This is a genomic window from Pseudomonas sp. LAMO17WK12:I10, from assembly GCF_900215185.1.
GTDB classification, from domain to species: Bacteria; Pseudomonadota; Gammaproteobacteria; order Pseudomonadales; family Pseudomonadaceae; genus Aquipseudomonas; species Aquipseudomonas chlororaphis.
Genome location: NZ_OBDX01000008.1, coordinates 169,363 through 212,804, shown reverse-complemented (window position 1 = coordinate 212,804; position 43,442 = coordinate 169,363). Strand labels below are relative to the sequence as shown.

Below are 43,442 nucleotides of genomic sequence, written 5' to 3'. Positions count from 1 at the left end.
TGCGAGTTTGTTTGCGCTTGCCGGCGTACTCGGCGTCGGCAAAGGTCATCTGCTTCATCGGAAAACTCGGTGACGGGTGTCCGTGGATTTTGCCAAATCAGGAAGTCTTTTTCAGGACGTCCCTTGTATACGTGTACCGCCTTCAGAAGATTCTCGCATCAACACAGAAATAACTACTCCCGTTCATTTTTTTTCGATGTAAGAATCGTCGCATATGTTTCTGTTGGTCATGCCTGCAGCAAGTGGGTCAACTCATAATGAAATATGGCTCCTTACATTTTGCAAAACACTGACCTTTCGCAACTCACGACAATAAAGGTAATACATAATGAAGTTAAGCGTCAGGAAAAGGCTTGTTTTGGCAACGGGCATCCTTGCCACTAGCGTCGTAGCCCCCTTAGTTCAAGCCGCCACTAATATTGTTTTCAGAGGGGAACTCGTTGCTGCAAGTTGTATTGTGTCTGGCAATGGATCCCCGGGGGACATCGAGGTAAACATGGGCAGCGTTTCTATCGCTGATTTGGGTACCGGTGCTCCCGGTGATTATGGTGCACAAACTTCTATCGAGCTGGATATCAACTGCGCATCCGGAATGGCGGGGCTTCGCACGGTAAAGATGAATTTTGCGCCACGCTCCGGCTCCGGCTTGAACCCTGATGACAATCGCCTGTTGGCCCTGACTCCCGGTGGTGCTTCAGGTGTTGGCATCGCCTTGATCGACGAAAGCAATGCCATTGTGAACCTGGGGGCCGGTGAAACTATCAATGCCGCGTTACAAGTCAATGGTGACACCGCGAGCGCCACACTAAACATGCGTGCCGCTTACATAAGCGCAGGGGCGCCTGCACAAGTGGGAATTGCCAACGCGACCATGCCGTTTACGTTAACTTACGAGTAAGTCGCAACACGAGGTGAGAAATAATTCTCACCTCTAATTCTTAATGGATTATTTTGTATGTTGCTACGATCTCTATATGCAGTGACTGCTTTGGTTGTGTTTAGTGTTACTAGCGCTAATGCCGGCATATCACTGAGTAGTACACGAGTTATATTTGAGGCCAACGACAAAGAAGCAAGTGTTTCTGTACGCAACCAAGGCGCTCAGGAGATACTGCTGCAGTCTTGGCTGGAAGTTGAGGAAGGTTCTGAGCAGATTGTCCCGTTTGCAGTTACTCCACCGCTTGCGCGGATGGATGGCAACGGTCGGCAACTATTGCGCATCCTGTTTCAGGGCAAGGGAGTTCCTTCTGACAGGGAGTCGGTATTCTGGCTCAACGTACAAGAAATTCCCAAGACTTCCGCCAATGCCAACACCCTGCAACTAGCTGTACGCCAACGTATAAAACTTTTTTATCGGCCGGCACAACTAGTAGGTGAAGCCGCCGATGCCAGCAGCAAACTGAAGTGGCAAATGCTCGCTGAAGGAAAGAACAGTGTGCTGCAGGTGGAAAACCCTAGCCCGTATCACGTATCTATTGCGGAGTTAGATGTCGTTGGATCCAACTATGCCAGCAACGCTTCCAGTAGCCGGATGATCGCCCCAGGTGAAATGGCTCGAATCGAGATGAATCCTGTTACTGACAGCAGCCCACTGACGTTGAGTTTCAGATCAATCAATGATTTTGGCGGGCTGGATCACTATCGCGTGGTGTTGGACGCTTTGCAACCGGTGCAGGCCATACGCGCCGAACACTAGAACAAAAAACTTCTTTTACCCATTTTGACGTGGTGAGGCTCAAGTGCTTTGCCGGGTCGCTGCGTGGTCGATGAATTGTTCATTGCTTGCGTCAGCCTGTGAGTTTCCCTATGACCCAGTCCAAACTCTCTTTCAAGTTAATTCCATGTGCTACTGGTGGTCATGGCCTGAGACAGCTGTGTCTGGGCACTATCTTGGCATTGCCCGCGCTGGTGTGCGCACAACAAAGTGATGGTGGTCCACAGGCCGCAGCGCCGAAGTTCAATACGCGGTTTTTGCAGAATGGTGGTGTTGATGTAGACCTGAATGACTTTCTGCAAGGCAGCCTCGTCGCCTCAGGTGTCTATCGTGTAGACCTTTTGGTCAACCGTAATTTGAGTGGGCGCAGGGAGGTGTCCTTTCGAAAAAACGCAGTGAATGGCAAGGTTGAGGCTTGCTTGACTCTCGAAATACTCGAGTCTATCGGGGTGGATCTCAAAGCTCTGCGCCAGGCCGGAAGGATTGGCGATACAACTCCAGACACTTGCTACAAGTTACCGGGCCTGATCGAACAGAGCAGCGTCGAGTATGACCCAAGTCGCATGCAGCTCATTATCAGCGTGCCTCAGGCCTCAATGTCACGCAGTGCTCGGGGTTATGTCGATCCGCAATTGTGGGATAAAGGCGTCACCGCAGGGTTTGTGGATTACAACTTCACAGGACGTAGCAATCATCAACAGGATGACAACTCCGAGAGTTACTATTTGGGTGTGCGCAATGGGATCAACCTTGGAGCGTGGCGTCTGCGCAATGAGTCGGCGTTCACCACTGGAACCAATAACAGTGGTCAGTGGAAAAGTGATCGAACCTTTGCAGAGCGCGATATCACCTCGCTAAAGAGTCAACTTGCACTGGGTACCACCTACAGCAGCTCTCAGACCTTTGACAGTGTACGGCTCAAGGGGGGTACATTGGCCTCCGATGACTCAATGTTGCCAGATAGCCAGCGCGGTTATGCCCCGACTATTCGGGGTGATGCTGAAACCAACGCCACGGTGGAAGTAAGACAGAACGGCTACCTGCTCTCGTCCACCAACGTGGCACCAGGACCGTTCTTTATCGACGATGTTTATCCCAATGGTTCCAACGGCGACTTGCATGTCACGGTGATCGAATCCGATGGACGCCGTAGAGAGTTCACCCAGACCTTCGCCTCACTTCCACAAATGGTTCGCCGGGGGAAGGTTCGCTATAACGTGGCTGCGGGCCAGTACGACAGCAACTATGAACATGACGTATCACCTTTTGTTGCTGTCGGAGGTCTGGCCTACGGCTTGACGGATGATACGACGCTGTTGAGCGGACTGCAGTGGGCACCGCAGTTCCATGCAGTCAATCTGGGGGTGAGTCAAAACACCTTTCTAGGCGCGCTGTCCGCCGATGTCACGCAATCAAGCAGCGAGACGCATGGTAAAACCAGTACCGGCAGGGATCCCAAAACCCTCAATACCGGTCAGAGCTTGCGCCTTCTGTACGCCAAAACCCTGAGTGCAACGGATACCACCTTCAGCCTGGCGAGCTATCGCTATTCCACCGATGGTTATCGCACCCTCAACGATCATGTGGCCGATAACCGTGACAGCTGGAAAAGTATATCGCGGGGGCAGACCCGATCGCGTTTTGACCTGACCCTCAGTCAAAGTTTAGGCAATAGAAAAAATGGCTCGCTGTATCTCAATACCAGTGAAATGCGTTACTGGAACATGTCGGGAAGGTCGCAGCAATACCAGATTGGCTATGACAACAGCTGGCGTTCCGTCAGCTACAACATAGGGGCCACCCATGTCAGCAACCCCAAAAAGATGGACAGTGAGGATCAAAGCCGTGTGATCCTGAGTTTGAGCTTTCCACTTGGCTCTGGTTCGCGTTCGCCTCGCAGTATTTCCAGCTTCAGCTCCACTGACGGCAACCAAAGCCTGCAAAGCGGGATTAATGGCAATCTGGTGGGGCGCGATGATACTTATTACTCGGTACAGGCGGGTCACGACGACATCACCGGTTCCACCGGCTCAGCCACTCTCAGCGGGGTCACACCAGTGGCTCGAGTGAATGTCGGTTACACCCAAGGCAACAGCTTCAAGGCAGCGAATGTTGGTGCTGCAGGTTCAATCGTGGCCCATGCTGGCGGGATTAACCTGGGTCAAACATTGGGTGAGAGCTTTAGCCTCGTTGATGTGCCAGATTCGCCTGGCACCCGCGTCACCAATTACACCGGCATAACAACGGGCGCCAATGGCTACGCAGTGCTACCAGCGGTCCAGCCCTATCGCGCCAATTGGATCACGCTCGACACGCGAAGCCTGAGTTCGAATACTGAAATTGACAACCCCACACAGAAAGTCATTCCGCGGCGTGGTTCGATTACTGTCGCACGATTTGCTGTCAAAAATGGTCGCCGCGTGCAAGTTGAACTGGTTCGAGCCGATGGCAGCAAGATGCCATTTGGTGCCAAAGTGGACACAGCGCAAGGCGAGCATCTGGCTATCACCGATCCAACCGGACGAGCCTTGATCCTGGTTGAAGAGGCACAGGGTACTTTGACAGTAAAGTCGGGAAGGTCGATATGCCATGCATCTTATTCCTTGCCGGAAACAGAGTACTCAGCAGGTTATGAAACCATCAAATTAGTATGTCGATAGTCGGGCACAGAATCAGTGCTGTCCGTGAAAAATTATCACAGCATTTTTTGCTGATGCGTGTTGCATAAACTCTCTGATGAACACAGGTTTATATCTAATATGACTAGTTCAATAAAGCTCATAAGTCGGGCGCTTGACCCGCGCAATAAAACGATCAGAAAGGCCGCGAACAATGAACAACCCGATTTTGAAGTTCGGCTACTCCAAAAGCGCTGGAAGACCTTTGGGTTCATCGTGGTTAGTATGTTGTTCTCTGGATTGGCACAGGCAAGTAATATTTGTGGAAACTCACCTTCCGGCATTCAGGGCACCCACACGGCGCCTATTACTGTGGGCTCTCTGAGACCTTACTATGATGTGCCGGTAGGTGGCATTCTTGGAACCGGGAGAATCGATTCAAGTGTGACCTGCAATACTGACTCCTCATTTTCGTTCGTCATTCAAATGGTTCCAAATAGCCAAGCGGAGCTCGGAAATGACGTATGTCAGACACCACTGGATGGCGTGGGAATTCGTTTCAGAGACATTGGTGGTGAAGCGATTGAATGTTCGTTCTGGGGAGATGTCTTATACATTTCGAATCCTCGGGCAGGTGTTAACTATAATTTCTCGGTAAGCCCTGCCGTGGAATTCGTAAGGACTAAAGACATCACAACGTTATCGCCTGGCTTGCATAATTTACGCATGCCTTCAGCGACGGTTGTTAACTCTTATCTGCCGGCTTCAACTAATGGACAGAGTTGGGGGAATTACACATTCAATCCCAGTGACAGGTTGTTGGTATCCCGTTGTATGTTTGCGGAAGCTTCCAGGACAGTTGATTTTCAAGTGGTTTCGGTGGGTGACTTAGGCAGCAATGAGAAATTATTTAATATTGGGCTTAGAGATTGTGGTGATCAGATGGCTGCCGAGCTTTTCAATAATCTGGTGAAAATGAAATTCAGCTCCGCGATGATCTTACCGGATGGCACGCTCGGTAATTCAGCCTGTGGGACTTGTGCGGAGGGCGTGGCCATTGAGGTCAGCGATGGAAATGGAAACTTGGTCCCACTCAATAGAGATTACCAAATGAGAACCGGGGCTTTTACAATCAGCGGCGATACCATCGATCACAGATTCAAGGCAAGACTGAAGGCCACAGGTGGGACGATAAAAACCGGAAGGATAGACAGTCTGCTGACGGTCATATTGAGTTCGATCTAGTGCGTTGCTGCGCTACTAGGGTGGTGCCGATCTACCGTCGATGGGGTCGCACCTGGAACCGAGCTCGCCGAAGCAATCGCGTATCAACTTCTTCGACTGTTCGCTTTCATTGGCCAGTTTGTGATTCCGCCGATTTTCTTGATCGGCGGCATTTTGGGCTGGACTCAGCGAAAGATCCGGGCGCGTAAATTCAGGAGCATTTCCAACTCCGACCAACCGGGTTTTGCCATCCGCAACCTGAACTGGGACCAGTTCGAACAAATGGTCGGCGAGGCCTTCCGCAAGCAGGGTTATGCGGTGGCGGAAACGGTAAAAGGACCGGACGGCGGCATTGACCTGGAGCTGCGCCGGGGAGGTGAGTTGTTCCTGGTCCAATGTAAACAATGGAAAGCAGAAAAGGTGAGTGTGCAGGTCGTGCGTGAGCTTTACGGCGTCATGTCCGCGCGGGGTGCTGCCGGCGGATTCGTGGTGACCTCCGGGGTCTTCACCAAAGATGCTTGGAAATTTGCCATGGGTACCAGCGTGCACCTGGTGGACGGGAGCCGCCTCGTTGAGTGGTTCAAGGCTCCAAACACGAAGATCCAGTACCCGTCTGTGACCAGCTCGGTACCGACCGATGATTCAGTCAGGGGCGTTGAAGCACCCGCGGGGAACCACGAGCTCAACGGGAACGCGCTGTCACCAATCGATACGCATGGGCAGGAATGCCCGCGGTGTGGGGGTGCAATGACCGCACGGTATGCTCGGGCCATAAATCAGGGAATCGCCCAGAGTGTTTTCCTGGGCTGTCTCAACTTCCCGGCGTGTCGCGGTACCCGCCCACTGGAGGGGTGAGCCTGGGCGGGGCGATCGCTCTACGAGCGCCAGCCGGCCACCGATATCGACTACGGCAGCCGCCTGGCCGAGGAGCCGGCCTTCGAACGCTGGGTGGCGCACAACGTGCAGCCGCACAAGGTGCCGGGCTACGCCAGCGTGGTGCTGTCGACCAAGCCCGGCAGCGCCTCACCGCCCGGAGACGTGACGGCGGCGCAGATGGAGGCGGTGGCCGACTGGTCCGAGGCCTTCGGTTTCGGTGAAATCCGCATCGCCCACGAACAGAACATTGTCCTGCCGGACGTGCCCAAGGCCGCGCTGCATGAACTGTGGCGGCTGGCCGGCGAACAGGGCCTGGGCTGCGCCAACGTCGGCCTGCTGACCGACATCATCGCCTGTCCCGGCGGCGACTTCTGCGCCCTGGCCAACGCCAAGTCGATCCCCATCGCCCAGGCGATCCAGGCGCGTTTCGACAATCTCGATTACCTGCATGACCTGGGCGACATCAGCCTGAACATCTCCGGCTGCATGAACGCCTGCGGCCATCACCACATCGGCAATATCGGCATCCTCGGCGTCGATAAGAACGGCAGCGAGTGGTACCAGATCACCCTCGGCGGCGCCCAGGGCAAGCACAGCGCGCTGGGCAAGGTCATCGGCCCGTCGTTCAGCGCCGAGCAGGTGCCGGGGGTGATCGAACGCATCGTCGCCACCTTCGTGCGTTACCGGGAGAGCGAAGAACTGTTCGTCGATACCGTGCAGCGCATCGGCCTGGAGCCGTTCAAGGAGCGGGTCTACCCGAAAGTGCTGGAGGCGCAGCCATGAGCCCGCAGCGCGACCGTGCAACGGAAAGCACAGCCATGAGCGAGAGACTAAAACCATGAACAATCTGTTGCGCTTGCAAGATGGCCAGGCCGGGCGGGTCGAGGACGATCCCTGGAACCTGGTGCGCGAGGTGGACGGCCCGCTGCCCCAGGGTCCGTTGATTCTGCCGCTGGCCCGCTGGCTGATCCGCCGTATCGAGCATGTGCCGGCGCGGGACGGGGTCTGGCTCGGCCCGGACGACGAGGTGGAGAGCCTGCGGCCCTGGCTCAAGCTGATCCCGCTGATCGCCCTGGACTTCCCCAGCTTCCGTGACGGCCGGGCCTACAGTCAGGCCTACCTGCTGCGCACCCGGCTGGGCTGGATGGGCGAATTGCGGGCGGTGGGCGATGTGCTGCGCGACCAGCTCAGCCATATGCGCCAATGCGGTTTTGACAGCTTTGCCATCCGCGAAGACAAATGCGCCGACGACGCCCTCAAGGGGCTGGCGGGCATGAGCGTGCTCTACGGGCGCTCGGCGATCGAGCCGCGGCCGCTGTTTCGGCGCCGCTGAGATCCGCCGCCGCTGAAGAGCAGCGCCTGCCCGGGCCGGCGCTTCGATCGATGCTCAGTCGCCCGGGAACAGGGCAGGCAACGGCCATTGTCTGGCCGCCAGGGGCATTTGTCCTTGGGTCGATGATGGCGCTTTGGTAGAGTCGCACCTCTTATGAAGGAGCCAGGGATCGGCGTCCGGCGATCAGTCGCCGGCGTGCCTGGCATGGGCCATCCATGGAAGAGAGTCGCGGCTGTGAGCGTTGCTAAAAAGATACTCGGGTTGTTTTCGTTGTTGCTGCTCCTGACCCTGTGGGTCGGCTATTTCTATGTGTACCAGGATGCCCGCAGCGGGCGCCTCGGCGACACCCTCGACAGTTACGGCTGGTGCGGCCCCGCCGCGGATTCGCCGCACTCCTTCAAGCGCGACTACCTGCTGCTCAGGGTCACCAACAGCACCCAGGGTGAGTTCAAGGTCTCGGGGGAGGTCAATGTTTCCGAGCGCACCTACAACCGCTACGAGCTGGGCCGCTACCCGCTGAAACTGCGCCTGGAACCCTTGCAGTCCACCTACAGCATGCCGCCGTTGTTCTTCGAAGAGGTCAAGGTCAAGCCCTTGAACCGCAACTTCAGTTCGCCGCACAAGAATGCCTACGCCGACCTGGAAAACCGCTCGATCCGGGTCAACGGCGAGTCCAGCCGGTTTCCCTTCGAGGTCTACCGTTACGGCTACAAGCCGGTGCTGTACATCCTCAAGGGCAACGAGCAGGTCGACCTGCCGTTCAAGCGCATCACCACGCAGTTGAACCTGTCCAATACCTTTACCCCGACCCGCCTGTACAACCCGGCGGACTACATCGCCGAGCAGAACAGCCTGGTCCAGCCCGGCGACTATCCCGCCTACGGCGCCAGCGAGTGCGCCTTCAGCATCGAGCGCAAAGGCTCGTTCAAGATCATCGTGCTGCTGTTGTTGCTGGTGCTGTGCCTGCCGCTGTTGATGGTGCTGTATCGCGACGAGCCGACCATCGACTTTCTTGCCACCTTGCTGGGCGTGGCGGCGGTGCGGGTGTTCCTGGTCGGGCCGTTGCAGGACTACCAGTTGTACGGCATCGACTTCGTATTTGGCGCCGTGATCATCCTGGCCGGGACCTTTTCCCTGCTCAAGGCCATGCGCATCAACGCCTTGCGCGAGGCGGCGGCAAGGCGCGGAACCACCTGGTAATGGGGAGAGGTGCAGCGTTGACGCTGCACCTGTATCTTTCCGATCTGCTAAGAATTCTCTGGCCTGCTTTGGCGATTAATCCGCTTTTGCTGTGCTGATATGCCCGCTATTGGCTATACCTACACTTCCTCAAACCAGTGGCGTTTCCGGATTTCTGACAGGAGTTACCCCATGAAGCTCGCATCAATGATGAGCACGCTGTGCTTGGCCTCCCTAGGGTTGGTGGGCTGTTCCAGCAACGTCACCCAACCCGACGAGTACTCCGGTTTTCTCGGCGACTACAGCCAGCTCAAGGAAGCCAAGTCGCCGTCTGGCGTCGAGGTGATGCGCTGGATCGATCCCAAGCTGGACCTGAAGCAGTACCGCAGCGTCTATATCGAGCCCACCCAGTTCTACCCCAAGCCGCAGCCGACGGTGAAGATCCCGCAGAACACCTTGTACGGTATCAACCGCTATTACGATGAGGCGCTCAAACGCGAGATCGGCCAGGACTTGCCCCTGGCCACCGCGCCGGGGCCGGGAGTGATTGTGGTGCGCGCGGCGATCACGGCCGTGAGCAGCAAGACCGAAGGCCTGAAACCCTACGAAATTATTCCCATTGCCCTGGTGGCGGCGGCGGTGAGCACGGCCAGCGGCATCCGGGACCAGGAGACCACCCTGGGTACCGAGGCGCAGTTCATCGACGGCGGCAACAACAAGGTGATCGCCCAGGTGGTACGCAAGGGCAGCGGCAAGCCGCTGCAGAACGACACCCAGGTCATGCAGCCTGCGGACGTGAAAAACGTCATCGACGGCTGGGCCGCCGACCTGCATCAGTCCTTCCAGAAACTGAAAAAACAGTAGGGCCGGGGGTTCTCCCCAAGCTTTTTGCCCACTGCGTCGGGGTCAGGGCGAATACCTGACCCCCCTTCACCGAGCAGTTCCGGCAGTCAATCAAGAACACAGGTTTCTCTGGCGAGGCGAGGGCGCAAGGCCTGCTGTCCGTGACAGGTTTTCACGTCCGCGGCAGGGCGGCCTGCTCCAGGATCGAGTGGCGGCGAAGCTTCAGGCAGTGCCTTCTTATTCACGTGGATTGTGATTATTTCCATGCTTTTGTAGTGGTTAAGTTAATGTGAACTATTAAATAAAATAAATTCAATAAAAACATATATATACATAATATTTATGATGTATTGGGTGAGGTTTTGTTGAGGCTTTCATGAGGTTTTTCCAGCATTCCTATGCTCGAACGCACGACTTTCATTGCCGGCCGCAGCCCGGCCCAGGTGCTGGATTTCTGTCTTGAAGGCGCCAACTTCCCGAAGATCTTTCCCGAACGCATCACCCCCTTTGCGGGGCATGGATATCAATGACCTGCGGATCAGCGCCGGGCGCGAGTTCAGCTTTCGCCACTGGCTGTGGGGTGTCATACCGGCGACATGGACGGTGGTTATACGTAAATACCGACCGGGTGACCTATCGGGCGCTGGGCGGCGCACCTGTGGAATGGTTGCTGGTCAATGCCTGCATGGCGCGCATTTTCGGGTTCCGGCATCGCACTCTGTTGCGCTTGCCAGGTTGAAGCAGGCCTCTGTAGCCGCTGCCGCAGGCTGCGATCGACCGCAACGCGGGCGCGGGATATCGATATCGCCGAAGGCCTGCGGCCTTATCGCAGCCTGCGGCAGCGGCTACAGTGTTTTCGCGTTCCGCCGGTATTTCGATGGCCTCCAGCGTTGCGCTCCGCTCTCGGGGCTTGTTCTACAATTTGTATCCCGGGCATAGGTGGCCGGGCCATTTCATGTTTAACTTCCGGCCTCTCGATTTTCTTTACAGCTGTTCAATGACCATCGTTTAAAAGGACTCCGTTCATGGCTCAAGTCACCCTTAAAGGCAACCCGGTTCAAGTCAACGGCCAACTGCCACAAACCGGCGCCAAGGCGCCCGCGTTCTCCCTGGTGGGCGCCGGTCTGGCCGACATCACCCTGAGCAGCTTTGCCGGCAAGCGCAAAGTGCTGAACATCTTCCCGAGCGTCGACACCCCGACCTGCGCCACCTCCGTGCGCAAGTTCAACGCCCAGGCCAGCGGCCTGAACAACACCGTGGTGCTGTGCATCTCGGCTGACCTGCCGTTCGCCCAGGCCCGTTTCTGCGGCGCCGAAGGCCTGGACAACGTGCAGAACCTGTCGACCCTGCGTGGCCGCGAGTTCATCGAGAACTACGGCGTGGCCATTGCCGACGGCCCACTGGCTGGCCTGACCGCCCGTGCGGTGGTGGTGCTGGACGAGAATGACACCGTGCTGCACAGCGAGCTGGTCAAGGAAATCGCTGAAGAACCGAACTACGACGCGGCCTTGGCCGTTCTGAAGTAACAGGTTTTACAATTATTCACGGCCTGGCCCTGTCCAGGCCGTTTTTATTTGTGCTTCAGTGGCTTAGCAGACACTTGCAAACGTAAGCCCAAGGTAAATTGCCGGTAAAGGCGCTTTGCTAAACACCGGCCAGTGCTTATCTTTCAGCCTTCTGAAAAAGATCCCCTCGCGCCCAATGGTTGATCACTCCATGCAATCCTCCGTTTCCCGCAACTCCCGTCGCTGGCTGCTCGGCCTGCTTGTCCTGTTGGCCATCGTCGGCCTGTGCTGGAAGTTCTGGCCGGCCTCGACCGCCCCAAAGGATGCCGCCGGGCAAAAGGCCGCGGCCGGACACACCGGTCGCAGCGGGTCTATGCGGCCGGGGTTTGGCGGCGCGAGCGGGCCGATCCCGGTGCGGGTGGCGCCGGCCACGCGCGGGGACTTCGCGCTGTATTACAAGGCGCTGGGCACCGTCACCGCGCTGAACACCATCAATGTGCGCAGCCGGGTGGCCGGTGAGCTGGTCAAGGTGGCCTTCGAGGAAGGGCAGATGGTCAAGGCCGGCGACCTGCTGGCGGAAATCGACCCGCGGCCTTACCAGAACGCCTTGCTCCAGGCCGAAGGCACGCTGTTGCAGAACCAGGCGCAACTGAAGAACGCCCAGGTCGACTACGAGCGTTATCGCGGCCTGTATGCCCAGGACAGTATCGCCAAGCAGACCCTGGACACCGCCGCGGCGCTGGTCGGCCAGTACCAGGGCACGGTCAAGACCAACCAGGCGGCGGTCAACGACGCCAAGCTCAACCTCGAATTCACCAAGATCCGCGCGCCGATCACCGGCCGCGTCGGCCTGCGCCAGCTGGACGTCGGCAACCTGGTGGCGGCCAACGACACCACCGCGCTGGCGATCATCACCCAGACCCAGCCGATCAGCGTGGCCTTCACCCTGCCGGAGAACAACCTGAGCAGGGTGCTGGAGCGTTATCGCAGCGGCGCCAGGCTGCCGGTGGAAGCCTGGGACCGCGGCGACCAGACGCTGCAGGCCAGCGGCGTGCTGCAAAGCCTCGACAACCAGATCGACACCACCACCGGCACCCTGAAGTTCAAGGCGCGCTACGAGAACCGCGACCAGGTGCTGTTCCCCAACCAGTTCGTCAACGTGCGCGTGCTTGCCGACACCCTGAAAAACGTGGTGCTGGCGCCGTCGGCGGCGATCCAGTTCGGCACCAACGGCACCTTCGTCTATGCCCTGGATGGCGCCAACAAGGTCAAGATCCGCCAGTTGCAGGTCGGCGACAGCAACGGTGATTCCACCGTGATCAAGGCCGGCCTGGAAGCCGGCGACCGCGTGGTGCTGGAAGGCACCGACCGCCTCAAGGACGGCAGCGAAGTGGAAGTGGTCAACACCCCCGAAGAAGTGCCGGCCACCCCGACCCAGCACCTGCAGGGCCAGCCGGCCAGTTCGGCGACCACGCCGGCCACCGAGGCGCCGGCGGGCAAGGTCGGCGCATGAATATCTCGCGGCTGTTCATCCTCCGCCCGGTAGCCACCACCCTGAGCATGCTGGCCATTGTCCTGGCCGGCCTGATCGCCTATCGCCTGTTGCCGGTCTCGGCGTTGCCCCAGGTCGATTACCCGACCATCCGGGTGATGACCCTGTACCCCGGCGCCAGCCCCGACGTGATGACCAGCGCGGTCACCGCGCCCCTGGAGCGCCAGTTCGGACAGATGCCCGGCCTGACCCAGATGGCCTCCACCAGCTCCGGCGGCGCCTCGGTGCTGACCCTGCGCTTCAACCTCGACATCAATATGGATGTCGCCGAGCAGCAGGTGCAGGCGGCGATCAATGCCGCGACCAACCTGCTGCCCAGCGATCTGCCGGCGCCGCCGGTGTACAACAAGGTCAACCCGGCGGACACCCCGGTGCTGACCCTGGCCATCACCTCCAAGACCATGCTGCTGCCCAAGCTCAACGACCTGGTCGACACCCGCATGGCGCAGAAGATCGCGCAGATCAGCGGTGTCGGCATGGTCAGCATCGCCGGCGGCCAGCGCCAGGCGGTGCGGATCAAGGTCAACCCCGAGGCCCTGGCGGCCAACGGCCTCAACCTGTCGGACGTGCGCACCCTGATCGGCGCTTCCAACGTCAACCAGCCCAAGGGCAACTTCGACGGCCCGACCCGGGTGTCGATGCTCGACGCCAACGACCAGCTGACCTCGCCCAAGGACTACGCCGAGCTGATCCTGGCCTATAAGAATGGCGCGCCGCTGCGTCTGAAAGACGTCGCGCAGATCGTCGGCGGCGCCGAGAACGAACGCCTGGCGGCCTGGGCCAATGAGAACCAGGCGGTGCTGCTGAATATCCAGCGCCAGCCCGGGGCCAACGTGATCGAGGTGGTGGACCGGATCAAGGCGCTGCTGCCGAGCATCACCGACAACCTGCCGGCCGGCCTTGACGTCACCGTGCTCACCGACCGCACCCAGACCATTCGCGCCTCGGTCACCGACGTGCAGCACGAATTGCTGATCGCCATCGCCCTGGTGGTGATGGTGACCTTTCTGTTCCTGCGCCGGGCCAGCGCCACGGTGATCCCGTCGATCGCCGTGCCGCTGTCGCTGATCGGCACCTTCGGCGTGATGTACCTGGCGGGCTTCTCGGTCAACAACCTGACCCTGATGGCCCTGACCATTGCCACTGGCTTCGTGGTCGACGATGCCATCGTGATGCTGGAGAACATCTCGCGCTTCATCGAGGAGGGCGACAGCCCGATGCAGGCCGCGCTCAAGGGCGCCAGGCAGATCGGCTTCACCCTGGTGTCGCTGACCCTGTCGCTGATCGCCGTATTGATCCCGCTGCTGTTCATGGCCGACGTGGTCGGGCGGCTGTTCCGCGAGTTCGCCATCACTTTGGCGGTGGCGATCCTGATTTCCCTGGTGGTGTCCCTGACCCTGACGCCGATGATGTGCGCGCGCCTGCTCAAGCGTGAGCCCAAGGCAGAAGAGCAGGGGCGGTTCTACCGCGCCAGTGGCGCCTGGATCGACTGGCTGATCGCCAGCTATGGGCGCCGCTTGCAGTGGGTGCTCAAGCACCAGCCGCTGACCCTGCTGGTGGCCGTCGGCACCCTGGCGCTGACCGTGTTCCTTTATATGGTGGTGCCCAAGGGCTTCTTCCCGGTGCAGGACACCGGGGTGATCCAAGGCATTTCCGAAGCGCCGCAGTCGGTGTCCTTCGCCGCCATGAGCCAGCGCCAGCAGGACCTGGCGAAAATCATCCTGGCCGACCCGGCGGTGCAAAGCCTGTCGTCCTATATCGGGATCGACGGCGACAACGCCACCCTCAACAGCGGCCGGCTGCTGATCAACCTCAAGCCGCACCGCGAACGCGACCTCAGCGCCGCCGAGGTGATCGCGCGCATCCAGCCCCAGGTCGACCGGTTGGTGGGCATCCGCCTGTTCATGCAACCGGTGCAGGACCTGACCATCGAGGACCGGGTCAGTCGCACCCAGTACCAGTTCAGTATGTCGTCGCCGGATGCCGACCTGTTGGCCCTGTGGAGCGGGCGCCTGGTGGAGGCCTTGGCTCACCGCCCAGAACTTACCGATGTCGCCAGCGACCTGCAGGACAAGGGCTTGCAGGTGTACCTGGTGATCGACCGCGACGCCGCGTCGCGCATCGGCGTCTCGGTGTCGAACATCACCGACGCGCTGTACGACGCCTTCGGCCAGCGGCAGATTTCCACCATCTATACCCAGGCCAGCCAGTACCGCGTGGTGTTGCAGGCCCAGGCCGGGGAAACCATCGGCCCGCAGGCGCTGGAACAGATCCATGTGAAAACCACCGACGGCGGCCAGGTGCGGCTGTCGAGCCTGGCCCGGGTCGAGGAGCGCCAGGCGCAACTGGCCATCGCCCATATCGGCCAGTTCCCGGCGGTGATGATGTCGTTCAACCTGGCGCCCGGCGTGGCCCTGGGGCAGGCGGTGGACATCATCGAACAGGTGCAGCAGGACATCGGCATGCCGGTGGGCGTGCAGACCCAGTTCCAGGGCGCGGCCCAGGCGTTCCAGGCCTCGCTGTCGAGCACCTTGCTGCTGATCCTGGCGGCGGTGGTGACCATGTACATCGTGCTCGGGGTGCTCTACGAGAGCTACATCCACCCGATCACCATCCTCTCCACGCTGCCGTCGGCGGCGGTGGGCGCCTTGCTGGCGCTGATCCTCAGCGGCAACGACCTGGGCATGATCGCGATCATCGGCATCATCCTGCTGATCGGCATCGTCAAGAAAAACGCGATCATGATGATCGACTTCGCCCTCGACGCCGAACGCAACCAGGGCATGGCCCCGGAGCAGGCGATCTACCAGGCGGCGCTCCTGCGTTTCCGGCCGATCCTGATGACCACCCTGGCCGCGCTGTTCGGCGCCGTGCCGCTGATGCTGGCCACCGGTTCCGGCGCCGAACTGCGCCAGCCCCTGGGCCTGGTGATGGTCGGTGGCCTGTTGCTGAGCCAGATCCTCACGCTGTTCACCACGCCGGTGATCTACCTGTATTTCGACCGCCTGGGCCGGCGCTGGCACTCGGCGCCTGAGCCCGCGGAGCCGGTAGAGCAGCCATGAACCTGTCCGGACCCTTTATCCGCCGGCCGGTGGCCACCATGCTGCTGAGCCTGGCGATCATGCTCCTGGGCGGTGTCAGCTTCGGCCTGCTGCCGGTGTCGCCGTTGCCGCAGATGGACTTCCCGGTGATCGTGGTCCAGGCCAGCCTGCCGGGGGCCAGCCCCGAGGTGATGGCGTCCACCGTGGCCACGCCCCTGGAGCGTTCCTTCGGCGCGATCGCCGGGGTCAACACCATGAGCAGCCGTTCCAGCCAGGGTTCGACCCGGGTCATCCTGCAATTCGACCTGGACCGCGACATCAACGGCGCGGCGCGGGAAGTGCAGGCGGCGATCAACGCTTCGCGCAACCTGCTGCCCAGCGGCATGCGCAGCATGCCCACCTACAAGAAGGTCAACCCGTCCCAGGCGCCGATCATGGTGCTGTCGCTGACCTCCGATGTGCTGGAAAAGGGCCAGCTCTACGACCTGGCCTCGACCATCCTGTCCCAGAGCCTGTCCCAGGTGTCCGGGGTCGGCGAGGTGCAGATCGGCGGCAGTTCGCTGCCGGCGGTGCGCATCGAGCTGGAACCGCAGTTGCTCAACCAGTACGGCGTGGCCCTCGACGATGTGCGCAAGACCATCGCCGAGGCCAATGTGCGCCGGCCCAAGGGCTCGGTGGAGAACAGCGAGCAGATGTGGCAGGTGCAGGCCAACGACCAGCTGGAGAAGGCCAAGGACTACGAGCCGCTGATCATCCACTACAAGGACGGCGCGGCCCTGCGCCTGAAAGATGTGGCCAAGGTCAGCGACGGCGTCGAGGACCGCTACAACAGCGGTTTCTTCAACGACGACGCGGCGGTGCTGCTGGTGATCAACCGCCAGGCCGGGGCCAACATCATCGAGACGGTCAACGAGATCAAGGCGCAACTGCCGGCGTTGCAGGCGGTGCTGCCGGCCAGCGTCAAGCTCAACCTGGCGATGGACCGTTCGCCGGTGATCAAGGCCACCCTGCATGAGGCCGAGATGACCCTGCTGATCGCCGTGGCCCTGGTGATACTGGTGGTCTACCTGTTCCTCGGCAATCTGCGCGCCTCGCTGATCCCGACCCTGGCGGTGCCGGTGTCGCTGGTGGGCACCTTCGCGGTGATGTACCTGTACGGTTTTTCCCTGAACAACCTGTCACTGATGGCGCTGATTCTCGCCACCGGGCTGGTGGTGGACGACGCCATCGTGGTGTTGGAGAACATTTCCCGGCACATCGACGAAGGCATCGCACCGATGAAAGCGGCCTACCTGGGAGCCAAGGAAGTCGGCTTCACCCTGCTGTCGATGAACGTCTCGCTGGTGGCGGTATTCCTGTCGATCCTGTTCATGGGCGGGATCATCGAAAGCCTGTTCCGCGAGTTTTCCATCACCCTGGCGGCGGCCATAGTCGTGTCCCTGGTGGTGTCCCTGACCCTGACCCCGATGCTCTGCGCCCGCTGGCTCAAGCCCCATGTGCCGGGCCGGGAGAACGGCCTGCAGCGCTGGAGCCAGCACGCCAACGACTGGATGGTGGCCAGATACGCCAGCAGCCTGGACTGGGTGCTGCGCCACAAGCGCCTGACCCTGCTCAGCCTGTTCGTGACCATCGGCGTCAATATCGCGCTGTACGTGGTGGTGCCCAAGACTTTCATGCCGCAGCAGGACACCGGCCAGTTGATCGGTTTCGTGCGGGGCGACGACGGCCTGTCGTTCACCGTGATGCAGCCGAAGATGGAGATCTTCCGCCGCGAAGTGCTCAAGGACCCGGCGGTGGAGAGCGTGGCTGGTTTCATCGGTGGCAATAACGGCACCAACAACGCCTTTATGCTGGTGCGCCTCAAGCCGATCAAGGAACGCAACATTTCCGCGCAGAAGGTCATCGAGCGCCTGCGCAAGGAAATGCCCAAGGTGCCCGGCGCCCAGCTGATGCTGATGGCCGACCAGGACCTGCAGTTCGGCGGCGGCCGCGAGCAGACCACCTCGCAGTATTCCTACATCATCCAGAGCGGCGACCTGGGGTCGTTGCGCGAGTGGTACCCGAAAGTGGTCACCGCGCTGCGTGCCTTGCCGGAGCTGACCGCCATCGACGCCCGCGAAGGGCGGGGCGCCCAGCAGGTGACCCTGGTGGTCGACCGCGACCAGGCCAAGCGCCTGGGAATCGACATGAACATGGTCACCGCGGTGCTCAACAACGCCTACAGCCAGCGGCAGATTTCCACCATCTACGACAGCCTCAACCAGTATCAGGTGGTGATGGAGGTCAACCCGAAATACGCCCAGGACCCGGTCACCCTCAACCAGGTGCAAGTGATCACCGCCGATGGCGCGCGGGTGCCGCTGTCGACCATCGCCCACTACGAAAACAGCCTGGAAGACGACCGGGTCAGCCACGAAGGCCAGTTCGCCTCGGAAAGCATTTCCTTCGACATGGCCGAAGGGGTGACGGTGGAGCAGGGCACGGCGGCCATCGAACGGGCGATCGCCAAGGTCGGCATGCCCGAAGACGTGATCGTCAAGATGGCCGGCACCGCCGACGCCTTCGCCGCGACCCAGAAGAGCCAGCCGTTCATGATCCTCGGCGCGCTGCTGGCGGTGTACCTGGTGCTGGGCGTGCTCTATGAAAGCTACATTCACCCGCTGACCATTCTCTCCACGCTGCCGTCGGCCGGGGTCGGCGCCTTGCTGTCGATCTATGTGCTGGGCGGCGAGTTCAGCCTGATCTCGCTGCTGGGCTTGTTCCTGCTGATCGGCGTGGTGAAGAAAAACGCCATCCTGATGATCGACCTGGCGTTGCAGCTGGAGCGTCACCAGGGCCTGGGCCCGCTGGAGTCGATCCGCAGCGCCTGCCTGCTGCGCCTGCGGCCGATCCTGATGACCACCCTGGCGGCGATCCTCGGCGCCTTGCCGTTGCTGCTCGGCAGCGCCGAAGGCGCGGAAATGCGCCAGCCCCTGGGCCTGACCATTATCGGCGGCCTGGTCTTCAGCCAGATCCTGACCCTCTACACCACCCCGGTGGTCTACCTCTATCTCGATCGCCTGCGCCATAAATTCAACCACTGGCGTGGGGTCCGTACCGATGCCGCTCTGGAAACGCCGCTATGACTGACTGTTCGCCCCGCAACCTTCCTCAGCGCCTGGCCCTGGCCCGCGGTTCGCGGCTGCTGAGCCTGAGCTTGAGCCTGGCGCTGCTCAGTGCCTGCGCCATCGGCCCGGACTACCAGCGCCCGACCGTCGCTGAGCCCGCGCACTACAAGGAAGCAGCAGGCTGGCGCCAGGCCAGCCCCAGCGATTCCCTGGCCCGTGGCGCCTGGTGGGAGCTGTACGGCGACCGCCAGCTCAACGGCCTGATCGACAAGCTCAATAGCGCCAACCAGAGCGTGGCGCAGTCCGAGGCCCAGTACCGCCAGGCCCAGGCCCTGGTGCGCAGCGCCCGTGGCTCGCTGTTCCCCACGGTGGACCTGAGCGCCGGCAAAACCCGCGCCAGCCAGGGCACCGGCAGCAGCAGTTCGGCCCTGAGCAGTTCCTCCAGCGGTATTCGCGACACCTACAACACCCAGCTCGGGGTGAGCTGGGAGGCGGATGTCTGGGGCAAGCTGCGCCGCGGCCTGGAAGCCAACGAAGCCAGCGCCGAGGCCAGCTTCGCCGACCTCGCGGCGATGCGCCTGAGCCAGCAGTCGGAGCTGGTGCAGAACTACCTGCAACTGCGGGTCATCGACCAGCAGAAGCGCCTGCTCGAAGCCACGGTGGCGGCCTACCAGCGCTCGCTGACCATGACCGAGAACCAGTACCGCGCCGGCGTCTCCGGCAAGGACGCGGTGGCCCAGGCGCAAACCCAGCTGAAAACCACCCAGGCCGACCTGATCGACCTGATCTGGCAGCGCGCCCAGCTGGAAAACGCCATCGCGGTGCTGATCGGCCTGCCGCCGGCCGAGTTCAGCCTGGCCGAGACCCAGGACATCCCGGCCTTGCCCCAGGTGCCGTCGCAGCTGCTGGAACGGCGCCCGGACATCGCCTCGGCCGAGCGTTCGGTGATCGCCGCCAACGCCAATATCGGCGTGGCCAAGGCCGCCTATTACCCGGACCTGACCCTGAGCCTGGCCGGCGGCTACAGCAGCAGTACCTACGCCGACTGGATCAGCCTGCCGAACCGCTTCTGGTCGGTGGGGCCGAAACTGGCCATGACCCTGTTCGACGGCGGCCAGCGTTCGGCGGAAGTCGACCGCACCGAGGCGGCCTACGACCAGACCGTGGCCAAGTACCGCCAGACCGTGCTCGACGGCTTTCGCGAGGTGGAGAACTACCTGGTGCAGCTCAAGGTCCTGGAAGACGAGGCCGCGGTGCGCCAGCAGGCCCTGGATTCGGCGCGCGAGTCGTTGCGCCTGACCGAGAACCAGTACAAGGCCGGGGTGATCGCCTACCTGGACGTGGTGGTGGTGCAGGCCACGGCGTTGAGCAACGAACGCAGCGTGCTGAGCCTGCTGCAAAGCCGGCTGGTCACCAGCGTGCAACTGATCGCCGCCCTCGGCGGCGGCTGGGACGGCCAGCTGCAGGCCAGTAAGGAATAACAGACAGAATCCGCGATCCGCCTGTTTTCGCAGGCTACGGACAGCCTGTAGCCGCTGCCGAGCCCGCGAGGCTGCGAACGGTTCGCGCAGCGACCGCAAACCCTGAATCCGCGCGCCCTCTGGCCTCACACGTTGTCCGCTTTGCGAGCGCTACGCGCTCGATCGCAGGCTGCGCCAGCGGCTACGTCGATAGCGGCGTCCCTGGCGTTGTGTCACCGTTGTCAGCGGTCGAGTCGCTGTAACCGGTTTGTTTTATCAACCGGTTACTTTCGTCCGACTGATGGCTTTTTGCTTACTTTGTGAGTGTGTTTCTGTACGCAAGCAGTACAATTGCGCCTTTTTACCGCCGGGCATGGACGCTTCCGGCTAACGCCACGAGACGTTCATGCTCACCGGTACCTACTCTCCCGCCCTGGTTCTGATTTCCCTGTTTGTGGCGATTCTCGCCTCTTACACCGCACTCGACCTGACCGGTCGCATCGCCACCACGCGTGGTCGGGCGGCACTCTTGTGGATGGCCGGCGGCGCCCTGGCCATGGGCATCGGCGTGTGGTCGATGCACTTTATCGGCATGCTCGCCTTCAGCCTGCCCATCGACCTGGGCTACGACACCGGCATCACCGCGCTGTCGCTGCTGATTTCCGTGCTGTCCTGCGGTTTCGCCCTATGGCTGGTGAGCCAGCAGAGCCTGCCGCTCTGGCAGCTGGCCTTCGGCGCGCTGGTCATGGGCGCCGGGATCAGCGCCATGCATTACACCGGCATGGCGGCGATGCGCATGCAGCCGGGCATCGACTACGACCCGAGCCTGTTCGGCGCCTCGCTGCTGATTGCCGTCGGCGCCTCGGCCGCGGCGCTGTGGATCGCCTTCCGCCTGCGCCGCAATACCCCTTATGTACGTTTGGCCCGCTGTGGGGCCGCGGTGGTGATGGGCATCGCCATTGTCGGCATGCACTACACCGGCATGGCCGCGGCGCGGTTCGCCGACGGCAGTTTCTGTGGCGCGGCGGTGGATGGCCTGAGCGGCAAGGGCCTGGACAACCTGGTGCTGATCACCACCCTGGCGGTGCTGATCATTGCCTTGCTGACCTCGGTACTCGACGCGCGCCTGGAAGCGCGCACCGCGGTGCTGGCCGAGTCGCTGACCGTGGCCAACCGCGAGTTGACCCAACTGGCGCTGCACGACACCCTGACCGGCCTGCCGAACCGCACGCTGCTGGCCGACCGTATCGACCAGGCGATGCAGCGGGTGACGGAGCAGGGCGGTTGTTTCGCGCTGATGTTCATCGACCTGGACGGCTTCAAGCCGGTCAACGATGCCTTCGGCCATCACATGGGCGACCAGTTGCTGCGCGAGGTGGCGGTGCGCCTGCGCGAAGACCTGCGCAGCCAGGACACCCTGGCGCGGATCGGCGGCGATGAGTTCGTGCTGCTGGTGCAACTGAACGAGGCGGACGATGCCTTGCGCCTGGCCGCGCGCCAGGTGGGCCTGATCGGCCAGGCATTCCGGGTCGCCGAACACGAGTTGCAGATCTCCGCCAGCGTCGGCATCGCGGTGTACCCGGGCAACGGCCTGACGCCCCAGGAACTGCTGATGAACGCCGATGCGGCGATGTATCACGCCAAGGGCACCGGCAAGAACGGCTACAGCTTCTTCGACGCCTCGATGAACAGCGACGCGCGCCGGCAACTGCAGTTGCTGCAGGACCTGCGCCATGCCGTCGAGCACGGCGAGTTCAGGCTCTATTACCAGCCCAAGTTCGATGCCGCCAACGGCTTGCCGGTAGGCGCCGAGGCCTTGTTGCGCTGGGAGCACCCGCAACTGGGGCTGCTGCTGCCGGATAAGTTCATTGACCTTGCGGAAAAGACCGGGCTGATCATCCCCATCGGCGAGTGGGTGCTCAACGAGGCCTGCCGGCAGATGCGCGAGTGGTACAGCGAAGGTTATGAAGGCTGGCGGATCGCGGTGAACATCTCGGCGTTGCAGTTCTGCCATGCCGGGCTGGTCGACAGCGTGGCGAAGGCGCTGAGCCTGCACCGCTTGCCGGCCAACAGCCTGACCCTGGAGATCACCGAGACCACGGCCATGAGCGATGCCGACGCCAGCATGACCGTGCTCAAGCAACTGGCGGAGATGGGCGTGGACCTGTCCATCGACGACTTCGGTACCGGTTATTCGAGCCTGATGTACCTCAAGCGCCTGCCGGCCAACGAATTGAAGATCGACCGCGGTTTCGTCCGCGACCTGGAGCACGACAGCGACGATGCGGCGATCGTCTCGGCCATCGTCGCCCTGGGCCAGGCCCTGGGCTTGCGGATCGTTGCCGAGGGCGTGGAAACCGACGTGCAGCAGAACTTCCTGACCCAGCTGGGCTGCGATTCGCTGCAAGGTTATTTCCTCGGCCATCCGCTGCCGGCCGCACGGTTCATGCAGAACATCCAGCAGGCCGAACAGCTGGCACTCTGAGCGCCTCGAAAAGCCTGCCTGCTTCGCCGGTTCGCAGCCTGCGGCAGCGGCTACAGAGACTTCTGTAGGAGCGGCCGGTCGACGCTCGATTGACCAGACAGCGTCGACCCATAAGGATTTGCTGGCGTGAGAACGCCACGGCCGTACCGGCCGATCGCAGCCTGCGGCAGCGGCGACATCGATCGCGTTGCAGCCGACTCCCGTAGCCGCTGCCGAGCCTGCGAGGCTGCGAACGGTTTGGGCGGCACTCCGACGCAGCGAGCGCAAACTCCAAGCCCGCGATCTGCCTGGATAGACACGCCGACCGGCGACCAGCCACGGGGCGGAGAAGGTTTGCAACGCTCGCCCCAGGGTGTTTAATTGGCGGCGTTCAAAGATCAGCGAGGGAGTTGGCAGCATGGACAAAGTCATCCTCATCACCGGTGGCGGTCGCGGTATTGGCGCGGCCACCGCGCTGCTGGCCGCGCAACAGGGCTATCGCATCTGCATCAACTACCAGGCCGACGAACAGGCGGCCTTCCAGGTGCTGGAGCAGGTGCGTGGCCTGGGCGCCCAGGCGATTGCCGTGCGGGCCGATGTCAGCATCGAGGACGAAGTGATCGCCCTCTACCAGCGGGTCGATGCCGAGTTGGGGCGGGTCACCGCGCTGGTGAATAACGCCGGGACCGTCGGGCAGAAGTCGCGGCTCGACGAAATGTCCGAATTCCGCATTCTCAAGACCCTCAAGACCAACGTGCTCGGGCCGATCCTCTGCGCCAAGCACGCGGTGCTGCGCATGTCGCCAAGGCATGGCGGGCAGGGCGGCAGCATCGTCAATGTGTCCTCGGTCGCCGCCCGCCTGGGCGCGCCCGGCGAGTACATCGACTACGCCGCCTCCAAGGGGGCGCTGGACACCTTCACCATCGGCCTGTCCAAGGAAGTCGCCGGAGAAGGCATCCGCGTCAACGGCGTGCGCCCGGGCTACATCTACACCGACTTCCATGCCCTGAGCGGCGACGCCGACCGCGTCAGCAAGCTGGAGTCCGCCATCCCCATGGGCCGCGGCGGCCGCCCGGACGAAGTGGCGGAGGCGATCATCTGGCTGCTGTCGGACAAGGCCTCGTATTCCACCGGGACCTTTATCGACCTGGGCGGCGGCCGCTGACCGGGTGCTAGAGCCGGTCTTGCAGGCGCCTACCGGCCTGGAATCGGTGGCGGGCTGAAGCGGCGGGCGTACTCGAGCATGTCCCGAGGGAAGACCATGTGCCGCACCGCGCTGTCGTTGAGGCCGTACAGGTAGGCGATGGCCGCCGCTTCGAACGCCCAGTAACCAAAGTAACCGCCGTCCTCGTCGTCCAGGTGGCTGTCGTGCCAGGAGGCGTGCTCGAACGCCAGGTACCACTGGTTGCAATACTCCACCAGCAACTCGCGGGCCTCGCTCGGGTCCTCGACATAGATGGCCTTGACCAGGGGCGTGTAGACCTCGTGGTTCCACTGGTCCACGTCCTCGCGGTCGGGCAGGTAGGCCGTGAGCAAGTCTTCGACCAGGGTGTCGTCACCTTTATAGCCGGCGCGGTCTTGCAGCAACGCCAGGCGTGGCAGCAGGTCGCCGCGTTGCAGCAGGATGCACAGGCCGATGACTTGCACGTACTCCTCGAAGTCGTGTGGGTAGTCGTCGATGGCCAGGGGCGCGATGTCCGGTATCTCCTCATGGAGCGCCAGTTTGCGCTGATAGTCTTCGTAGGCCTCGATCACCCCATCCAGGGCCTGGGCCAGTTGCTCCAGCGGCTCGCCGCCGGTGTAGCCCAGGATCAGGCGGTGCAGCCGTGCCTGCTGGACTTCCCAGGCCTTGAGGGAGGCCTCCTGAAGCGGGCTGTCGGCCATCATCGAGTGGCTCCGCCAGTGGGCTTCGACGCCCTCCAGGCTTTCGCGCTGCTGCTGGTACTGCTGGTGGCTGAGAAACACTTGTCTGCGGTTCATGTCGGGGCCTGGGTTCAGTAAACGGGAATCAGGGTGAAGGGCGCCTTGCGCTGGGAGGCTTCGAGCAGAAGGGTCGGCAGGTCCACTTCGGTCGGTTCCAGCTCAAGGGCTTCCAACTCTTCTTCCAGCTGCCGCAGGTCGGCTGGCAGGGCGCGGATCGGCAGGCGCTGGTAGGGCCGCGGGTCTTCGCCGTAGTACACCTGGGCCGGGCCGGGAGGAATGCCTTCCAGGCGGGCGAAGCCTTCGTCGTCCAGGCTGCCTTCGGCTTGCGAGCCGTCACTGAAGACGACCCGGTAGGCGGCGCCGGACACCGGTTCCAGGTTGGGGTAATGCAGGTTCAGTTCCAGCCAGTGGCCTTCGCCGGTGAGCGGTTCGAGGCCTTGGTTGATCGCCTGGGTGGTGCGGGCGGCGTCGCGGGATTCGGACTGCGGTGCGCTGCGGACGACTGTCTTGCCCGGCTCGAGGGAAGACTGCGGCTTGGCCAGCAGGGCCGGGCCGCGGCTGTGGGCGGCGGCCGAGTTGTTGCGCTGTGCGGCGACCCAGGGCGCGATGCGGTTGCGCACCGACTCCATGAGAAATTCGCTGTGTTCCCGGGCTTCATCGAGGTTGTGGATCACCAGCCGCTGTTGCTGGGGTGTCAGGCCATTGAAGGTGGAGGAGGCGCGCACGGCACTGACGATCTCGGGCATTTCCTCGCTCAGGTGCCGCGGGTCCAGGCATTTTTCCAGCAACTGCTCGGGGCTGGTCTTCAGGCGGCAGGCCAGCAGGGTATGGCGGATCAGGTCGAACAGGCTTTCGGCATGACGCTGGGGTGCGCGGTTGATCAGGCGCAGGATGATCTTCAACTCCTGGCCGGGGCCGGGGACCCAGCCGATCAGGGCCAGGGCCAGGTCGAAGAAGGCATCGTCCTCGTCCTGGGGATTGTTCACCGCGTCCAGCTCGAAGATCGCCTGTATACAGTCATAGGCGTTGAGCTCCTGGGCCAGCAGTGGCAGGCGCCCGCGCTGAATAGCCTTGGTCAGCTCGGCCTTGGCCTCTGGATAGTCGTCGTAATACAGGTCTTCGACCATGCCGCGCTCCTTCCCTGGAAAATTGGAGCGCGGATGCTGCAGCAATTGTGAAGGGGCGGCAAGGCCTCTGATTAGAACGACCGCACGATCCGTCCCAGGGTTTCCATGGCCTGTTCCGCCGCTTCGTTCCACGGGCTGCCGTAGTTCAGGCGGATGCAGTTTCGAAAGCGCTGGGTCGGCGAGAAGATCGGTCCCGGGGCGATGCTGATGCCCTGGGCCAGGGCCATCTGGAACAGCTTCAACGAATCCATCTGCGCCGGCAGTTCCAGCCACAGGAAGTAGCCGCCGGCCGGCTGGCTGACCCGGGTCTGCGCCGGGAAGTAGCGGGCGATGGCGGCGAGCATGGCGCTCTGCTGTTCTTCCAGGGCGTAGCGCAGTTTGCGCAGATGGCGGTCGTAGCCGCCGTGTTGCAGGTAGTCGGCGATGGCCGCCTGGGCCGGCATCGAGGCGCACAGCGAGGTCATCAGTTTCAGCCGTTCGATCTTCTGCGCGTAACGCCCGGCGGCGACCCAGCCGATGCGATAACCCGGTGCCAGGCTCTTGGCGAACGAGCCGCAATGCATCACCAGGCCCTCGGTGTCGAAGGCCTTGGCCGGTTTCGGCGCCTGCTGGCCGTAGTACAGCTCGGCGTAGACGTCGTCCTCGATCAGCGGCACCTGATGGCTGCGCAGCAACGCCACCAGTTCCTGCTTCTTCGCCTCGGGCATGGTCGCGCCCATGGGGTTCTGGAAGCTGGTCATGCACCAGCAGGCCTTGATCGGGTGCCGCTCCAGGGTCTGCGCCAGCACTCCCAGGTCGATGCCGTCCCGCGGGTGCACGGGGATTTCCACCGCCTTGAGTTTCAGGCGCTCCAGCACTTGCAGGCTGGCGTAGAAGGCCGGCGCCTCGATGGCCACCAGGTCGCCGGGTTCGGTCACCGCCTGCAGGCACAGGTTCAGGGCTTCCAGGGCGCCGTTGGTGATCAGCAGTTCTTCCATGGGCAGCATCAGCCCGCCGACCATGTAGCGCAGGGCGATCTGCCGGCGCAGCTGCGGGTTGCCCGGCGACATGTCGGTGACCACCACGCGCGGGTCCATCTCGCGGCTGGCGCTGGCCAGGGAGCGCGACAGGCGCTGCAGCGGGAACAGGGTCGGGCTGGGAAAGGCCGAGCCGAACGGCACGGTGGTCGGGTCCTTGATCGAGTCCAGCACCGAGAACACCAGTTCGCTGACATCGACCTCGGTGGACTCGTTGACCTGGCTGCTGATCACCGGCTCCGAGAACGGGCTCGGCGCATGGGTGTTGACGAAGTAGCCGGAGCGCGGCCGGGCGCGGATCAGGCCGCGCCGCTCCAGCAGGTAATAGGCCTGGAACACCGTGGACGGGCTGACCCCATAGGTCTGGCTGGCGTAACGTACCGAAGGTACGCGCTGGCCGGGGCCGAGCACCCCGGAGCGGATCAGTTCAGCGATGTCGTCGGCGAATTTTTCGTAGCGTTTCATGGGGCGGCTCGGGTTGGGTTCTGCGGTGTCTGGGCGTTTACCGCGGACAAGCCTCGCTCCATTGCCGGAGCGAGGCTCGTCCGCGATAGCCGCAAAGCGGCGCCCAGTCTAAGGGATCAACGGTTCAAGGGCGCAACAAACCGGCTCTTGGCCACGCTGTAGATCTGCGGCTGGTCGGCGTCGACCACCTTGAAACTCAGCTCCTGGGAACTGCTCTGCGGCTGCTCGGCGATCATCGCCACCGACACCGGCAGGTCGACGATCTCGCCCGCGGCCAGGCTGACTTCGGTCTTGCCTTGCAGCTGGAAGCCGTCGCCGTCCACCAGTTGCAGGCGGTAATCCTGGCGTTGCTGGGTCTTGTTGATGATCTTCAGGCTGTAGATGTTCTCGATCTGGCCCAGGCTGTTTTCGCGGAACAGGCCACGGTCCTTGCTGACGTCCAGCGACACCATCGGCCGCTCCACCAGCGCCAGGGCCAGGGCGCCGATCATCACCAGCAGCACCGCGCTGTAGCCGATCAGGCGCGGGCGCAGCAGATGGGTCTTGCCACCCTGCAACTGGTGTTCCGAGGTGTAGCTGATCAGGCCCCGGGCATAACCCATCTTGTCCATGATCGAATCGCAGGCGTCGATGCAGGCGGCGCAGCCGATGCACTCCATCTGCAGGCCGTCGCGGATGTCGATGCCGGTCGGGCAGACCTGCACGCACAGCTGGCAATCGATGCAGTCGCCGAGGCCGATATCGCTGGGTTTCACGCCGCGTTTGCGCGGGCCGCGAATTTCGCCACGGGCCGGGTCGTAGGAAATGGTCAGGGTGTCCTTGTCGAACATTACGCTCTGGAACCGCGCATAAGGGCACATGTGCATGCACACCGCCTCGCGCAGCCAGCCGGCGTTGAGGTAGGTGGCGCCGGTGAAGAACAGCACCCAGAACAGGCTGACGCCGCCGATCTGCAGGGTCAGCAGTTCCTCGGCCAGCGGCCGGATCGGCGTGAAGTAACCGACGAAGGTCAGGCCGGTGAGCAGGCTGATGGCCAGCCACAGGCTGTGCTTGGCCGAACGGCGGATCAGCTTGTTCAGGTTCCAGGGCGCGGCCGCAAGCTTGATGCGCTGGTTGCGTTCACCCTCGGTGATCTTCTCGCACCACATGAACAGCCAGGTCCAGGAGCTCTGCGGGCAGGTGTAGCCGCACCAGACGCGGCCGGCGAACACGGTGATGGCGAACAGGCCGAAGGCGCAGATGATCAGCAACGCCGAGAGCAGGATGAAATCCTGCGGCCAGAAGGTGGCGCCGAAGATATGGAACTTGCTTTCCGCGAGGTCCCAGAGCACCGCCTGGCGGCCGCCCCAGTTCAACCACACGGTGCCGAAGAACAGCAGGAACAGGAAGCCCGCGCCGCTCATGCGCAGGGTGCGGAACAGGCCGGTGAAACTGCGGGTGTGGATCAGGTTGTCGCTGGATTTGGCCTTCGTCTTTGCGCGCGCAGGCTCGAATGTTTCTACTAATCGGACGGGGATTCTTTCGCTCATGGTCGTTCGCTCATCAGCCTCCATCAGGCAGACGAACTATGCCCAGCGATCTGTTTGCATAACAGACTCAGGTATTGCAATAAAAAGCAGATCAGATGGCCGCGAAGGGCCGCCCTGCGACAACTTGCCATACCCGGCCAGGCGCCCGTTATCGGGCGCCGTCGGCGTCTGGCACAGGCCTGCGTGGGGCGCCGTGATGCAGATCAGTCAAATCACCGAATCACTGTCGCTGGCGTGCAGGTGACGCCGGCCGTCGGTGGCGCCTGCTACGGTCAATGCGTCGGCTTCTGCTTCGGTGATGTAGAGGCGCCGGCCTTCGAGGTCGACCGCCGACATCGACTTGGCCGCGTCGGTGATCACGGTCACGGCGCTGGCTGGCAGGCGGGCGTGAAGGTCTTCGGTGTCGAAATGGCAGATCCGGTTTTCGATGCGCAGGCTCATGGTCGAATCCTGTTGTGTGGTGGGTACGGTTTTTAGGGCCCGGCTGCCGTCCGGGGTTCTGCCCGACCGATCAATGGTCGCCGGGCGGCGGATCGCACCTTTTGTCCGGCGTCGCTGTCCTTTCATTAAGGAGGGGCTGCCTTGTCGCCGTCCGCCAGCCAAGAACCTGAGAACCCGAACGGAAAGGACCTGCGCATGAACGCTTGGTGGCATGAAGTCTGGGTCACCCTGCAAGCGGAGTTCGCCGACATCGGCGATGCCCGGCAACTCACCCAGATCACCGTACGCCTGCTGATCGCCGCGCTGCTGGGCGGCATTCTCGGTTTTGAGCGCGAGCACAAGGGCAAGGCCGCCGGGGTGCGCACCCATATGCTGGTGGCGCTGGGGGCGGCGTTGTTCGTGCTGGTGCCGCAGATGTCCGGCGCCCAGGCCGATGCCATGAGCCGGGTGGTGCAGGGGGTGATCGCCGGTATCGGTTTTCTCGGCGCGGGCACCATTCTCAAGGGCACGCAGGACGAGGGGCGCGTCAAAGGCCTGACCACCGCGGCCGGGCTGTGGATGACCGCGGCGATCGGCGTCTCGGTGGGCGTTGGCCGCGAAGCCACGGCGGTGCTCAGCACCCTGCTGGCCCTGGCGGTCTTCAGCGTGATGCCCTGGATAGTGCACAAGCTGGAAGGCGATGAGGAACCGCCCGGAGGAACGCCCTGAAGCGTCGCCGACACGCTCGCGACCAGCAACGAAGGGAGGCCCGCGGCCGGTTGGCGAAGGCAGCGACGGGCAACCGATTGTCTACGCTTGTCATGATTTGGGCGTAATGCTGTGACCGCAAGCAATGACCGGCGCCGGATCGCTCGGCGGCTCCTCCTTGGGCGGCGGGGTCGTTTCCGGTGGATCTTCTTCGGGCACCGGTTCCGGCCCTGTTGGGGGCACGATTGGCGGCAAGGTCGGGCGATCGATGTTCGGATCGGGCGTTTCCGCGGGGATCGGGATACTCATCGGCATGGCCTCCTTTGTGCTTGGTTTTGCACAGTCTCCCAAGGTGGACCCTCGCCCCGGCGATTTGATTCCCGGTGCGAAGGGAGGCAAATCCGGGTGAACTTTCCCGGCCCTGGTGTCTCGGAACCTAAGTGCTTCGCTGATCCGCGCGGGTGGTTGCCGACCCTGGGGGCCGCTCCCAAGAGAGGGCCCGCGCCGGAATAGACCAGCAACAGAGCGTCCATGGGGCGTAAGGAGTGATGCTCGATGACTGCCGAAAAAAGACCGACTGAACTGCAATACAACCCGAACCTGCCCCTGTCGCAGGCCTTGCTGCTGCCACGCATCGTCATCGAGAACACCCGGCCGCTGATCGACGGTGGCCAGTTCGCGGTCAAGGCGGTGGAGGGGCAGGTGGTGCGGGTCAGCAGCAAGGTGTTCGCCGACGGCCACGACAAGCTGGCCGTGCGCATCCGCTGGTGCGCCGAAGCCGACAGCCACTGGCACAGCGAAACCATGGAAGACCTCGGCAACAATAGCTGGGAAGGCCAGTTCACAGTGCCCAGCCAGGGCCGCTACCTGTATTGCATCGAGGCCTGGATCGATCAGTTCGCCAGCTTCTGCTACGAACTGCAGAAAAAACACCAGGCCGGCGTCGCGGTCAGCCTCGAATTGCAGGAGGGCCGCAGCCATGTGCTGCACGCCGCCGAGCGCAGCGAAGGGCCGTTGCGCGAGCAGTTGCTGGCGCTGCACCATGAGCTGGCGACGCTGCTCGAAGCCGAGCAGGTGGCGCTGTTCCTGCACGAACGCAGTGCACGGCTGATGGCCGAGTCCGACCACCGTCCCTACCTGAGCCTGAGCCCGGAATATCCGCTGGACGTGGAGCGCGAACGCGCGCAGTTCGCCAGCTGGTACGAGCTGTTTCCCCGTTCGATCACCGATGATCCGGCCCGTCATGGCACTTTCAATGATGTGCACTCGCGCCTGGCGATGATCCATGACATGGGTTTCGACGTGCTGTACTTCCCGCCGATCCATCCCATCGGCCGCAGCTTCCGCAAGGGCCGCAATAACTCGCTGACCGCCGGCCCCGACGAGCCGGGCAGCCCCTATGCGATCGGCAGCGAAGAGGGTGGCCACGAGGCGATCCATCCGCAGCTCGGCAGCCGCGAGGATTTCCGCCGCCTGGTGGCGGCGGCCGCCGAGCACGGCCTGGAGATCGCCCTGGATTTCGCCATCCAGTGTTCCCAGGACCATCCCTGGCTCAAGCAGCATCCGGGGTGGTTCAACTGGCGCCCGGACGGCAGTATCAAATACGCCGAGAACCCGCCGAAGAAATACCAGGACATCGTCAACGTCGACTTCTATGCCATCGAGGCCATCCCCAGCCTGTGGCTGGAGCTGCGCGACATCGTGGTCGGCTGGGTCGAGGAGGGGGTGAAGATCTTTCGCGTGGACAACCCGCATACCAAGCCGCTGCCGTTCTGGCAGTGGCTGATCGCCGATGTGCGGGCGCGCTACCCGGAGGTGATCTTTCTCGCCGAGGCCTTCACCACGCCGGCGATGATGGCGCGCCTGGGCAAGGTCGGTTATTCCCAGAGCTACACCTATTTCACCTGGCGCAACACCAAGAGCGAACTGGCGACTTACTTCACCGAACTCAACCAGTCGCCGTGGCGCGAATGCTACCGGCCGAACTTCTTCGTCAACACGCCGGACATCAACCCGTTCTTTCTCCATGACTCGGGGCGCCCGGGGTTTCTCATCCGCGCCGCGCTGGCCACCATGGGCTCGGGCCTGTGGGGCATGTATTCGGGGTTCGAGCTGTGCGAGGCGGCGCCGGTTCCGGGGCGCGAGGAATACCTGGACTCGGAGAAATACGAGATCCGCCCCCGGGACTTCAACGCCCCCGGCAACATCATTGCCGAGATCGCCCAGCTCAACCGCATCCGTCGGCAGAACCCGGCGCTGCAGACGCACCTGGGCTTGCAGGTCTACAACGCCTGGAACGACAACATCTTGTATTTCGGCAAGCGTACCGCCGACCTCGACAACTTCATCCTGGTGGCGGTCAGCCTCGACCCGTTCAACGCTCAGGAAGCGCATTTCGAATTGCCGCTGTGGGAACTGGGCCTGCCCGACGATGCGCAGACCCAGGGCGAGGACCTGATGAATGGCCATCGCTGGACCTGGTACGGCAAGACCCAGTTCATGCGGATCGAACCCTGGCAGCAACCGTTCGGTATCTGGCGCATCAGCGTTGCCTGATTTTGCGGACGGCCCGGAACGGGACGTGTTCCTGGCGGCCTCGAAGGTCCTGCGGACCTTATCGCAGCCTCGCAGGCTCGGCAGCGGCTACAGAGGAGCGCGATCGATGTAGCCGCTGCCGCAGGCTGCGATCGGCCCGGAACGGGACGCGCTCTTGGGGCCCTTGAAGGTCCTGCGGACCTTGTCGCAGCCTCGCGGGCTCGGCAGCGGCTACAGGGCAGTTACACAGCCACGGATCAATGAATTTTTCAGGAGTTACCCATGGCGAAGAAACCCAGGTCAGCCACCTTCATCAAGGACCCGCTCTGGTACAAGGACGCGGTGATCTATCAGGTTCACGTCAAATCCTATTTCGACTCCAACAACGACGGGATCGGCGATTTTCCCGGGTTGATCGCCAAGCTCGACTACATCGCCGACCTGGGGGTGAACACCATCTGGCTGCTGCCGTTCTATCCCTCGCCGCGCCGCGACGACGGGTACGACATCGCCGAATACCGCGGCGTCAGCCCCGACTACGGGACCCTGGCCGACGCCCGGCGGTTTATCGCCGAGGCCCATAAGCGCGGGCTGCGGGTGATCACCGAGCTGGTCATCAACCACACCTCGGACCAGCACCCCTGGTTCCAGCGGGCGCGCAAGGCCAAGGCCGGCTCCAAGGCGCGGGATTTCTATGTGTGGTCCGATGACGATCAGAAGTACGACGGCACGCGGATCATCTTTCTCGACACCGAAAAATCCAACTGGACCTGGGACCCGGTGGCCGGCCAGTACTTCTGGCACCGCTTCTATTCCCACCAGCCGGACCTCAACTTCGACAACCCGCAGGTGATGAAGGCGGTCCTGTCGGTGATGCGCTACTGGCTGGACATGGGCATCGACGGCCTGCGCCTGGACGCCATTCCCTACCTGATCGAACGCGACGGCACCAACAACGAGAACCTGCCCGAGACCCACGACGTGCTCAAGCAGATCCGCGCCGAGATCGACGCCAACTACCCGGATCGCATGCTGCTGGCCGAAGCCAACCAGTGGCCGGAAGACACCCAATTATATTTTGGCGATGTGAAGGGCAATGACGGCGACGAATGCCACATGGCCTTCCACTTCCCATTGATGCCGCGCATGTACATGGCGCTGGCCCAGGAAGACCGCTTCCCGATCACCGACATCCTGCGCCAGACCCCGGAGATTCCCGCCAACTGCCAATGGGCGATCTTCCTGCGCAACCACGATGAGCTGACCCTGGAGATGGTCACCGACCGCGAGCGCGACTACCTGTGGAACTACTACGCCGCCGACCGACGCGCGCGGATCAACCTGGGGATTCGCCGGCGCCTGGCGCCGCTGATGGAGCGCGACCGCCGCCGGGTCGAGCTGCTCAACAGCCTGCTGCTGTCGATGCCGGGCACGCCGACCCTGTATTACGGCGACGAGATCGGCATGGGCGACAACATCTACCTGGGCGACCGCGATGGCGTGCGCACGCCGATGCAATGGTCGATCGACCGCAACGGCGGCTTCTCCCGGGCCGACCCGGCGAGCCTGGTCCTGCCGCCGATCATGGACCCGCTGTACGGCTACCAGTCGGTGAATGTCGAGACCCAGGCCGGCGACCCGCATTCACTGCTCAACTGGACCCGGCGCATGCTGGCGATCCGCAAACAGTCCAAGGCCTTCGGCCGCGGCAGCCTGAAGATGCTGTCGCCGAGCAACCGCCGGATCCTGGCCTATACCCGCGAATACACCGGGCCCGACGGCAAGCACGAAATCATCCTCTGCGTGGCCAATGTGTCGCGCAGCGCCCAGGCGGCGGAACTGGACCTGTCGGCGTTCGCCGGCATGGTGCCGGTGGAGATGCTCGGCGGGAATGCCTTCCCGCCAATCGGCCAGCTGAATTTCCTCCTGACCCTGGCGCCCTACGGTTTCTACTGGTTTGTCCTGGCGGCGGAAAACCAGATGCCGAGCTGGCATGTGGAGCCGGCCCAGAGCCTGCCGGACTTCACCACCCTGGTGCTGAAAAAGCGCCTCGAGGAATTGCTCGAAGCGCCGTCGCGCACCACCCTGGAGCAGAGTTCGCTGCCGACCTGGCTGCCCAAGCGCCGCTGGTTCGCCGGCAAGGACAGCGCCATCGAACAGGTGCACATCGCCTATGGCGTGCGCTTTGGCGATCCGCAGCATCCGGTGTTGCTCAGCGAGCTGGAGGTCAGCGGCGGCGGCCAGAGCGGGCGCTACCAGTTGCCGTTCGGCTTGCTCGGCGAAGAGCAGATCGGCGCCGCGCTGCCGCAGCAACTGGCCCTGGCGCGGGTGCGCCGTGGCCGCCAGGTGGGGCTGATCACCGATGCCTTTGCCCTGGAAAGCTTTGTCCACAATGTCCTGCAGGCGATCCAGACGCACACCGTGCTGCCGTGTGGCGAGGGCGAGATCCGCTTCGAGGCCACGGAGCAACTGGCCGAGCTCGGCCTGGGCGCGGAATCCGAAGTGCGCTACCTGTCCGCCGAGCAATCCAACAGCTCGGTGGTGATCGGCGGTAGCCTGGTGCTCAAGCTGATCCGCAAGGTGGCCAGCGGCGTGCACCCGGAACTGGAGATGAGCGCCTACCTGACCGCCGCCGGCTTCCAGCACATTTCACCCTTGCTCGGTTCGGTGATCCGCCGGGACGGGCAGGGCGAGGACAGCCTGCTGATGATCGCCCAGGGTTACCTGAGCAATCAGGGCGATGCCTGGGAGTGGACCCAGAACAACCTGGAGCGGGCGATCCGCGACGAACTGGCCGATGCCATGTCCGAGCAGGACCAGCATTACAACGCCCTGGGCGAGCTGCGCGACTTTGCCGGCATGCTCGGCCAGCGCCTGGGGGAAATGCACCAGGTCCTCGCGGCGCCGACCACCAACCCGGCTTTCCGCGCGCGGCCGAGTACCGACAAGGACGCCCAGGCCTGGGCCAGGCAGATTGGCGCGCAACTGGAACGGGCCTTGCACTTGCTCAAGCAGCATCAGACTGAGCTGACGGCCGAGGATCGACAGCGCGTGGCGTCGTGGAACCAACACAAGAAGGCGATCCTGGCGCATATCCAGGGCCTGGCGAAACAGGCGGTCGGCGGTTTGCGTATGCGCGTCCACGGCGACCTGCACCTGGGCCAGGTGCTGGTGATCAAGGGCGACGCCTACCTGATCGATTTCGAGGGCGAACCGGCCCGGCCGCTGGACGAGCGCCGGGGCAAGCACAGTCCGTACAAGGACGTCAGTGGGGTGCTGCGCTCCTTCGACTATGCCGCGGCGCTGGCCCTCGGCGGCCAGAGCCTCGACGCCTCGGCCCACGCCCTGGCGGCCCGGCAGCGGGTCACCGAGCGTTATCTGCGTGAAGCCCGCGAGTCGTTTGTCCAGGCGTACCGGCTGGCGGCAGCTAGTCTTGCTCATGCCTGGCAGGAAAAAAATGGCGAGGACGCCGCGCTGGCCTTGTTCAGCCTGGAGAAAGCAGCCTACGAAGTGGCGTATGAAGCGGAAAACCGTCCGGCCTGGCTCGCGGTGCCGCTGCGGGGGCTGCATAGGTTGTTGAGTGATGTGAAACCCTTTTCCGATACAAAAAGTGCTGGAGAGCAGTCATGAGTTTCTCGAACAAGGAACAGGGTGAGGTCAAACAGGCAATGCCTAGCGCCCGGGATGTCGAGGCGCTGGTGCGTGCCGAGCACCAGGACCCCTTTGCCGTGCTCGGCCCCCATGCCGACGGCGCCGGCGGCCAATTCATCCGTGCCTTCCTGCCGGGCGCCCTGAGTGTGCAGGTGCTGGCTCGCGATGGCGTGACAGTGCTGGGCAGCCTGGAGGGCACCGAGGTACCGGGGTTGTTCGTCGGGCACTTTGCCCAGGCCCAGCCCTATCTGCTGCGTACGCAATGGGCCGGTGGCGAGCATATTGGCGAAGACCCTTACAGCTTCGGCCCATTGCTGGGGGAGATGGACCTGTACCTGTTCGCCGAGGGCAACCACCGCGACCTCAGTGCCTGCCTCGGCGCGCAGCTGAAAACCGTGGAGGGTGTCGACGGCGTGCGTTTCGCGGTCTGGGCGCCGAATGCCCGGCGGGTCTCGGTGGTCGGCGACTTCAACGTCTGGGACGGGCGGCGGCACCCGATGCGCCTGCGTCATCCGTCCGGGGTCTGGGAGCTGTTCATTCCGCGCCTGGGCCCGGGCGAAGCCTACAAATATGAAATCCTCGGTGCCCACGGCATCCTGCCGCTGAAGTCCGATCCGGTGGCGCTGGCCACCCAGCTGCCGCCGGACACCGCCTCGAAAGTCGCCAGCCCGCTGAGCATCGACTGGCAGGACTTCGACTGGATGCAGGCCCGTGGCGAACGCCAGCGCGCGGACGCGCCCCTGTCGATCTACGAACTGCATGCCGGCTCCTGGCAATGCGAGGTGGACGATCTGGGCGAGGTGGCGCGCCAGTACGACTGGCACGAGCTGGCCGAACGCCTGATCCCCTATGTGCAGAACCTGGGGTTCACCCATATCGAGCTGATGCCGATCATGGAGCATCCCTTCGGCGGTTCCTGGGGCTATCAGCCGCTGTCGCAGTTCGCCCCCAGCGCCCGCTACGGTAGCGCCGACGACTTTGCGGCATTCGTCAACGCCTGCCACCTGGCGGGCATCGGGGTGATTCTCGACTGGGTGCCGGCGCACTTTCCCACCGACGCCCACGGCCTGGCGCAATTCGACGGCACCGCGCTGTACGAGTACGGCAACCCGCTGGAAGGTTTCCACCAGGATTGGGACACCCTGATCTACAACCTGGGGCGCACCGAGGTCCACGGTTTCATGCTGGCGTCGGCGCTGCACTGGCTCAAGCATTTCCATGTCGACGGCCTGCGGGTGGATGCCGTGGCCTCGATGCTCTACCGCGACTATTCGCGCAACGCCGGGGAGTGGGTGCCCAATCGCCATGGCGGGCGCGAGAACCTCGAAGCCATCGATTTTCTCCGTCACCTGAATGACGTGGTGTCCCTTGAGGCGCCGGGCGCCCTGGTGATCGCCGAGGAGTCCACGGCCTGGCCGGGCGTCAGCCAGGGTACCCAGCAGGGCGGCCTGGGCTTCGCCTATAAATGGAACATGGGCTGGATGCACGACTCGCTACATTACATCCAGCAGGACCCAGTGTACCGCGCCCATCACCACAACGAACTGAGCTTCGGCCTGGTGTACGCCTGGTCCGAGCGCTTCATCCTGCCGATCTCCCACGACGAAGTGGTGCACGGCAAACGCTCGCTGATCGACAAGATGCCCGGCGACCGCTGGCAGAAGTTCGCCAACCTGCGGGCCTACCTGAGTTTCATGTGGACCCACCCGGGCAAGAAGCTGCTGTTCATGGGCTGCGAGTTCGGCCAGTGGCGCGAATGGAATCACGATCAGCAACTGGACTGGTACCTGCTGCAATACCCCGAGCACCGCGGCGTGCAGAAGCTGGTGGGCGATCTCAACCGGCTGTACCGCGAGCATCCGGCGCTGCACGACCAGGACGACGCGCCCCAGGGCTTCCAGTGGCTGATCGGCGACGACGCGATCAACAGCGTCTACGCCTGGCTGCGCTGGAGCAAGGACGGCAAGCCGCTGCTGGTGGTGGCCAACTTCACCCCGGTGCCGCGCCAGGCCTACCGGATCGGCGTGCCCTTCGCCGGGCGCTGGGGCGAGTTGTTCAACAGCGACTCCGATACCTACGCCGGGTCCAACTATGGCAATGGCGGCGGGGTGTTCACCGAGGACGTGGCGAGCCACGGCCAGGCGTTGTCGCTGGCGTTGAACCTGCCGCCGCTGGCGGTGCTGATCCTGCAACCCGAAGCGTGATATCGACTGGCCGCTGCGCGCAGCGGATCGCGAGCAAGCTCGCTCCTACAGAGGTTGCGCGTTCCCTGTAGGAGCGAGCTTGCTCGCGATGACATCCGCCCAGACACCCTCAAGTTGTCCCTGAAAACCCAATCCCCTGTAGCCGCTGCCGCAGGCTGCGATCGGGCTCGCAGAGCCCGCAACCCGGACGAGGCGTATGGCTGATGCTCCCTTTGCGTCGGCTGCGCCGCCGATCGCAGCCTGCGGCGGCTACAGGTTTTTACCAGCGCATCCGCACACCCAGGCTGCCGATCAGCCCGTTGAGGTCGTTGTCGTCCACGTCGCTGCTGTAGTCGGCGCTTACATATAGGCTGACGGCGGGGGTGAGCCTGGCCACCAGGCCCAGGCCGACTTCAACCGTGGAGGACTTACGGCTGCTGCTGATCTTGTCGACCTTGTCCAGGGTCAGGGTGTCGCCGCTGTACACCGTGTGCCACAAGCTGGTGCGCACATAGGGTTCCACCGAGTGCCCGGCGATGTCATAACGGCCTTGCAAGTTGGCCCCGACGCGGCCGCTCCAGGCGTTCAGGTTGCCGGCGGAGCGGGTGCTGCTGTCGGCGTTCGGGTTGTCCAGGCTGACGCGCTGGTTGATCAATTGCGCCTGGGGTTCGACCACCCAGTTGTCGCTGATGCCGATGGGAATCCCGCCTTGCACCGACAGGGTCACCGCGCTGCCTTCGGCGGCTTGCCGCTGGCCTTGCTCGGTGCGGCTGAAGCCGCTGACCCGGGCGCCGCTGGCCGACAGATCGACGTGCCAGCCCTGCGGACCGGTCAGGCTCCAGAACGCGCCAAGACTTTGACCCTGGACACTGAAACGATCGTTACGCGGGTCGCTGAAACCGCGGGGCACGCCCTGGTCGTTGGCCTGGAACTGGCTCTGGCCGCCCAGCAGGCCGATGCGCTGGGTATGCCCGCTGCTGCTTTCCAGGGTGTAGAGCACCGGGCCGCCGGGCGTGCCGTTGATGCTGCTGGCAAAACGCGAACCGAGGTAGCCGGCGTCGGTCTGCCGCGCTGCGGGCCCGTACAACGGGTCCCAGACCTGCGGGCTGCCTTGCACGATACCCAGGCTGTTGCCCAGGGGCTGGCTGGCCGGCATGGGCGTCGCGGAGGGCGCGGGTGTCAACAGGCGGTTCAGGAGCAGGTCCTGGCGATACCAGAGCTGCGCCTCGTCCTCGGCAGGGGACGCTTGTACCTCCATGGAAGAACACAGCAATACCGAAGCGGAAACTGTGCACAGAATGATCTTGATCTCTTGTGGGGTGAGTGAGGTTTTCATGGAGGGCTACCTTGCAATCGCATGCCGTGTCTCGCCGTGGCGTCTCTCCTACCCCGAATGAGGGGCGACCGAGTTCGTTGAGGCAAGGCTCGGCGACCCGCTCTAGAGCAGGTATCCGAGGCTTGCCCCTGGTTGTATTTCCGGGGGTAGTAAGCTGTAGCTAAGGAGACGACTCCGCGATCGTCAAGAAAATGACCGACCAATGGCGTAGGTAATTCAGGCGGTGTAACCGACTGAAAAAACGTGATTCTCTAAGTTCTTGTTTGTGCGGAAAAACGTCGGCAGAGGCGGGGAAAAGCGATTTTCGGTAGCCCACTACCGACTCGTCCTTTGCGGGCGAGTCGGGGATTTTCCTGGGCCAAGGGCCGCGTCAGGCCTTGGCCAGCGCGCTGGACGCTTCGTCCATCAGGCCGGCGACCGCGGTTGCCGGAGACGCGAGAGTGGCCTGGTTAGCCGCCAGGCAGATGATCCGCGATGCCTGGGCGAAGGCATCAGAGGTGCACTTCCACCGCCAGCGGCAGATGATCCGACAGGTGAGTCCAGGGCTTGTGCCCGAGAATCCTCGGTGCGTGGCTGCTGGCGTTGCGCAGGTAGATGCGGTCCAGGCGCAGCAGTGGCCAGCGTGCCGGGTAGGTCTTGGCCGGCTTGCCATGGTGGCGTTCGAAGGCTTCGTGCAGGTCGTCGCGGCGGGCGAGGGTGGCATTGCCCTGCAGCTGCCAGTCGTTGAAGTCGCCGGCGATGATCACCGGTGCATCGTCCGGCAGCGACTCGAGCAACTGGCACAACAGCGCCAGTTGCAGCTGGCGATGGCTTTCCAGCAGGCTCAGGTGCACGCAGATCGCGTGCACTTCGGCATGCCCCGGTACATCCAGCACACAGTGCAACAGCCCGCGGCGCTCCGGGCCGGTGATCGAGACATCGAGGTTGCGGTACTGGCGGATCGGGTATTTCGACAGCAGGGCGTTGCCGTGATGACCATCGGGATAGACCGCGTTGCGCCCGTAGGCGAAGTCGCTCCACATGCTGTCGGCGAGAAACTCGTATTGCGACTGCTGGGGCCAGTTGCCGTAGCGGCTGGCGTGGCGGTCGTGCTCGCCCAGCACTTCCTGGAGAAACACCAGGTCGGCCTGGGTGCTGCGGACCGCGTCGCGCAATTCCGGAAGAATGAAACGGCGGTTCAGGGCGGTGAAGCCCTTGTGGGTGTTGACGGTCAGGATGCGCAGGCGATGGATCGCCGGGGTTTCGTCTGGCGCTGCCGACGTGACCGGACGCCTGGTTGAATCGGTGCTCACGCTCACTCCTCGTAATCAGGGCGGTTACTCATGCGACTGACACTTTGCCGGTCAGTTCAGGTTTTCCCCCGGCCGGTCTGCATCGGGGCAGGCCTACATGAAAAAGATTTCGTAGGACTGGCGCAGCCGCTCCAGCACCACCGGCGTCAGGGTCGGGGCCAGGCCGATGCCCGGATCGCCCTGCAACTGGCTGGCATAGGCATGCGCCGCGTGGCGCTTGCGGGCCACGGTCCAGGTGTCGAGGCGCAACTTGCGGGCGCGATGCCAGGGCAGCAGTTGTTCATCGCGCGCCGGCCAGTGCCAGGCCCACACCGGCACTTCGTGGAACGCCACGCCGGCCTGGGCCGCGGCCTTGGCGCTGGCCCGGCCGACGGCGTCGTGATCGTCGTTGCCGTCTTCGCGCCAGGTGCTGAACACCACGTCATCGGGGCGCAGGTAACGGCCAATGAACTGGCTCAACTGATGCTCGCGTTCCTGCAGCCCACTGTCGGCAAAGCCGCCGCGAATCCACTGCAGGCTGTGCAGGGGCAAACCCAGGCGGCGCAGGGCCTCGACACTTTCCTGGGGGCGGAACACGCTCAGGCGCCGCTCCGACCACAGGTCGGAGCCGGGGTGGCTGGCGCTGCCGTCGGTGATGGAAATCAGTTGCAGCGGATGGCCATGGTGGGCCAGTACCTGCAGCAGGCCGCCGCAGGTCAGCACTTCGTCGCCGGGGTGCGGGGCGATGACCACCGCGCGAAATCCGGGCGGCACCAGGCTGGCAAGATTGATGGAGGGGACGTCGAGCAGTTGGCGGGCGCCGTTCCAGACCTGCTCCGGCCAGTTGTCGCTCAGGGGTATGGATCTCATGGGTGTCACATCCTTGTTCCGGGGCAGTCGGCGCGCGGTGATGGACCGGGCCGCTTGGGTTCGCACCCGGTATCGGTCCGGGTGCCGGCGCTCCATACCTTGGATTGCCGTCCTGCAAGAGCGTTCAATCATACACAGCCATTGGCCACCATCGCAGGGGGCAGCGATTTTTTCCGATGGCGACGCTCAGCTGTTCAAGATAGCGGGGAATGGATATCCGGCACCATCGTACATATGTCTGATGGGCTGGCCACTGCCCGTCATGCAATCCGGCAAATGGCCAATGACCTGCTCAATCGTCATCCTCGTGCTGCAGTTCGAACAGCAGCAGCGAGCGCCCGGTCACCGAGTACCGGTGGCCGAACTCGAAGCGTTCCTGGCCTTTCACCGAGGGCTGGTTGGTGTCGATCATGCAGGTCCAGAAGCCGCCGTCGGGCACTTCCGGCAGGCTGAAGTTGACGATGTCGTGATGGGCGTTGACCACCAGCAGCAGGGTCGCGTCGGCGCCGGGGCGGCGTATCCCGGTTTCCTGGGCGCGGCCGTCGAGCAGCATGCCCAGGCAGCGGCCGTGATTGTCCTGCCATTGTTCGATGGTCATCTCGCTGGCGTCCGGGGCGAGCCAGGTGACGTCCTTGACTCCGATATCCTCGTTGTAGTTGCCCACCAGGAAGCGTCCGCGGCGCAGGATCGGGTAGGTCATGCGCAGCTTGACCAGGCGCTTGACGAACTTCAGCAGCGACTTGCCGTCCTCGTCCAGGTCCCAGTTGACCCAGCCGATTTCGCTGTCCTGGCAATAAGCGTTGTTGTTGCCGTGCTGGGTGCGGGCGAACTCGTCGCCGGCGACGAGCATCGGCGTGCCCTGGGCCAGCAGCAGGGTGGCGAAGAAATTGCGCATCTGGCGCAGGCGCAGCGCATTGATCTGCGGGTCGTCGGTGGGGCCTTCGACACCGTGGTTCCACGACAGGTTGTGGTTGCTGCCGTCCTGGTTGTCCTCGTCGTTGGCTTCGTTGTGTTTGTCGTTGTACGACACCAGGTCATGCAGGGTGAAGCCGTCGTGGGCGGTGACGAAATTGACAGAGGTATAAGGCCGCCGGCCGCGCTGGTTGAACAGCTCGCCGGAGGCGGTCATGCGCGCGGCGAAGTCGGCGAGCTGGCCGTCGTCGCCTTTCCAGAAGGCGCGCACGGTGTCGCGGAACTTGTCGTTCCATTCCACCCAGCCCGGCGGGAAACCGCCCACCTGATAACCGCCGGGGCCGATGTCCCATGGCTCGGCGATCAGCTTCACCTGGCGCAGCACCGGGTCTTGGCGGCAGGCTACGAGGAAACTGTGGCGCTCGTCGAAGCCATCGTGGTAACGCCCGAGAATGGTCGCCAGGTCGAAGCGAAAACCGTCCACATGCATTTCCGTGGCCCAGTAGCGCAGCGAGTCGGTGACCATCTGCAGCACGCAGGGGTGGCTCAGGTCGAGGGTGTTGCCGGTCCCGGAATCATT

29 protein-coding genes and 2 pseudogenes (1 of these 31 running past the window's edge) are annotated in these 43,442 nt (G+C 63.0%); 21 read left to right on the top strand and 10 right to left on the bottom strand.

Annotation, left to right across the window (positions count from 1 at the left end; all coding sequences use genetic code 11):
- Positions 1-328: 328 nt before the first annotated feature.
- The 17 genes and pseudogenes from CRO75_RS12000 (at position 329) to CRO75_RS11920 (ending at position 24,081) form a co-directional block, all read left to right on the top strand.
- On the top strand, positions 329-898 hold the full coding sequence (locus CRO75_RS12000) for a fimbrial protein (RefSeq protein ID WP_097135502.1): 570 nt from the start codon (positions 329-331) through the stop codon (positions 896-898).
- A gap of 57 nt (positions 899-955) precedes the next feature.
- The gene (locus CRO75_RS11995) at positions 956-1,696 is read left to right on the top strand and encodes a molecular chaperone (RefSeq protein ID WP_097135500.1); all 741 of its coding nucleotides are present in this window, start codon (positions 956-958) and stop codon (positions 1,694-1,696) included.
- Between the two features lie 110 nt (positions 1,697-1,806).
- Entirely contained in the window at positions 1,807-4,374 is a 2,568-nt protein-coding gene (locus CRO75_RS11990) for a fimbria/pilus outer membrane usher protein (protein WP_097135498.1), read from the top strand.
- A 99-nt stretch (positions 4,375-4,473) separates the two neighbouring features.
- Positions 4,474-5,577, top strand: coding sequence for a fimbrial protein (locus CRO75_RS32535; protein ID WP_110402605.1), 1,104 nt, complete (start codon positions 4,474-4,476; stop codon positions 5,575-5,577).
- 120 nt (positions 5,578-5,697) lie between these two features.
- Positions 5,698-6,411, top strand: coding sequence for a restriction endonuclease (locus CRO75_RS11980; RefSeq protein ID WP_239990571.1), 714 nt, complete (start codon positions 5,698-5,700; stop codon positions 6,409-6,411).
- 39 nt (positions 6,412-6,450) lie between these two features.
- Positions 6,451-7,215: pseudogene (locus CRO75_RS11975) on the top strand (nitrite/sulfite reductase); the annotation flags it as partial.
- 55 nt (positions 7,216-7,270) lie between these two features.
- On the top strand, positions 7,271-7,765 hold the full coding sequence (locus tag CRO75_RS11970; protein WP_097135494.1) for a DUF934 domain-containing protein: 495 nt from the start codon (positions 7,271-7,273) through the stop codon (positions 7,763-7,765).
- 234 nt (positions 7,766-7,999) lie between these two features.
- Complete coding sequence (locus CRO75_RS11965; protein WP_097135492.1) at positions 8,000-8,965, top strand: hypothetical protein; 966 nt, start codon at positions 8,000-8,002, stop codon at positions 8,963-8,965.
- A gap of 171 nt (positions 8,966-9,136) precedes the next feature.
- A complete protein-coding gene (locus CRO75_RS11960; RefSeq protein WP_097135490.1) occupies positions 9,137-9,808 on the top strand; it encodes a DUF3313 domain-containing protein in 672 nt (223 codons plus the stop codon).
- A 371-nt stretch (positions 9,809-10,179) separates the two neighbouring features.
- Positions 10,180-10,526, top strand: a pseudogene (locus CRO75_RS11955) (polyketide cyclase).
- A 286-nt stretch (positions 10,527-10,812) separates the two neighbouring features.
- Positions 10,813-11,313 carry a thiol peroxidase gene (gene tpx, locus CRO75_RS11950; RefSeq protein WP_009043684.1) on the top strand — a complete coding sequence of 167 codons (501 nt, stop codon included), beginning with the start codon at positions 10,813-10,815 and terminating at the stop codon, positions 11,311-11,313.
- Positions 11,314-11,488: 175 nt separating this feature from the next.
- Positions 11,489-12,805, top strand: a complete 1,317-nt coding sequence (locus CRO75_RS11945; protein WP_097135488.1) for an MdtA/MuxA family multidrug efflux RND transporter periplasmic adaptor subunit — start codon at positions 11,489-11,491, stop codon at positions 12,803-12,805.
- Positions 12,802-15,906: an MdtB/MuxB family multidrug efflux RND transporter permease subunit gene (locus CRO75_RS11940; RefSeq protein ID WP_097135486.1), complete on the top strand. Its 3,105-nt coding sequence runs from the start codon at positions 12,802-12,804 to the stop codon at positions 15,904-15,906. The genes CRO75_RS11945 and CRO75_RS11940 overlap by 4 nt, the downstream gene beginning before the upstream one ends.
- On the top strand, positions 15,903-19,010 hold the full coding sequence (locus tag CRO75_RS11935) for an efflux RND transporter permease subunit (protein ID WP_097135485.1): 3,108 nt from the start codon (positions 15,903-15,905) through the stop codon (positions 19,008-19,010). The genes CRO75_RS11940 and CRO75_RS11935 overlap by 4 nt, the downstream gene beginning before the upstream one ends.
- Positions 19,007-20,473, top strand: a complete 1,467-nt coding sequence (locus tag CRO75_RS11930) for an efflux transporter outer membrane subunit (RefSeq protein ID WP_097135483.1) — start codon at positions 19,007-19,009, stop codon at positions 20,471-20,473. Before CRO75_RS11935 ends, CRO75_RS11930 begins: the two co-directional genes overlap by 4 nt.
- Before the next feature lie 385 nt (positions 20,474-20,858).
- On the top strand, positions 20,859-22,937 hold the full coding sequence (locus CRO75_RS11925) for an EAL domain-containing protein (RefSeq protein WP_097135481.1): 2,079 nt from the start codon (positions 20,859-20,861) through the stop codon (positions 22,935-22,937).
- 397 nt (positions 22,938-23,334) lie between these two features.
- Positions 23,335-24,081, top strand: coding sequence for an SDR family oxidoreductase (locus CRO75_RS11920; protein ID WP_097135479.1), 747 nt, complete (start codon positions 23,335-23,337; stop codon positions 24,079-24,081).
- A 29-nt stretch (positions 24,082-24,110) separates the two neighbouring features.
- Here CRO75_RS11920 and CRO75_RS11915 read toward each other — a convergent pair whose 3' ends face one another.
- The 5 genes from CRO75_RS11915 to CRO75_RS11895 form a co-directional block, all read right to left on the bottom strand.
- The gene (locus CRO75_RS11915; protein WP_097135476.1) at positions 24,111-24,896 is read right to left on the bottom strand and encodes a PoNe immunity protein domain-containing protein; all 786 of its coding nucleotides are present in this window, start codon (positions 24,894-24,896) and stop codon (positions 24,111-24,113) included.
- A gap of 14 nt (positions 24,897-24,910) precedes the next feature.
- Positions 24,911-25,966, bottom strand: coding sequence for a hypothetical protein (locus CRO75_RS11910; protein WP_097135474.1), 1,056 nt, complete (start codon positions 25,964-25,966; stop codon positions 24,911-24,913).
- Between the two features lie 71 nt (positions 25,967-26,037).
- Complete coding sequence (gene mapR, locus CRO75_RS11905) at positions 26,038-27,447, bottom strand: GntR family transcriptional regulator MpaR (RefSeq protein WP_007930974.1); 1,410 nt, start codon at positions 27,445-27,447, stop codon at positions 26,038-26,040.
- Between the two features lie 116 nt (positions 27,448-27,563).
- Positions 27,564-28,976, bottom strand: coding sequence for a cytochrome c oxidase accessory protein CcoG (gene ccoG / locus CRO75_RS11900; RefSeq protein WP_097135472.1), 1,413 nt, complete (start codon positions 28,974-28,976; stop codon positions 27,564-27,566).
- Between the two features lie 207 nt (positions 28,977-29,183).
- Positions 29,184-29,417, bottom strand: coding sequence for a DUF3203 family protein (locus CRO75_RS11895; protein WP_097135471.1), 234 nt, complete (start codon positions 29,415-29,417; stop codon positions 29,184-29,186).
- Between the two features lie 195 nt (positions 29,418-29,612).
- Here CRO75_RS11895 and CRO75_RS11890 point away from each other — a divergent pair, with 195 nt between their 5' ends.
- Entirely contained in the window at positions 29,613-30,125 is a 513-nt protein-coding gene (locus CRO75_RS11890; protein ID WP_097135514.1) for an MgtC/SapB family protein, read from the top strand.
- Positions 30,126-30,215: 90 nt separating this feature from the next.
- On the opposite strand, the gene CRO75_RS11885 is transcribed toward CRO75_RS11890, so the two are convergent.
- Complete coding sequence (locus tag CRO75_RS11885; RefSeq protein ID WP_097135468.1) at positions 30,216-30,413, bottom strand: hypothetical protein; 198 nt, start codon at positions 30,411-30,413, stop codon at positions 30,216-30,218.
- Between the two features lie 246 nt (positions 30,414-30,659).
- Between CRO75_RS11885 and CRO75_RS11880 the strand changes: the two genes are divergently transcribed.
- From CRO75_RS11880 to glgB, 3 genes are all read left to right on the top strand, one after another.
- The gene (locus CRO75_RS11880; RefSeq protein ID WP_097135466.1) at positions 30,660-32,660 is read left to right on the top strand and encodes an alpha-1,4-glucan--maltose-1-phosphate maltosyltransferase; all 2,001 of its coding nucleotides are present in this window, start codon (positions 30,660-30,662) and stop codon (positions 32,658-32,660) included.
- Between the two features lie 261 nt (positions 32,661-32,921).
- A complete protein-coding gene (gene treS, locus CRO75_RS11875) occupies positions 32,922-36,269 on the top strand; it encodes a maltose alpha-D-glucosyltransferase (RefSeq protein WP_097135464.1) in 3,348 nt (1,115 codons plus the stop codon).
- On the top strand, positions 36,266-38,494 hold the full coding sequence (gene glgB, locus CRO75_RS11870) for a 1,4-alpha-glucan branching protein GlgB (protein ID WP_097135463.1): 2,229 nt from the start codon (positions 36,266-36,268) through the stop codon (positions 38,492-38,494). Before treS ends, glgB begins: the two co-directional genes overlap by 4 nt.
- A gap of 259 nt (positions 38,495-38,753) precedes the next feature.
- Here the strand turns inward: glgB and CRO75_RS11865 are convergent, their stop codons facing one another.
- The 4 genes from CRO75_RS11865 to glgX all read right to left on the bottom strand — a co-directional run.
- Positions 38,754-39,809, bottom strand: a complete 1,056-nt coding sequence (locus CRO75_RS11865) for an autotransporter outer membrane beta-barrel domain-containing protein (RefSeq protein WP_097135461.1) — start codon at positions 39,807-39,809, stop codon at positions 38,754-38,756.
- A 491-nt stretch (positions 39,810-40,300) separates the two neighbouring features.
- Positions 40,301-41,101, bottom strand: coding sequence for an endonuclease/exonuclease/phosphatase family protein (locus CRO75_RS11860; RefSeq protein ID WP_097135459.1), 801 nt, complete (start codon positions 41,099-41,101; stop codon positions 40,301-40,303).
- 93 nt (positions 41,102-41,194) lie between these two features.
- The gene (locus tag CRO75_RS11855; RefSeq protein WP_007926788.1) at positions 41,195-41,950 is read right to left on the bottom strand and encodes a PIG-L family deacetylase; all 756 of its coding nucleotides are present in this window, start codon (positions 41,948-41,950) and stop codon (positions 41,195-41,197) included.
- A 292-nt stretch (positions 41,951-42,242) separates the two neighbouring features.
- A protein-coding gene (gene glgX / locus CRO75_RS11850; protein ID WP_097135457.1) for a glycogen debranching protein GlgX crosses the window boundary here: on the bottom strand, positions 42,243-43,442 show its 3' portion. Its footprint extends 969 nt past the window's final position; only the last 1,200 of its 2,169 coding nucleotides appear in the window; its start codon lies off the right edge, out of view; its stop codon occupies positions 42,243-42,245.

Coding starts and splice junctions, on each gene's coding strand:
- CRO75_RS12000 (WP_097135502.1), top strand. CDS start 329: ATGAAGTTAAGCGTCAGGAAAAGGCTTGTTTTGGCAACGGGCATCCTT.
- CRO75_RS11995 (WP_097135500.1), top strand. CDS start 956: ATGTTGCTACGATCTCTATATGCAGTGACTGCTTTGGTTGTGTTTAGT.
- CRO75_RS11990 (WP_097135498.1), top strand. CDS start 1,807: ATGACCCAGTCCAAACTCTCTTTCAAGTTAATTCCATGTGCTACTGGT.
- CRO75_RS32535 (WP_110402605.1), top strand. CDS start 4,474: ATGACTAGTTCAATAAAGCTCATAAGTCGGGCGCTTGACCCGCGCAAT.
- CRO75_RS11970 (WP_097135494.1), top strand. CDS start 7,271: ATGAACAATCTGTTGCGCTTGCAAGATGGCCAGGCCGGGCGGGTCGAG.
- CRO75_RS11960 (WP_097135490.1), top strand. CDS start 9,137: ATGAAGCTCGCATCAATGATGAGCACGCTGTGCTTGGCCTCCCTAGGG.
- tpx (WP_009043684.1), top strand. CDS start 10,813: ATGGCTCAAGTCACCCTTAAAGGCAACCCGGTTCAAGTCAACGGCCAA.
- CRO75_RS11945 (WP_097135488.1), top strand. CDS start 11,489: ATGGTTGATCACTCCATGCAATCCTCCGTTTCCCGCAACTCCCGTCGC.
- CRO75_RS11940 (WP_097135486.1), top strand. CDS start 12,802: ATGAATATCTCGCGGCTGTTCATCCTCCGCCCGGTAGCCACCACCCTG.
- CRO75_RS11935 (WP_097135485.1), top strand. CDS start 15,903: ATGAACCTGTCCGGACCCTTTATCCGCCGGCCGGTGGCCACCATGCTG.
- CRO75_RS11930 (WP_097135483.1), top strand. CDS start 19,007: ATGACTGACTGTTCGCCCCGCAACCTTCCTCAGCGCCTGGCCCTGGCC.
- CRO75_RS11925 (WP_097135481.1), top strand. CDS start 20,859: ATGCTCACCGGTACCTACTCTCCCGCCCTGGTTCTGATTTCCCTGTTT.
- CRO75_RS11920 (WP_097135479.1), top strand. CDS start 23,335: ATGGACAAAGTCATCCTCATCACCGGTGGCGGTCGCGGTATTGGCGCG.
- CRO75_RS11915 (WP_097135476.1), bottom strand. CDS start 24,896: ATGAACCGCAGACAAGTGTTTCTCAGCCACCAGCAGTACCAGCAGCAG.
- CRO75_RS11910 (WP_097135474.1), bottom strand. CDS start 25,966: ATGGTCGAAGACCTGTATTACGACGACTATCCAGAGGCCAAGGCCGAG.
- mapR (WP_007930974.1), bottom strand. CDS start 27,447: ATGAAACGCTACGAAAAATTCGCCGACGACATCGCTGAACTGATCCGC.
- ccoG (WP_097135472.1), bottom strand. CDS start 28,976: ATGAGCGAAAGAATCCCCGTCCGATTAGTAGAAACATTCGAGCCTGCG.
- CRO75_RS11895 (WP_097135471.1), bottom strand. CDS start 29,417: ATGAGCCTGCGCATCGAAAACCGGATCTGCCATTTCGACACCGAAGAC.
- CRO75_RS11890 (WP_097135514.1), top strand. CDS start 29,613: ATGAACGCTTGGTGGCATGAAGTCTGGGTCACCCTGCAAGCGGAGTTC.
- CRO75_RS11885 (WP_097135468.1), bottom strand. CDS start 30,413: ATGAGTATCCCGATCCCCGCGGAAACGCCCGATCCGAACATCGATCGC.
- CRO75_RS11880 (WP_097135466.1), top strand. CDS start 30,660: ATGACTGCCGAAAAAAGACCGACTGAACTGCAATACAACCCGAACCTG.
- treS (WP_097135464.1), top strand. CDS start 32,922: ATGGCGAAGAAACCCAGGTCAGCCACCTTCATCAAGGACCCGCTCTGG.
- glgB (WP_097135463.1), top strand. CDS start 36,266: ATGAGTTTCTCGAACAAGGAACAGGGTGAGGTCAAACAGGCAATGCCT.
- CRO75_RS11865 (WP_097135461.1), bottom strand. CDS start 39,809: ATGAAAACCTCACTCACCCCACAAGAGATCAAGATCATTCTGTGCACA.
- CRO75_RS11855 (WP_007926788.1), bottom strand. CDS start 41,950: ATGAGATCCATACCCCTGAGCGACAACTGGCCGGAGCAGGTCTGGAAC.